This window comes from Gemmatimonadota bacterium, assembly GCA_009838845.1.
Classification (GTDB): Bacteria; Latescibacterota; UBA2968; order UBA2968; family UBA2968; genus VXRD01.
The window spans coordinates 1-42,626 of the sequence record VXRD01000168.1; the positions used below are offsets into that span (position 1 = coordinate 1).

34 protein-coding genes are annotated in these 42,626 nt (G+C 50.3%); 14 read left to right on the forward strand and 20 right to left on the reverse strand.

The annotated features are described in order from the left end of the window. The first annotated feature begins 288 nt into the window (after positions 1-288). On the forward strand, positions 289-1,446 hold the full coding sequence (locus F4Y39_23720; GenBank protein ID MYC16748.1) for a hypothetical protein: 1,158 nt from the start codon (positions 289-291) through the stop codon (positions 1,444-1,446). 58 nt (positions 1,447-1,504) lie between these two features. Continuing rightward, positions 1,505-2,353, forward strand: coding sequence for a phytanoyl-CoA dioxygenase family protein (locus F4Y39_23725; protein ID MYC16749.1), 849 nt, complete (start codon positions 1,505-1,507; stop codon positions 2,351-2,353). Here F4Y39_23725 and F4Y39_23730 read toward each other — a convergent pair. The 20 genes from F4Y39_23730 to F4Y39_23825 all read right to left on the reverse strand — a co-directional run bounded on the left by F4Y39_23730 (position 2,350) and on the right by F4Y39_23825 (position 26,882). Then, positions 2,350-3,204, reverse strand: coding sequence for a hypothetical protein (locus tag F4Y39_23730; protein ID MYC16750.1), 855 nt, complete (start codon positions 3,202-3,204; stop codon positions 2,350-2,352). The genes F4Y39_23725 and F4Y39_23730 overlap by 4 nt on opposite strands. Before the next feature lie 16 nt (positions 3,205-3,220). After that, positions 3,221-4,504: a hypothetical protein gene (locus F4Y39_23735; GenBank protein MYC16751.1), complete on the reverse strand. Its 1,284-nt coding sequence runs from the start codon at positions 4,502-4,504 to the stop codon at positions 3,221-3,223. An 11-nt stretch (positions 4,505-4,515) separates the two neighbouring features. After that, positions 4,516-6,282: an arylsulfatase gene (locus tag F4Y39_23740; GenBank protein ID MYC16752.1), complete on the reverse strand. Its 1,767-nt coding sequence runs from the start codon at positions 6,280-6,282 to the stop codon at positions 4,516-4,518. A gap of 64 nt (positions 6,283-6,346) precedes the next feature. After that, complete coding sequence (locus F4Y39_23745; GenBank protein ID MYC16753.1) at positions 6,347-8,317, reverse strand: glycoside hydrolase family 127 protein; 1,971 nt, start codon at positions 8,315-8,317, stop codon at positions 6,347-6,349. Positions 8,318-8,357: 40 nt separating this feature from the next. After that, a complete protein-coding gene (locus tag F4Y39_23750; protein MYC16754.1) occupies positions 8,358-9,800 on the reverse strand; it encodes a sulfatase-like hydrolase/transferase in 1,443 nt (480 codons plus the stop codon). Between the two features lie 28 nt (positions 9,801-9,828). Further along, complete coding sequence (locus tag F4Y39_23755) at positions 9,829-11,040, reverse strand: family 43 glycosylhydrolase (protein MYC16755.1); 1,212 nt, start codon at positions 11,038-11,040, stop codon at positions 9,829-9,831. Further along, positions 11,041-12,429, reverse strand: coding sequence for a sulfatase-like hydrolase/transferase (locus tag F4Y39_23760; protein ID MYC16756.1), 1,389 nt, complete (start codon positions 12,427-12,429; stop codon positions 11,041-11,043). Between the two features lie 68 nt (positions 12,430-12,497). Then, positions 12,498-13,382 carry a phytanoyl-CoA dioxygenase family protein gene (locus F4Y39_23765; protein MYC16757.1) on the reverse strand — a complete coding sequence of 295 codons (885 nt, stop codon included), beginning with the start codon at positions 13,380-13,382 and terminating at the stop codon, positions 12,498-12,500. A gap of 54 nt (positions 13,383-13,436) precedes the next feature. Further along, complete coding sequence (locus F4Y39_23770; GenBank protein ID MYC16758.1) at positions 13,437-14,297, reverse strand: hypothetical protein; 861 nt, start codon at positions 14,295-14,297, stop codon at positions 13,437-13,439. 21 nt (positions 14,298-14,318) lie between these two features. Then, positions 14,319-15,155 (reverse strand): phytanoyl-CoA dioxygenase family protein, encoded by an 837-nt coding sequence (locus F4Y39_23775; GenBank protein ID MYC16759.1) that lies wholly within the window; start codon positions 15,153-15,155, stop codon positions 14,319-14,321. 253 nt (positions 15,156-15,408) lie between these two features. Continuing rightward, positions 15,409-16,812, reverse strand: a complete 1,404-nt coding sequence (locus tag F4Y39_23780; protein MYC16760.1) for a sulfatase — start codon at positions 16,810-16,812, stop codon at positions 15,409-15,411. Continuing rightward, on the reverse strand, positions 16,809-17,543 hold the full coding sequence (locus F4Y39_23785; protein ID MYC16761.1) for a biofilm PGA synthesis protein PgaB: 735 nt from the start codon (positions 17,541-17,543) through the stop codon (positions 16,809-16,811). Before F4Y39_23785 ends, F4Y39_23780 begins: the two co-directional genes overlap by 4 nt. 113 nt (positions 17,544-17,656) lie before the next feature. Continuing rightward, on the reverse strand, positions 17,657-20,110 hold the full coding sequence (locus F4Y39_23790; GenBank protein MYC16762.1) for an FtsX-like permease family protein: 2,454 nt from the start codon (positions 20,108-20,110) through the stop codon (positions 17,657-17,659). Positions 20,111-20,266: 156 nt separating this feature from the next. Further along, positions 20,267-21,352, reverse strand: a complete 1,086-nt coding sequence (locus F4Y39_23795; protein MYC16763.1) for a hypothetical protein — start codon at positions 21,350-21,352, stop codon at positions 20,267-20,269. A gap of 14 nt (positions 21,353-21,366) precedes the next feature. After that, positions 21,367-22,323, reverse strand: a complete 957-nt coding sequence (locus tag F4Y39_23800; protein ID MYC16764.1) for a phytanoyl-CoA dioxygenase family protein — start codon at positions 22,321-22,323, stop codon at positions 21,367-21,369. A gap of 17 nt (positions 22,324-22,340) precedes the next feature. After that, a complete protein-coding gene (locus F4Y39_23805) occupies positions 22,341-23,093 on the reverse strand; it encodes a phytanoyl-CoA dioxygenase family protein (GenBank protein ID MYC16765.1) in 753 nt (250 codons plus the stop codon). Between the two features lie 68 nt (positions 23,094-23,161). After that, positions 23,162-24,226: a hypothetical protein gene (locus F4Y39_23810; GenBank protein ID MYC16766.1), complete on the reverse strand. Its 1,065-nt coding sequence runs from the start codon at positions 24,224-24,226 to the stop codon at positions 23,162-23,164. Between the two features lie 251 nt (positions 24,227-24,477). Next, on the reverse strand, positions 24,478-24,864 hold the full coding sequence (locus F4Y39_23815) for a type II toxin-antitoxin system death-on-curing family toxin (protein ID MYC16767.1): 387 nt from the start codon (positions 24,862-24,864) through the stop codon (positions 24,478-24,480). After that, positions 24,864-25,958 (reverse strand): hypothetical protein, encoded by a 1,095-nt coding sequence (locus F4Y39_23820; GenBank protein ID MYC16768.1) that lies wholly within the window; start codon positions 25,956-25,958, stop codon positions 24,864-24,866. The genes F4Y39_23815 and F4Y39_23820 overlap by 1 nt, the downstream gene beginning before the upstream one ends. A 126-nt stretch (positions 25,959-26,084) precedes the next feature. Further along, the gene (locus F4Y39_23825) at positions 26,085-26,882 is read right to left on the reverse strand and encodes an AAA family ATPase (GenBank protein ID MYC16769.1); all 798 of its coding nucleotides are present in this window, start codon (positions 26,880-26,882) and stop codon (positions 26,085-26,087) included. Positions 26,883-27,159: 277 nt separating this feature from the next. On the opposite strand from F4Y39_23825, the gene F4Y39_23830 reads away from it, so the two are divergent. From F4Y39_23830 to F4Y39_23885, 12 genes are all read left to right on the forward strand, one after another. Next, complete coding sequence (locus tag F4Y39_23830; GenBank protein ID MYC16770.1) at positions 27,160-28,656, forward strand: glycosyltransferase; 1,497 nt, start codon at positions 27,160-27,162, stop codon at positions 28,654-28,656. Between the two features lie 20 nt (positions 28,657-28,676). Then, positions 28,677-29,525 carry a hypothetical protein gene (locus tag F4Y39_23835; GenBank protein MYC16771.1) on the forward strand — a complete coding sequence of 283 codons (849 nt, stop codon included), beginning with the start codon at positions 28,677-28,679 and terminating at the stop codon, positions 29,523-29,525. Between the two features lies 1 nt (position 29,526). Next, complete coding sequence (locus F4Y39_23840; protein MYC16772.1) at positions 29,527-30,150, forward strand: MotA/TolQ/ExbB proton channel family protein; 624 nt, start codon at positions 29,527-29,529, stop codon at positions 30,148-30,150. A gap of 2 nt (positions 30,151-30,152) precedes the next feature. After that, positions 30,153-30,581 carry a biopolymer transporter ExbD gene (locus tag F4Y39_23845; protein ID MYC16773.1) on the forward strand — a complete coding sequence of 143 codons (429 nt, stop codon included), beginning with the start codon at positions 30,153-30,155 and terminating at the stop codon, positions 30,579-30,581. 154 nt (positions 30,582-30,735) lie between these two features. Then, positions 30,736-31,344: a sigma-70 family RNA polymerase sigma factor gene (locus tag F4Y39_23850; protein ID MYC16774.1), complete on the forward strand. Its 609-nt coding sequence runs from the start codon at positions 30,736-30,738 to the stop codon at positions 31,342-31,344. A gap of 2 nt (positions 31,345-31,346) precedes the next feature. Next, positions 31,347-31,820 carry a hypothetical protein gene (locus tag F4Y39_23855; GenBank protein ID MYC16775.1) on the forward strand — a complete coding sequence of 158 codons (474 nt, stop codon included), beginning with the start codon at positions 31,347-31,349 and terminating at the stop codon, positions 31,818-31,820. A 131-nt stretch (positions 31,821-31,951) separates the two neighbouring features. Then, positions 31,952-32,218 carry a hypothetical protein gene (locus tag F4Y39_23860; protein MYC16776.1) on the forward strand — a complete coding sequence of 89 codons (267 nt, stop codon included), beginning with the start codon at positions 31,952-31,954 and terminating at the stop codon, positions 32,216-32,218. A gap of 77 nt (positions 32,219-32,295) precedes the next feature. Continuing rightward, on the forward strand, positions 32,296-34,005 hold the full coding sequence (locus tag F4Y39_23865) for an efflux RND transporter periplasmic adaptor subunit (GenBank protein MYC16777.1): 1,710 nt from the start codon (positions 32,296-32,298) through the stop codon (positions 34,003-34,005). 5 nt (positions 34,006-34,010) lie between these two features. Beyond that, a complete protein-coding gene (locus tag F4Y39_23870; protein ID MYC16778.1) occupies positions 34,011-37,286 on the forward strand; it encodes an efflux RND transporter permease subunit in 3,276 nt (1,091 codons plus the stop codon). 1 nt (position 37,287) lies between these two features. Beyond that, positions 37,288-38,112, forward strand: coding sequence for an RDD family protein (locus tag F4Y39_23875; protein MYC16779.1), 825 nt, complete (start codon positions 37,288-37,290; stop codon positions 38,110-38,112). 78 nt (positions 38,113-38,190) lie between these two features. Beyond that, on the forward strand, positions 38,191-38,628 hold the full coding sequence (locus tag F4Y39_23880; GenBank protein MYC16780.1) for a hypothetical protein: 438 nt from the start codon (positions 38,191-38,193) through the stop codon (positions 38,626-38,628). Between the two features lie 30 nt (positions 38,629-38,658). Beyond that, positions 38,659-42,525, forward strand: a complete 3,867-nt coding sequence (locus tag F4Y39_23885) for a hypothetical protein (GenBank protein MYC16781.1) — start codon at positions 38,659-38,661, stop codon at positions 42,523-42,525. Positions 42,526-42,626: the final 101 nt, after the last annotated feature.

Here is a 42,626-nt window from a genome sequence, read left to right on the forward strand (position 1 = left end):
CACCGGGAATAATTCTATTCATTTCGGGACAACTAAAATATACCTTCAATAGATCACAGTCCACTTTTAAAAAAATCAGTATATATATCTTTGAAAGGGCGAAAAGTAACACTATTATCTGATTGATTTTCTACTTATCTTTGCACAATATAAAGAGATAACTGACCGACAAGGGCTACGCATGCTGGGCGAAGCGTAGAGAAGTTGAAGAACTGCACAGCAGGTCATCCCTCGCTCGATAGGCTCAAAATGATCGCCAATCATTCAATATATTGAGGATTGTTGCAAATGTTATTAAAAAAAGGGCTTTTGTTTACTATCACCCTTGCATTACTGGCTTTCGCGGGTCAAGCCTCTGCTGGCCCCAATGCCAATGCGACGGTGTCGCTTGATCTGATCTCCGATGGTGGAGCAGGTAATCAAATAGATAATCGCGTTACTTCAGGCACAGTCTCTGGACAGGGCACAAAAATTGCCGTTGAAGTCTTCGCAAAAGGTGTGACCACACCTCTCGCTGGTATAGTCATCATATTTGAATTTGATGCTTCTGTTTTGAAACTTGATAAAGTCGAGAACAGTGCGTTTCCGTTTGCTATTCCAGAACCGACGGGCGTAAATTTCGCAACGACTACACCTGTCACATTGCCATCGTCTGGTTTTATAGGACGCGCCGAGTTTTCTACCGTAGCAGATATTACGGGTAAAGAGTTTACGCTTGGCATTAAGGCGGTGACACTCGCTCAGAGCTCGGCATCGAGCGATGTAATCACAACGACAAATGTCATATCGTTTAACGAGCCTACAAGTGGCGAATTTGCCGGCATGCAACTCCACCTCGACACACAAATTGAAACACCCGCTGCACAAAACAACGCGCTAACCATTCCCGAACAAAAAGCTGGCGATACAATTCAACTTCAACTCTTTGTTCCAATGGCCGCAGGCAAACAAACCTATGGTTACGAAATAGAACTCGATCTGCCAGGCAAGACATTTTCCAACTACATCGGTAGTATATCGGGCAAGGATTTTACCGATGCAGCCCTATTCCCAACACCGGGTAGTCCTATCCTGTCTGCGCTATTGCTCTCTACCCCTGCTGTGCCTGCCACTGGTTATCTCGGTCAGATTGACTTGCAAGTGACCAATACCCTTGAAGCAGAGACAACGCTCATCGTCAAAACCGCTTCAATGGCAGATCTCAATAGGCACCAGGACCCCTTAGATGTGTCCAACGCCATGATCTCTATCCATATTTCTTATCCGGGCGATTTCGATGGCGACCGCGATGTTGACTTTTCCGATTATCTCACCTTCATTAGCGTATTCGGATTATCGTCATCGGATGCCAATTACGATGCCCGTATGGATATGAACGACGATGGTATCATTAACTTTGCGGATTTTCTCATCTTTGCTGGCGTTTTTGGCACTACACACTCATAGCCACCATCTACATTACAGGGAACAAATCTACGATGCAGAACAAAGGGAAAGACGCAAAATGAACATCTCGCTCACATCAACAGAGCAAAGCTCTGGTGAACTGGCAAAAGACAAATTGGCAAATGCGATAGAGGCAATACGGCACGACGGCTATGTCATCATCGAGCAGGTGGTGGATCACGCGATCCTCGACGCCCTCAAAACGCGCATGGATGAAGACTCTGCAAAACTGATTGAAGCACAAAAATGGGGTGGCGCAGGTGGCGTACAGGGTCATTTACAGCAAGGACCCCCACCATTTGACCCATACCTATCCCCGGACATCCTCGCCAATCCCTATGCCGTTCAGATCTCACGAGAAATGCTGGGAACAGAATTTTACTGCTGCTTTTACAACGGGAACACCAATACCCCAAACAGCACCTTCCAACCCCTTCATGCTGACGGCGTTCACCTCTGGGGAGAGCAAAACCGCCCCCATCCAGCAACCCAACTCATCATCAACATCTTTCCCCAGGACACATCTGACAAAAACGGATCGACACAAATCTGGCCAGGCTCACACCTCGACATGCGCCCGGTAACAGACGAAACAGAAGCCGACCGTCGCTCCTTTTCACCACCCATTCAGGCCACCTTGCAAAAAGGCGACATCCTGATCCGCGATTCGCGCCTCTGGCATCGCGGCGTACCAAATCCATCTGATCACAACCGCCACATGATCGCAGTTGTTTACAACATTGGCTGGCTGGTCAGACGACGAACACTCTTCTTTGATAAAAGCAGTGAAAAAATATTCAAAGCAAGCGGCGTTGATCCCAATGCCAAATTCATCGCCCCCCCGTTCGAATACCTGTTTGAAATGGCGTGCCAAAAAATAGAAAACGACCCCATGCGCGGCGTCTAATCCACTTCATCCTTGCTCGGCATCACTGCCCAATCGGTACGCAGTTCGGCAGCGAGGTCAGCCGGTGGTTGCATGAACCGCTTAACCCGGACACTGGCTTTGGCCTGGCGTCTTGGTCCGGCCAGCCTCCAGGCGTTGTAGTGAAATTTGCCTTCGGGTTGCATCACGCGGACATTCAACGTACGGCGTGGCTTCCGGGTCTGGTTCATGCCAGCGCAGTGCAGACAGGCCGCATTGACCACCAGCAGATCACCGGGATCGCCGATAACCTGAACTCTATTGCCGTAGTAATTTGGGTTGGAATCCGGCACCTCGGGATCTTCGCCAGCCTTAAAGCGATGAGTGCCCGGTATCACAGAAGTCGCACCGTTTTCCGCCGTGTACCCGTCAATTAAAAAAAAGAACCACAGCCCCCTGTGCTTGCCATTGGCGGTAAGGCCGGGGCGAAAATCGCGATGGATGCCTTCAGACTGCTCTCCGGGGTTGTAGCGTTGGGTATTGGCGACAAGGTCAGAGAAGTGATAGGTACCCAGGGCAGGCTCGCAGATCGCGTGAACAGTATCGTGGTCGAGCAATTCTATCGCCGCATCACCCCACAAGAAACAGGCACGGGCGTTGGGATTCAGATCAAATTTGCGAGTCCCGTACCTGTCGCCGATCTTCACTTCAGACAGCTTCATCCCGCCACGCCAGGCGGCAATATAGTCATCGGCGGCACGCTGGGCAATGTCGCGCAAAGGGTTGAGGTACTCAGGTGCGATCTGGTTCCGTATAATGGTATAGCCGTCGCGGTCGAGATTGGCGAGGTGTTCGTCCAGTTCGCTATCGCTGAGGGGATGGACCGGTCGCATGAGCTGATCTCCTATCTCAGTCTGCCTGCTTTTGTTGATTTCGCAAAATCTCGTCGAGAAGTGGCAGCCCTTTGAGCCGCGCTTTCCAGTTTCGAGGCTGTTTTTCGGCAAGACTCATAATGCCTTTGTTGTATTTGAACCCCTCGCTGGTCACATTCTCAATAATCGGATGCCAACTATCCCCCGTGCGATCTCTCACAACCCCGACAGAGGGACCTCTAACCCGTTTGATCTTCCTGTCATTCTCATCAAACCTGAGCGCTTTCAGGTATTCCTCCGGAACATTCGCAAGTCCCTTGAGTGCAATAGCCGCGTTTGTCCCAAATATCGCATGGATATTCTTTACCGTAGTCCCATCTGCAAACACACCGGGTTTATAACGCTCATCCGCCTGATTCCGTTTCTCCACATAACCAGGTCCCATCGTCACCGCGAAAGCACAACTCTTCACAGTCACACCGTCGATCTTGACAACGCCATTTTGAGCTTTGTGTGGTCCAAGCAACACCGCAGTACTGCCATTCTCACAATATAGATTCTTTGCCGTAATATCATGCACCCCGCCGTTATGCCCGCCGGCACCCGTCTCCAGTCTAAAAGTCACCCCACCGCCAATGGCTTCGAGATTTTCAAAATGGATGGTCTCCCCCGCATGCATCTGAACCAAACCGTATCCCGGGCTGGTATTCGTGCTTCTCAGATTTTTCACCAGACCATCGGTGGGCCTGAAGACGCCCCCACTCTCCACATCCCTATCCCTGGACGGCGTAAAGATAAATGCAGAATAAGTGGTAAAACTATCCCTAACGTCAATATCGGAGAGCAGGAAATTTTTGACCTTCCTGCAGTTGACGATCCGTATGCCTTCCCCCGCCACACTTCCGCGATCTGAATAATCGACAATAAACTTGCCGCCCAGCCCGCGAATACTGACATTCTCTATGGATTCGGCATTCCTCCCTGTACCCAATCCAAAAACAATGGTCTTCGTACCTTTGGGCCAATAGGGTTTGATAACCGTGTCTTTCTCGATCAACAGGTGCACATTGGACTTCAAGTTGATGCCCCCAAAACGATAAACCCCTTTCGGAACAATCAGGCGTCCACCACCTTTTGCTGAAACCTCATCTATCGCTTTTTGCAATCGCTCACTCTGATTGCTCTCAGCCCCATCATCAACCAGTCCGAAATCCGTCTTCAGATTCATAGTCAAACCATTTGGATCCATCGTTTCTACGTATGCCCCCTCCGCAACCGCGGTCATTACAAACACGGTTATCATCAACAATATGGTCTTCATGGTTTTCCCCCTCATTGACGTGCAACATAAACATAGTAGGCGCCGCAGATGGGCTGGTTGCGCTCGTCGTCGAACCAGGTGTGCAAAAGCGTGGGACCCGGCTCCAGATCCACGGTAAACACAACACCCTGGTCGTCTGGCTCAGCGGGCCTGGTGTAAAAGCGTCCACCGATCAGCACACGCGCTCTGGCAATCGGCAGCGCAATTCCCGCTTCCAATTCACCGTCGGTCAATTGAGCCGCCTGGCAAGCCTCTCTCAGCTTGAGGCCGCTCTCTCTCGGCCAGCGCCGCAATTCAAAAGTGTACTTGCCAGCGGCTTCAACCATCAGGTGCCAGTAACTGTTCTTCCGCACGGCCGTCCTCACCTGCCGCTGCTGATCCACAAAGACATCCCTCCACTCGCAGGCCGATAGCGTCATCGGATTCTCGGCCTCACTGCCGATGGTAATCCGCTGCACTTGATTGGCGACCGGTTCCACTTCACGCCACCAGGCATTTAGGTAATCCCGCATCTGCCGGACAATATCAGGGTGCTGATCGGCAACGTCGAGATTCTGTTCGGGGTCGCTATCCAAATCATACAGTGCCGTTCCTTCAAGCAAGCGCCACCGTTTCCAGAGCACAGCAGCACCCTCGCGTCTTATGAACGAAGGGCTGTCGGGTGTCGGGTAGTCCAGCTCCCCGGGCATACGGCTGTAATTCACCGTCAACATGCGATCTTCCGGCACCTGCTCCGCACCCCGAAAAACCGGAGATAGGCTAATCCCATCCAAACGCAATTCGGCCGGCGGTTCCAGCCCACAAAACTCGATCAAAGTCGGCAAAATATCCTGCGCCTGAGTCAGTCCCTCAATCTCCCGGGGTTCGCCCAGATCACCATTTGGCCAATGTAAGAAAAACGGTACCCGGTGCCCACCTTCCCAAAGCTCACACTTTTTACCCCGCATCCCGGCATTGTAATAGACAGAACCAAAAGTACTGCCATTATCAGTCATAAAAATCAGGATTGTATTCCTATCTACATCCTGTTCTTGCAGAAAGCGCCGAAGCGCACCGACCTGAGTATCCAAATTTCGAATCATAGCGAGAAAGCGAATGATATTCGCTCGCAAATTTTCGGGAAGTGCAGGCAACTGGTGTTCATCCTCTGCAAATGCCGCCTCAATGGCCTCGCGATCTTCGGCAGGCACAAAAAGTGGGGCGTGTGGGGCATTGGTCGGCAGGAAAGTGAAAAAGGGTTCTGAAGCCGCGATCCGTGCTTGCATCCACGCTTTTGCCGCTTCGAAAAAGACCTCCGTACAGTATCCTTCCTGTCGCACGCGAGATCCATTGTGACAATATACATCGTCGAAGTAATCGTTCTCCCAGTAGTCGGGCACAGAACTGATATGAGAGGATGGAAACCAGAGACTTTCCTCAAAACCGCGGTCCTGAGGACGGTACGGATAGTTGTCGCCCAGATGCCATTTGCCAAACACACCAGTTCGATAACCGTTCGACCGAAAAATATCGGCCATGGTCGGCAAATCTGGTCTCAGAAGCGAGCGTCCGCTACTCACGTTTACAGCGCCATTGCGTGCCGCATCAAGTCCGCTCAGCAATTGGCCGCGAGTAGGCGTACACATGGGCGCAACGTGAAAATCCATCAGCCGAATACTTTCTCCGTGCAAGCTGTCCAGATTCGGCGTTCGGGCAACGGGATTGCCGTGACAGCCCAGATCGCCATACCCCTGGTCGTCGGTAATGATCAAAATCACATTGGGTTGTGAGGGTTTCATCTGTCTCTTTCTTTATTGATCGGGTTTCGCCAAACAGCTTGAACCCAAAATCGGACACCCGGTTCTACTTCCACACAATGGGCATCCAAACCGTCATTTCACTTTGCCCCCGATTGCACCATGAATAATAGGGAACGAATTGGGTTTGAATGGTTTTCCACTCTGGTTTGACCAGCGTCCGATACATGCCTTCTTTTTTATCTCTGCGCAAGACAACATTGCCGCTTATCGTCGTCAGACCGCCCAGAAATTCCGGCTGGTATTCTGCTTTTAAGTCTAAAGAGATCGGCAGATACACGTCCAGAATATCCGTGTTTTCCGGAAGGTCGGGCGATTCAATGCAGTACACCACAGGGCCACGTTTAATCGCTGCCTGATTGCGGGTTTCTTCAATACGTGGATGGCCTTCAATCAGAGTAATATCCATCGGCATTTCCAGTGCAACAACATCACCCGCTTTCCAGGCAAGTTCAATTCTGGCAAAAGTTCCAGGTACCGCTTCAACACCAGCATCTCTCCCGTTGATCGTAATTCTGGTGCCTACCGCCCATTCGGGAATGCGCAGCAGCATTTCAAAGGGCTTGTCCTTGCATTCCTCTATCGTGATTTTCACTGCGCCATCCCACGGATACTGGGAATCCTGTTTCAGCCTGATCTTCGATCCGTCCAGCATCTGGGCATCCATTTTATTCCCCCCGTACAGAACGACCGCAACACCGTTCTCCGTCAGGCTGTATGCCCATCCAGACGACCTGGCAATGGTTCGGACAATATTGGGCGGACAGCAAAAACACTTGATATAGGGCAACCGAACAGCCGTCTCCGTAGGCGTCCTTGAATAATCACGCCCTTCATGGTTCATACGAAGCGGGTTGGCGTAGAAATAGTGCATGCCATCACTGCTGATGCCAGAAAGCGCACTGTTATATAAAACCAATTCCACAACATCGGCATATTTGCTTTCGCCCTTCAAACTCAGCATACGCCAGTTGAACATGGCATTGCCGATATTCGCACACGTCTCATTATAAGCCGTCGAATTGGGCATCATATATTCGTCAATAAATGCTTCATGGACAAAATCCACCCGAGAAGATGCGCCGTGATGCGCCTGTCCGACAGCGCCTGTTACATACATCTTCTTATCGGTCACATTTGCCCACAGCCGCTCAAGAGCGTCTATCAGGGCCTGCTCTCCAGTTTCTGCATACACATCCGCAACGCCAGCATAGAGGTACATAGCCAGAACTGCGTGACCAACGGCCTCCGTCTCCTCGCGAATAGGAACCCGATCCTGACACATATCGCCTTCGAACCTCGGGTTGACAGTCGGAGCCTGCACGGGACCGTCTCCCCTCATGTTGACAAATATCTCGGCCAGCTCGAGATAACGCGCATCTCTGGCCGTTCGATAAAGCTCTACCAATCCCATAATCTGAGAGGGATTAAAACCAAAACGCGCCAGTTCCTTTGGACGGGGTTGAAAAACCCCATACAGATAGTCTGCATGTTTAACAGCGATATCCAGGAAGTTGGTTTTCCCAGTTACGCGATAATGAATACATGCACTGGTCAACAAATGACCACTGTTGTAAAGTTCGTGGTACTGGCGATTGGAAAACCGATCGAACCCATTGATGGTAACGTGGGTCGATAGATAGCCATCGTCTTCCTGAGCCTTTCCGATGATCTCGATAATCTCATCCAGTTCCTCAACAATCTTCTCATCCTTATTGACCCCATAGACATACATGGCGGACTCCATCCACTTGTAGAAATCGCCATCGTGCCACCAGTGGCCCTTATGCTCGCCTTCCTTGAGACCAGCAGCAATTTTAAAATTATTGTAGCCATGCCCGATATCGCCTTTGAGCAACGTGCCCATATAGGGCACCATCACCTCTTCACATAACCGATATTTGTCCGCCCAAAATCCATCCGTCCACTGGCAGTCGCCAATGTTGATACTCTTGAGCACAACATGTGGGCTTTCCGCGTTATTGACGATGCCCTGCGGTTGGATTCGCTTTCCCATAAGAATTATCCCGGTATTGTTAAAACAATGTTCCGCATCCTCAATACGGATGCGTCCGCACTGGCAGAGGATCGCGCGCTTTGATGATGCGTTCCATCAGTTCGTCTTTCAACTGGCGCTTGACCTGCTCCCTGCCAGCATCATCCCACAGATTGACAAATTCGTTGGGGTCAGATTCGAGATCGTACAATTCGCCATACCCCTTCCCAACGTAGTAGCTGTAGCGCCATTTCAGCGACCGAAGTGTACATACACTGGGTTCTTGCGGGACGCCGGTCTGGGCAATATCCGGATTCTCTATCCCATCGACATACGAATCGATAAAAGCCGCATCGTACCCGGTAGCGGTGCTCTCGGTAGTCAGCGCAGACACCTGGGATCGTCCCTGCACACCAGACGGTAGTATTACACCGGCCAGGTCAGATAGTGTCGGAAAGATATCTATGGACTGCACAATATTGCCCAACCGCTTACCTTGCTGCAAACGAGAACCCCAGTTGTAAATCATCGGCACACTGGCACTTTGCTCATAATGCACAAAGCCTTTGTACCAGTCGAAATGATCGCCGAGCAGGTCGCCGTGATCTGAGGTGAAGACGATAATCGTATTTTCCCGGATTCCCAGGTCATCAAGCGTTTTGAGAATACGCCCCACCGAGTCATCGATCAATGTAACCTCACCGTAATACTGGGTCCGAGCGGCAGCCACGTTCTCATTTTGCTTGCTACGGGCCAGCGCGCGTTTGCGAACAGGTTCCGGTTTGTCATCCAATTCACCTTCTCGGCGAATGGGCGCGGGCATATCAGCCTCATTGTACATCTCCCGATAAGGCGAAGGTGGATTGTAACTGTGATGCGGATCGACAAAAGAGCAAAACGCAAAGAATGGATCACCGCTCTGGTGGCAGTCCTGAATAAACCGGATGGTATGGTCTGCCGACCAGGTACTATTGTGCAATTCCAACGGAATTTCATGATCCGGCTTGCCAGCGTGTTCTGGATAATTTTCCTTGATCCAATACGCTTGTTCGCCACGGCGACCATCGTCCCCAATATGAAATTCCTGAAATCCATAATAAGGCTCAGACCACGTATCCATACGAGGTATCGTATGCACAAAAGGCGGCCGGTCAAAGTGACACTGAAAATGAAATTTCCCTGCGCCTCCCGTCCGATAGCCCTGCTCCATAAAAGTCTGCGCCATGGTGATTTCATCCAGCGGCAGATCCACACCGCAATGTCGCACCCCATGTGCCTGTGGGTACCGACCCGTAAAGATCGACGCCCGGGCTGGCATACAGATCGGGTGCTGGGTCCAGCACTGCTCACACAACACACCGTCCGCCGCCAGACGGTCAATATTCGGCGTTTGAATAACCGGATCACCGTAACAACCAAGCGCAGCCTTGCGATGCTGATCAGTCATAATGAACAATACATTGGGGCTGGAAGGGTGCAGGCCCGATGATTCGCGTTCTTTCAAAACAGTTTCACCTTTCAATGAACAATAATCAGGTCTTTTTCAGATCTTCCCTGGCCATTTGCTCCCTTTCTCGACGCATCGCCTCACCCAATCCACTTTTGTAATAGTATTCCGGTGGCCACCAGTGCTCTGTCTGTCGCATGTTTGGAGCATCGTAGTCCTGACTCAAGTCGCAGTCGAACCGAGCCAGAATACTGTGCTTCCCAACGCCTGTAAAGTGACAAAGCCCCCACGTGATCCCACGTCCGTTATCGGTATTGGTAAACGCATCCGGCACATAAGGCCCCGGGGCGATGGGCATCAGGCTGACGGTAGAAGCAATCTCGAAATTGATTCCATCTGGGGCAAACTGAATCGTATTGTGCTCATTCCCATGTCGAATCGCAAGCGCGGCAATTCCTCCCTTGAAGGGAAACAGACCCGTTTCATGTCCCGAATTCAACACGGGATTGAGCGGACATTTTTCAAAGGGTCCCAGCGGATCGTCGGCAATGGCCAATCCCTGTAACCGGATGTTTTGCTTCTGTGCTGCGTTCATATCCGATTTATAGTACAGGTAGATTCGACCTTTGTACACCAGTGGATAGGGGTCGTGAATAGAGAACTGATCCCAGGACCCTTTTGGGCCATTGGGAATCACGACCTCCTGTGTCGGTGTCCAGGGCCCATTCGGCGAATCCGCATAGGAGATCGACACAGGACAATCATCGCCACGCGTACCCGACATCTCCAGAAAGCTCTGATAGTAGAGATAATATCTGCCCTTCCAAACGAGAATGTCGGGCGTGGAAACAGACCGCCATCCGGGGTGCGGTTTGGCAGGTCGTGGCACCGCAACGCCCTGTTCTTCCCACACAAAACCATCTTCACTCGTAGCATACCAGATCTCTGACAGATCCCAGTCAGTCGATGGAATCGATTCCGCACCTCGTCCCGGACCCTGCGGAGGCGCATCCGTACTTCGCCGCGTGTACCATACGTAATACTTGCCGTCGGCTTTGATTACCTTGCTCGGGTCATGCCTCGTAAGCCTGCCATCTCCTCCCCGGTAATCCAGCCCTTCAAGCTCCGTGTACCGAAACTGGGAATACAACTCATTCCACCATGTAGAAGGCTCACTGTAGTTCGCAAAGAGCCGGTCCATCGCGCGGCTCAAAGGCAGATCCGGTCTTTCTCTTGGCATGACGTACGGAAAAAACGCCGCGCCTTTGTTCTTCTCATCGTTCACAGGTATCTCCATTTAATAAATCAGCCGGCCTTTGCGTAATGCAGGCTCATTGTAGCGCGCCATCTGGGCAATCAACTCAGCTTTAAAGTTCTCCGCAATCTCTTTGTATTCGGGATCGGAATATACATTGACCAGCTCATCCGGGTCCTTATGCAGATCGTACAACCAGGGATCATCAACCTGTGAGAGAACCAGTTTATAACGTCGGTTAACGGCCATAATGGTCTGCGATGTTGAAGTAGTCATATAGACAATACGATCGTCATCTACCACCTTTTCATCACCGAGAAATGCCGCAGCATCATTTAACCCGTGGGCATTTGGAATCTCCTCCTCAATCCCCATAATGCCCAGAATCGTCGGACCGAAATCAACCGTCGTATAGGCGGTATTCACAACTTTCCCCGGAGCGATCTTTCCAGGCCAGCGAATCACAAACGGAATCTTTGCACTGCCCTCGTAGGGCATCCCCTTGTTGTGGCGTCTATGTTCGCCCATCAGGTCGCCATGATCGGCGGTAAAAATCACAATCGTATTCTGATCCAGCCCTCCGGCTTCCAGATCTGCCAGAATGCGCCCCACATTATCGTCAATGCATTTGACCATACCAAAATACCTCTGCATCTGTCTCTGATTCAGTTCACGAGCCGTATTCCTGTCTCCAAACCGGTGCCATTTCGGCATTTTCTCCACGGGAAAATCCATCGTGCGCGGATTTTGAAAAACCATGTCTTTGTACATCGTGTCGTAGGGCGCGCGAACCGTGTTTGGCCCGTGCGGATCCGGTATAGAGACCATAATGCAAAAGGGTTGATTCTGATCGCGCTCAATAATTTCCAGGGTGCGGGTAGTCAACCAATCAGTTGTAAACGATTTTTCGTCGGCACCATCTACTCTGCTGGCAGGCCCACCCCTGTTGTTCCTCGCCGCAACATAGGGCGTGCCGTCCTCTTTCAGCCCGAGTTTCTTCCAGTGACCGCGGTTCCACATATACCGATTGTCCTCAAAACCGAATTTGTGCTCTGGCTCAAAACCGGGCTTGGCTTCTCCACCCAGATGCCACTTGCCGAGATATGAGGTGGCATAGCCCTGATTTTTGAGCACCTCGGCAAAAGTGATCAACCCCTCTTTCAGGGGGATATCGTTTTTATACACATCGGTGGCAATCGGATAAAGACCGGAAACAAAAGATGCACGCGAAGGCGAGCAAACAGGCGACGACGAATAATAACTGTCGCAAATAGCGCCGTCCCGGGCGAGCGAATCAATATGAGGCGTATCTACTTTAACACCCGGCCCCCAGACAAAAGCCTGATCTTCCGTCATCAAATCGCGATAACAACCCAACGTGCGAAAATTGTGTTCATCGGTGTGAATAATCAGCAGATTCGGTTTACTCATTTCATTCTCCCTTGCTCAAATTGGGCCAGCCACCCATCTTACCGCCTTTTCCACCAGATAGATATTCATCAACCATGATTCACCTGCGTCTCGGAAGGCTCCGGTTCATCCTCTGCTTCGAGCAATTCCGCAATGCTTTGGCGCCCGCTGTAATAGGGCGGCTCGATAAGGGCACGGTGGAGTGGTGAAAGTTCATCTGCGAAGGACTCATATTCGTCCGGCTCATACTTTCTTCCATAGGCCATACATGCCGGAATATAGCGGTAAAGAAGCGTGCGTCGCTCGTGTGAAGCCTTCCAGGGCAGGGCACCGTGCATCAGTGCTTCGGTGAAGATAATCGCAGATCCCGCCCTGACCGGAATATGACGTACGTTATCCATCGCGGCTTCCAGGCGACGGATTTCTCTTGGACAGGAATAGTTGGACTTATGGCTTCCTGGAAGGCACGCAAATCCGCCATCACCCGGATTTACATCGGCGAGCTGATAGCACACTGCTGTGAGACCATTCCACATCCTGCCATCCTGAAACCGGTAGAAGGAGTGATGCCGCATGGGGGCCCCGCCTCCGTGGAAGACGTGGCCTTCATTGCCTGCCGTCATCGTAATTCCATTGGCATTCGAATACCGAAAATCATCACCCAGAAAGTCAACCATATAGCGCAGAATCCCGGGATGAATCAGCAAGTCCCGAAACGGCTCGCACCACGGCTTCGGCCAGTTCAGAAAACCCTTCATATCCCCTCGACCGTGTTCGCCAGCCAGGGCGTCCGAGGCCTTCCCGCCGTGACGGTCAGCCGCTCCGGACAGACTGTCATGATTGCGAATGCGGATATACTCGCGATTGTGATCGATCGCTTCGTTCATCGCATGCACCTGTTCGGGCGTCAGCACATCTTCCACGACCAGATAGCCATTCAGATCGAACAGGTACTTTTCCTGATCTGTCATCATCGGGTTATCTCCCTATGGGCACTCTTCCGGCGTACTTCCCGGCTTACCTGCGCATCAAAACGATACAGGCGCTAAATGACCAGCATCCATCTGCGTAACCGGTGGTTTTGAAGGCTCAATCGGACGAATAATCTTTCGCCGTGCAGGCGTTAATCTCGCCACCAACTCATCGGAGTATTCATACCCCAAACGATCTCGGGTCCAAAAAGACGAATACCGATAAATCAATGCGCGGCGCTCCCCTTCATTGGTCCTCACGCTGGCACCGTGAATAAGGGCATCTGTAAACACCACGGCATCTCCCGCCTTGAGATGCACCTCCTTGAGAAGGGGAGCCATATCACCAGGCTCGAGAACATAATCCTTCCTGCCCTGCCTTTTCTGATGCACCAGCGGATTTGGAATATTGGACTTATGGGACCCGGGAACGACCAGTGTCCCACCATCCCCTGGACCAATATCATTCAGTGCCAGGAGAATGTTCAAATTGCCACAGAAAAATTTATTGTCGTGATATTCAAAACTCGTGCGATACATCTTATTGTGACCGCCAGCATGCAACCTCACATGGCTCCCTTGATGGATGATCGGAAGAAAATTCATCCAAATATGCAAACCGTGGTTATCCACGTACCGCTTGACAAACTCGATCCAGTTGGGATTATCGATCAACGCCTCAAAACACGAACCCCCTTCGATAACATTCCTGAAACTCACACTGTGACTATTGGTATTTTCATTCTTCACAACATGAACATTGCCCAACCATTCCTCACCAGCGTCGCTCAAAACAAGCCATTCATCAACCTTCTCATTGATCTCGGCAATGAGTTCTGGCTGCACAGCATTCTTTAAAATGAGAAAACCCTCAAGATCAAATCGATAATCATCCCATTCATTCGGTGTCGATATCATATTCCCATCCCTTCTTTAAAATCATGCAGTCACAGATTGAACAGGCGGTCTTATCGGCACAACGGGCCGCACAATTTTTCTGCGCTCGGGTGTAAGCCTGGCGAGCAATTCTTCTGACGGCTCAAAACCAGTAGCATTTTTCATCCAAAATGCAGTATATCGATAGATCAGTATCCTGCGCTCGCCGTCATTGGTCCGCACACTGGCACCGTGTGTACAGGCATCGGTAAAAATAACAGCGTCGCCTGCATTGAGGTGCATTTCCTTTAAATAGGGCGTCAGTTTCGTCTGCTCAACCACATTCTTATGTCGCCCATTCTCCTGCTCAAAAACCAGAGGATTAACCACATTGCATTTATGCGATCCAGGCACAATCATAGTACCGCCATCTCCTGGACCAATATCGTTCAGCGCGAGCAAAACATTGAAATTGCCACAATAGAAATTATCGTTATGATAGCGAAAACTGGTGCGATAACTCTTGTTGTGCCCGCCAGAATGAACAGGTACATAGCTGCCTTTCCGACTGACAGACAAATGGTTAGCCCAGATGTATAACCCATCATTATCGACATAGCGCTTCACGTACTCGAGCCAGTTGGAATTATCGATCAACGCCTCAAAAGCTGGTCCACCCTCAATAATATTGGCAAACTTGATATCGGGGCCCTTTACGGGTTCGGGATCGCTACCGCGAACATGGCCGATCCATTTGTGTCCAGCCTCGTGTAAACGAACCCAGTGATCGACCGTCTCATTAATCTCCGCAATCAACTCTGGAGAAACAACATCCTTCAGAACGAGATATCCTTGGAGATCAAAAAGATAGTCCTCCCATTCAGTAGGTGTAGAAGTCATATCTTCTCCTTTCGCCGCAAACTCACATGAAACACTGAAGCCCCCAGCGTGCCCAGATCCCAACCGAAACCACTGAGGGCAATTGTACTGCTGTAACGACTCCTATGTCGCTTCAAATCGTGCCATACAATTTCCCTATTATTCACAGTACAGCTTCGCCACGGCAATCGCATCCTCTTCCCAACAGGTATAAAACAAATACAACTGACCATCAAAATATTCGGCTTTTTCACATAGGATTCCTTAATCTCTTTCATTGTTGCGCAACAGTGCGTTCGTACTCCATATCATAATACGGATTGGGTTCGTTGGGAATAATGGCTTTTGTATCGCGTTGCCAATTTTTGAGATCCTTCAAAAGTTCAGCGGCTTTTTCGGTGTGACGTGTGGCAAGGTCATTTTTTTCACCAATATCACGAGCAATATTGTAAAGTTCCACACTCCCGGTATCAAATCGCTCAATCAGTTTCCAATCGCCTTTGCGGATGGCTCCCGAAGGCACAGTACGCCAACCCGTACCTCGACCCGCGCGACCACCCCGCAAGGGCGTGATATTTTGGCAATCAGATCCTCCAAGATACAGAGGAAAGTGCCAGTACAGGGTATCGCGTTTAAGGGATGTTGCGCCAGAAAAGAGAGGAACCAGACTTTCACCATCAACAGGTTGGTGCTCAGGAAGTGTACCAGAGGTGACTTCAGTTAGGGTAGGCATAAAGTCGATACCGTAGATCGGCACATCGCATGTTGTGCCCGCAGGAATGACACCAGGCCAACGCATGCAGGTAGATACGCGGATACCGCCTTCGTAAAGCGCGCCTTTGCCACCGCGTAACGGATCCATATTGGTGTATTTGGCTATGCCACCATGATCGGCTGAGAAGATGACAAGCGTGTTGTCTGCAAGGCAGAGATCGTCAAGCGTTTGCATCACGCGACCCACGCTTTCATCAACGCTTTCAACCATAGCCCCATAAGGCGGGTTGGGATGCTCGGCTTTCTCGTAGGCGGCAATTTTATCAGCTTTGGCTAAAATGGGGGCATGCAGTGCCCAGTGGGCGAGATAAAGAAAAAAAGGGCCATCCCGATTGTCTTGAATAAATTGAACAGCTTCGTCGGTGAGCCGATCTGTGAGATACTCACCTTCGGGACCATCGCGCATAGCAGGATTTTTATAAGGACTAAAATGGCGTCCCATGCGCTGGTGACCACCAACGTTGTGATCAAAGCCTTTAGATATGGGTCCCGCTTCAGGATCATTGCCAAGCTGCCATTTGCCGATAGCACCACAAGTGTATCCCGTAGATTTGAGCACTTGCGGTATGCAAGTGACATCGGGCTTGAGGGCTATTGGATGATTAGAAGGAAAGTGTTCTAAATCGGCATCGCGAGCAGGCGTTATCAATTTCATCAGACGAACATCGCCTTTAGATGCACCACCAGGTGTATAGATCTCATGACGCGGTGTGTACATGCCCGACATAATACTGGCACGGGAAGGTGCGCAATTAGGTCCACAAGAATACGTCTGCGGAAAAATCATGCCACCGTGAGCAAGGCGATCAATATTCGGCGTCTCATGCGTCTTACAACCCAGAAAGCCAACATCGCGCCATCCCATGTCTGATATGATGATAAAGACGATATTAGGCGATGTCATACGGATCTCCTTATAAGCTGCCTACCAGCCGCCCATCTTACCGCCTTTTCCACCATATAACCCAGTGAATCTGTCTTTTCGGGGTGTGCACTAAAACAAAACACACGGCCTTTTTCAAACTGCGTGCGGACAATAGCTGAAGTGCCTGGCATAACGCCTTCAGGCGCACCTTTTTTTGCGATCTCAGTGCGGTATAGAGCAAGACTTTCGTAATCGGGGACGAATGGATCATCCAATTCGCGGCGTCCCAGCAGTGGTCCCTGACCATAGAAAATCTGAAGGGTTTTCTCCTCAATCCCAAAAAACGCCTGGGCAGCCGAAGACAATTCAATCGTCACAATGCCAGTGCCTCGCGCCCAGTGTTCTCGGTCTATCACCATTGCATCTATCAAGTCGAGAGACCACGGGTAGTCATTGGTCGCAAGATAGGCTCCGGCACAGATCCCGATAAAACCGCCTCCCTCTTTTACAAATTCCCGCACCGCTTCTCGTCCCTTTGATTCCAGGGCACGCCCCTGCTTTCCTCCGCTACCACCGGGTTGGATGAGAACATCTACCTCCGAGAGCCCACCCTGACGAATTGCCAGAGCGTCCATCCTGACGATCTCGAAAACCGGCTTTCCCTTTGCCTTGCCGAGAACATCGAGAAGATCCACGCGACTTGGACCTGCGCCTTCGCCCTCATATACAGCGATCCGAATACGGGTATTTTTTATTTTCTTTTCACTCATGTTGAGTGATCTCGGCAACTGTGTGTTAGAGGCTGTCGCATCGGGGTGGTGCCACTTTCAGTCCTTGAAATCGGGATGACAAATAAGCACGCGCCATAGCTTTGATTCTGTTTTCACTCCTGCCTCAGCGTCTCAACCGGGTTCCTGCATGCGGCTTTCCAAGCCTGAAAACTCGCCGTACTCAAAGCGATAGACATGACGGCGATAGTGCCTAATGCAAATGGCCACAACTCTACATCGATACGATAGGCGAATCTCTGAAGCCAGTGATTGATAATATAATAAGCAAAAGGCCAGGCGATGAAATTGGCGAGGAAGACGGGTTTGAGAAAGTCTTTGGACAGCAGTATGACAACGCTGGATATAGGCGCACCCAGAACCTTTCGAATGCCGATTTCTCTGGTGCGCTGTTGAGTTGAAAAGGAGATAAGGCCAAACAAACCTAGGCAACCCACAAAAATAGCGAGTCCAAAAAAAATGGAAAAGATAAGCCCTTGACGTTTTTCAGCACGGTATTGATGAGCGAAATCTTCATCGAGAAAAAAGTAGTCAAAAGGCTTGTCAGGGATCAATTTTGCCCACGTTGTTTTTAATTTCGTCAAGGTATTCAACAAGCCATCAGAACGGACTTTGACAGTGAAATACGAAAAATGGCTGGGGTCAAAATAAAACAGATAAGGTTCTATCGGATTGTGCAAAGACACATAGTGGAAATTTTTCACAACGCCAATCAAGTGCCTATTGGATCTGGTGTTGAAAGTTTTGCCAAGTGCTTCTTCAGGTGTGCCCCATTCAAAATAGGCGACGGCTTTTTCATTGAGTAGAAAGGCTGTGTTTTGATCCGTTTCGATGTCGCGTGAAAATCCTCTGCCCGATATCAAGGTTAGCCCTAGCGTTTCGAGATAATCTTCATCAATGCTCTGTATGCGAATGCCCTTCAGGACTTCCTCGCCCGATGACATTCTGACACGGATGTTCCGAAAGTTGAAGAAACGCCCTGGGACAGTCGCCGATGTGGAGACAGTTAGAACATTGGGAAGTTTTGTGAATTCGGCTTTAATGGTTGTGTAACGCTGCAGAACATCCGGATCCTTCTTGAAATTAATTACCACAACATGATCTTTGTCAAAACCGAGGGTTTGAGACTGCATATAGTTGATTTGCGTGTACACAGCGGTGGTGACAATCAGGAGTGTAATCGAAATGATAAATTGGAAGGTCACAAGTCCTTTCCGAATCCATATTCCTTTCTGTCCCGACTTGAGACTGCCTTTCAAGACCTCGACGGGTTTAAAACTGGAAAGTACAAATGCAGGATAGCTACCTGAAAATACGCCGACCCCCAGAGCGATCCCAATTAAGCTAAGAAAGAGAGGAGGATTCTGGAAAATATCCAGCGTCAAATTCTGCTCCGCCAGGTCGTTCAGAAATGGAAGGCTGAGCGCAATGAGCACGACAGACAGACAGATCGTTGCAGCAGTCATCAGGAGCGCCTCGCCCAAAAATTGTGCGATTAATTGTCCTCGATAGGCACCCACGACCTTTCGCATTCCCACTTCTCGTGCGCGATCAACAGCACGCGCCGTGGCCAGATTCACAAAATTAATACACGCAATCAACAGAATCAGAAAGGCAATCGCCAGAGACCCATAAATGTATACGATGTCGCTCTGGGGGGCGATATTGTGAATCACATTCGAATAGAGATAAATGTCCTTTAAGGGTTGAAGGTGGTGTACAAATCGAATTTTAAACTGTTCTTCATCGGCTGCGCCGTATTGTTGAGTAATCCCTTGAATTTGGGCCTCCATCTCATCGTAAGAGGCCGATTCGTGGAGTAAAATATAGGTATGCCAGCCCAAATTTGGCCACCGCATCCATCGCTCCATAAACGACGCCTGCGTATGGTTAAGGGTTTCAAACGAGATCAGAAAATCAAACGTAAAGTGGGAGTTCTGAGGTATAGGAGCCAGGATGCCGGTGACTATAAACTGAAGCGTATCCTGAACCGTCAGAATCTGATTCATAGGATCTGTGTCTCCGAAATATTTCTGGCTCACCGCTTCTGTTAACACGATAGAAAAGGGCTCTTTCAGGGCTGTTTCAGAATCTCCTTGAATAAGTGGAAAAGAAAAAACCTTGAATATAGATGCATCTGCCACAAAGCCATGAGGCTCATAGGCACTTACCTTCTCGCTTCTTATAAATAGGTCGTTTCCATTAACGGCCTGTACATCATGGAAACGCACAGCCTGTTCAACAGCAGGATAATTTTGCAACAGAGTGGGTGCGAGTAGCCCAGATGTGGTTCCATAATAACCTGTAGGACTGCTGGCGTAGTGCCATTCGAGCGTCGCTCGATAAATCCGGTCGACATTGGCATGGTAGGCATCATAGCTCAATTCATATCGAACAAACAGGAGAATTGCCAGGCTACAGGCAATGCCAATTGTCAACCCCAATACGTTGATGGTAGAGTAAGCTTTATGTCGGAGTAGATTTCTGATGGCAACGGTCAAATAACTCCTAAACATAATTGTTTTCCTTTGATGGGCGAAGATCGGCAATAAGAGCGTAAGTTTTTCCTGAGTTTGACATCTACATCAAGCCTTTTTAGTTATTCGGTCGTTTTTCCTTTTTTTCTTTTTTTTTGGAACGGGCTGAACACCGTCAACGGGAAAAAGCGTTACTTGTTGAGATTGGTTCATTTAATTCCTCCAAATTCATTGTACCTTATTTAGTTTTGCCACGGCAATCGCATCCTCTTCCCAGCAGGTATAAAACAAATACAACTGACCATCTTCTTTGAACGCATAAGAATCGTGCACCACATCGCCTTCCCAATCCTCCTCGGCGCGAATCATCTCTTCGGGGGGATAACTCGTCTGCCACGCCTGCCAATCGCCCGCGCTCAAATCCACAGTCGAACGCATAATATATTCCGGCTCCTCCCATTTTCGGCTGTAAAACACCTCCAGCGTCTCACCATCCTCCATCACCCGCACACATCCGTGGCGCAATCCCAAACCCCCATTGGGAAGATGATCGCCCGCCAACCCATCGGCGACGAGATCATCCTCAATAGGCGACGATTCAGCGGACACCCACAGAGGATCGCTCGTATTCCAACCCACTGGCGCATCCCACGGACATTCGGGAACAGCCGGCTTCAAAAAAAATCCGCGCTGTGCAAAACCGTACCAATCGCCATGATAGGTAAACACGCGCAAATAATTTCGATCCGCAAATTTCAACCGCTTCAATCCATGGCCTTCTTCCCCACCTACTTCAGGACGGTTAAAATTCAACCCGTATTTCGACGTCGCCACAAATGAACGCTGGCCATCATTGCTGCTCCCGTGAACCACCATAATAAAATGCCGATTATCCTCATCCACAACCACCTCGGGAGACGACACATGCCCCTTCAACACAATACCATCCACCACATCAATCGTCTCAGTCTCATTGCCCAGCCGCAAATCAAAAACCCCGCGCCCTGGAAAACGCGGATCATCCAACCGACCGGCATTAAAAATCGTCCACTCTGCCAAATCCACCCGATCTGACCACGCCATGTGAATACTCGTCCCGTGATGCGACGCAAAATAGAGATAGTAATTCGCATCCGGATGTGCCCGATCTTCCGCAGGCACCCAATCGGGAATCCGCACCACCGTGGGAAACATCGCGTCGCCGCGCAATCTCGGCCGGTTGGGATCTGCCCCAATCCTGAGCCGCCGCATATCACTTCCATCGACAATCGGCCTGCCGTGCAATTTCTCAACCCGATAAGTCACTTCACCCATACACTCCTCCATATTTAACGGCGTTCATTTAGTGGCGTCCAACCGCGCCCCGGGGCGTGAACCTTCTTTCTATCCCACTCTTTTCGCAACGTGGCAAAAGCCCCGGGATCTCGCACCTCTCGCTCGGGATTTTGCGTATCCTGAATCACGAAATACGCCTCACCCGGATGGCACGCCATCGTCACCGGCTCGCGCTCTGGCATATAATCTTCGGGCACCTCGCCGATATTGCTCGGCACGCCAAAATCCTGATATCGCAAATCCATACTCCACCGCACAATATCGGTCTTGTTTTCAAACGAAGCATGCGGCGTCAGATTCGTCAAAAACAAAACCGACCCTGCCGACATCTCCACTGGTATCGCGCCCTCGGGAACACTTTCAGGTGCAATTTCCAAAAAGCCCGCGTGTCCACCCGTATAATGTCGGATAATCCCCTTATCCTGCACCTTCGGAATCACCCACAAACACCCATTATCCAGTGTCGCATCCACCAGCGGTACCCAGCACGTCACCATCAAATACTCGTAACAATGCGCCATTGAATAACCCGCATCCTGATGCCAGGGCACTTCCCCGCGCGAATAGCCCGGCACCTTGGGACGTATGCGATAGATCGACGTACCGACGATATCGGGACCAATAATATCCTCAATACACGCAATCAATGGCCGATGCCGCAACGCCTTCAAAATCCCCGGCCCGTGAAATCTCCCCGACCAGATCGACATCAACACCTTGTGAGCGGCCTCCGGGTTGTATCGGTTAAGCCTGGTCAGCCGCGTCTCAAATGGCTCCTCGGCAAAATCGCGATCCAGCTCGCCAGCGGCAATCAACTCATCGCACTTCTCCTGAACCGCGCCTGTCAACCCATCCTTCAGCAGTTGCAAATCGTCCGAAGAATAAATGGATTCTTTAACCACATAACCAAGCTCTTTGAACTGTCGAACTTCCTCTGCTGTAAGCCCCATAGATATTTCCTTTCCGATCACATCACCACTGGTTGCCGCCCGCCAATTGATGGCGGCTCCATAATCCGTCGCTGCTGATCTGTCACATTGGGATAATCGTCTGGATTGTAATAATTCTGTGCCCACGCCGAATGTCCCGGGCTAAATTTATACAGCAATGAACGGCGCTCGTGCTCGCCCTCCCATGGCATTGTTCCATGCACCAGTGCCTCTGTAAAAATGATCATATCCCCGGCTTCTGCTTCGGGCTGATGTACATAGTGCGCCGGTCGATCAAAATTGCGCACATCGCTGGGAATACTGACAAAATTGCTCTTATGCGACCCGGGAACACATGCAAAGCCGCCATCCCCTTTGCGCGCGGGCGCGAGATTATACGTAAACACCGTCAACCCATTGCGCATCACACCATCGTGGTATTTGTACCAATGATCGCCCGGCACACCCGCCTGCAATGATGGCCCTCCGTGCAATCGCCCGCGCCTCGCGCCCTTCTTCATAAAAATGCTATAATCGTGATCCACGCGAAACGTCGGTCCCAACAACTCAATCATATACGGCAACGCATTGGGGTGATCAAACAACGCCTGCGTCTCTGGACCCCACATCGAAACGCGACTCGTGCGGCGGTGCCCATCTTTTTCGTCGGCAGGATCAGCCCATACCTCATCAGCCAACTTATTCAGCGCATCCACCTCATCTGCGCTCAACACATCTTTAACAACCAAAAACCCCTGCAAATCAAATCGAAATTTCTCTTCTTTTGTCATACCCATGAAATCGCTCCTTTTGTGACTTTGAGATAATTCAGGACCGGCAACCGTTGTTTCACACAGCGTCAAGTTTCCTCTTCGTTGCGCTCGTCCAAAAAATCCATGATTTTCGGTGTGGCGACCTCAATGAAACGCCTGAGCGTATCTGCCAGAGCGTTGGCGAATTCATCGTTCAGTATATTACTGCCAAAATTAACCTCGACTCGTCCCCAACTGTTACGCTGTCTTAGCCTCTGGCCTTCGTGTATATCCAAATTATTCACGAAACTTTTCAATGACTTGCTCTTACCATAAGAAAGACCACCGATTTGCCCGTATTTGTTCTCGCCGTATCTGATTGCGACGAGTGCATTGCTACAGGATGCTGTCTTAGATGGATCGTCGAACGTCATTTCGACTTCGTAGCATAGGGACCCCCAGTTTCCCCAAGGCTGCTCCCGATACCATAAGTGATAGCAGCGATCATTTTTATTCTCTCTGCCTTTAACGGCCTTTCTGCTATTCTTTGTTGGTTTGATTTCGTCAGGCAAATCATCTATTGCCAGATCCCTAACTCTTTTGACAAAGGACGTAACGTCATAGTTTTTAATGTTCTGATCGGATTCAAGCACGTCAGAAACACCATCTTCACTTTGCGTAGAGCGTTTAGGCTGTGCTTCGGCTTTCCCTCTGCCTAAAAGCCAGTCTCTGATATCTTCTACTGCACGCTTCGCTTCGGGTGCGTTGATGCGTCCTAGCAGGTCGGCAATGTCATACAGACGAGCCTGGACGTAATCTGCATCCAGGTCCTGCCGCCCTGGATGTGCAACTTCATTACGCACATCTACGATTACCCACAACAGATTTCCGACCGTTTTATCACCCTTAAACACCTGACTAAAGACTGGTTGCCACTTCCTGATGACCAGGTTTGGAAAGTCGTTAATGTCAATCGCATCCTCAACGTTGCCGCTCCGATCCAGGTTTTGCAGGAATAGCTCGCGTTTCTCATATAGCGATTCGCTTATCGCATCTTCAACTCGCATGCCCTGAACCCGCTTCAAGCATCGGACGATGAACGGGCGCATCGCGTCGCGGTAAATGTCCAGCGCGTTAGAAAGCGCGTCCCGATTTGGACGATCCTTCATCATTGCAATATACCTTTAAGTGAAACTCTGTTTTGAATGCGCCTACAAGTGATGCTGTTGCCGAATTCCGGATTATGTCCCGATGCAACTAAACAGAGAGCTTACAGAGCCTAAATGCAAGCCACAAACAGCCATTTTTTTAACCGCAGACTCCCTCTTGATCAATTCGGCAACAGCATCACAAGTGGGGTAACTCCAACTTGTATTCACAATTCTTTTTATATAAAAATCCTTTTCGCGTTGTTCCAGAGCACTCAATGTAGCTCACAAATATGCTCTCTCAACCATTCGACAAGTTGCTCGCGGGAAACCTCTCCTGATGCGACGCCCAAAATAATTTGCTCTTGCATATCTACGGTAGCATCAATTCTATATTCATTGGAACGCAAGAATACTTCCATTGCGGCATGCCCCACCCGTTTATTCCCATCCACAAAGGGATGGTTCCGAATCAAAGAAAAACACAAGGCTGCCGCCTTTTCTATAACGGTAGGATAGAGATCCTGTCCTCCAAACGTCATAAAGGGTTGTGCGATAGCCGATTCCAGTCCGCTATGATCGCGCACTCCCATAGATCCACCACTTGTTTGAATAATACGCCTGTGAAGTGCTAAAACTGCATCTAAGCTGATATAATACATCAACTTAGCCTTTGGTAAAGTTCGCTATTTTTCTTCAGCACTTGTTCACAGATCTCCGCAAATCTGTGTTCTCGAAATACCCCATTTTGAAAAAAGTTAATCGTGTCATCTTTTATCTGACAATACACTCCAAAATCATCTGCCCTGAAACCCAAATGGTGGCCAATGACAATGCGTATGAGTTCAGGAACGACGTTAGCAGCTATATTGACGGTGTATCTTTCTGCCTGCTCGTCATCAAGCCCTTTCAACTCTGGTATCCGACCTGTGTGCATCAGGACATTACGCACCCGGTCAACATATTGAACGCGAGTCTTTTGCTCAGGTGTTGGCGACGGGTCTATAATCTCAAGTGATTGCAGGAGCGAAAATAATTTCTCTAACAAAGATGGGCCACGATCAATCTGACCATGTAGCAAATTTTTATATCGTTCCTCGTGATCCGGTTGAAGTTCCGTTTTTTTTGTAAGAAGATCGCTTATCTCATTTTTAAGTTTCTTACGGATAGGCTTGCTGACCTTTTCATAGACCATCTCATGCTGGTCGAGAATAATGTTAAGTGCCGTGCAGTATAACGCAGCACGGGATTGCAGGAGATTGGCGTTCATTGCTTCATTGTATAAGTGCAGGGCAATGTGCAAATTTTTGGATACCAGGCACTCCCTATTTTGCCAAGCAAGTGCTGCTGCAGGCAAGGTCTCAATTGGAACTACTGCATAGCAGTCACCATATATATCGGGTCTATACCTTTCCTGGTACTTTTCTGTAACTACGATTCTACCTGTCATAAAAGTGAGCAAATTGCATAGATCCCACAGTCCCCCATCGTCGGCCACCTTGTCGAGAAGAATACTTTTTTCTCCAGCCCCTTTCCAGGACACAGTTGCTGTGGCTTGCCAGGTACCTTTTTGTGCTGGCGAGCGTTGTAGCCCTGTTTCATTGAGGGTCCACATTGGAGGTTGAGGCAGTAGAGAAACCTTGTCATTGTAGTCATCTGTGAGACGTACTGTAAGGCTACCGATTTTATATTCTGACCATGGTACGTCAGGGCGTGATTCGTCTATATAGAGATTGAAGAGGTCAATTGTTTTCATACTTTATTCCCTCTGGATGACTGGCGTTGTGCCTGCGGCGTGGCGGCCAAAACCCTTCTGGATTGCGGCTTACACCATGCCGCAATGACGGCTTTCATCATCGCCTGATTTGCTGACCGCTGATCGCTACAAATTATTAACCGCGTAAACAGCTTTCTCTATCTGATCCTCTCCGACGGTTTTGACCTTGGCATCAGAACCGAGCAACAGGGCAATATCGCAAATATTATTTATATCTCGCGGAACACCATTGGACGCTTGATAGAGCGCGTCGAGCGCGTCCTCGTCGAACAAGGACCGATCGGCTCCCGCTTTTTCCAGACGTGTTTGCACATAAGACAGGGTTTCTTCGCGCTTGAGCGGTGCGAGGTGATATTGCCGCGCGACCTGTTGTCCCAATGCCTCAACGCCCGCGACCCGTTCCTCGAGACCTGCCTGTCCAACGAGGAGAAGGGTGAGAAAAAAACGCCCATTGCGTTGAAAGCTGAACAGAGATTGCAACGCTTCAAATGTATTGCCGTCTTCTATTGCATGGGCATCATCGACAATGACGACCGTATATTTGCCCGCATTGGCACTTTTGACAGCCTGAACCTCAAGTGCGCGTTGCAATTTTCCGTTCGATTGGTCCTCAACACCCAATTGCCCGAGCATATCCCGCAGAAAGTCTTCCGGCGAAAGACCGGGTCTATCCATAAGTGCGATTTTATACCTGTCAGATGACAGTTCCTGGATGAGCATGCGACTCACAACGGTTTTGCCACAGCCCGTGTCGCCCGTGAGCACGGCAGCCCCCAGGCGGTTATTGATCGCGTAAAACATTTGCAACAATGCTCTCTGGTGATCTCTCGAAGAATAAAAAAAACGCGGATCCGGCACATTTTCAAACGGCAATGCTGTCAGATTCCAATATTTATCGTACACGGTCTCAATCCTTTATTTTAAGTCCGACCATAGATTTTATGAACCTATCGGAATAGTGGTTTAATGCTGCTCATTGCACCTGTTTTATCGCAATCCAATATAGTTACCTCAAACGGTCTGTGTCAAGTAATCGGCAAAGCGATTTAAGTGTTTCCGGGCGTTTTAGACAACACAGAGACATTGACACAAAATACTTTGACGGAACGTATCCAAACCCTATATTTTGCTGCACTGCACTGGTAACACATCTGTTTTGACTTTCATTATGGAGATCTGTATGGCCTGGTGGCAATCCGTTTTGCTGGCCACTTACAGCCTCGTGTTTGCATTGCTGATGCTCGTAAGCCTGCATCGACACTTGATGGTACACCTTTACTATAAGCACCGTCGCAAACAACCCATTCCCCGCGGCACCTTTGATGAACTACCCTTTGTGACAGTGCAATTGCCCGTATTTAACGAACGCTATGTGGTCGAACGACTAATTCGCGCCGTCGCCAAAATGGATTATCCAACCGACCGCCTCGAAATTCAGGTTTTAGACGACTCGACCGATGAAACAACCGCAATTGCCAGGCAATGTGTTGATGAACTTCGACATTCGGGACTGAATATCGCGCTGATACACCGCAAAACGCGCACCGGGTATAAAGCCGGTGCGCTCGCAGAGGGATTGCGGGTTGCACGCGGTGAATTGATCGCAATTTTTGACGCCGATTTTCTGCCGCAACCAGACTTTTTGAACAAAACCATCCCGTATTTCGTCGAACCGCAAGTCGGCATGGTTCAGACGCGCTGGGGGCATCTGAATCGGGATTACTCCATTTTGACACGCGTACAGGCCATCTATCTCGACGGCCATTTTGTTATGGAACACGGTGCCCGAAGCCGCTCGGGCTTGTTTTTCAATTTTAACGGCACAGCAGGTGTCTGGCGTCGGGCTTGTATCGACGAAGCCGGTGGCTGGCAGCACGATACCCTGACCGAAGACCTCGACTTGAGCTATCGCGCGCAATTGGCGGGCTGGCGATTTGTATATCTCGCAGATACCGTAACGCCAGCCGAAATCCCCGTGGAAGTAAATGCCTGGAAATCACAGCAATTTCGGTGGGCAAAAGGCTCTGTTCAAACCGCCAAAAAAACACTGAAAACCCTGTTGCAAAGCCATCTCCCGTGGCGCGTAAAGGGCGAAGCCGCTTTTCATCTGGTAACCAATTTTGCATATTGTTTGATGGCAATGATCTCCATTCTCATTTTCCCCGCAATTGTTCTGCGGGAAGACCTCGGCTGGCTCAGAGTACTGATAATCGATTTTCCCCTCTTTGTAGGCGCGACGGGTGTGATCTCGAGATACTACATCCACTCGCAGCGGGAAATATATTCGGATTGGAAATCGCGCATCCTGTATTTGCCATTTGTACTCGCCCTGGGCATGGGGATTTCATTGAACAACGCGCGCGGAGTAATTCAAGCACTGCGAGGGCACGAGACCGCATTTAATCGCACCCCTAAATACCGCGTTATCGGCAGGAATGGAAATTGGTATCGCAAAAATTACGCCCTGAAAAAAAATATAACTGCATTTTTGGAAATTGGACTCGGTTTTTATTTGCTGGGTGCCATGGCGTATTCGATTGCGAAAGGGCTGTATTTCCCCGTGCCATTCCTTATTTTGTTTGCCTCTGGTTTTTTTTATGTGGGGGGAATGTCTTTATTCCAGGGCATTTGGGCGAAATTACATTCGCAAGCTATTGAAGTCGCAGAAGCAAACTAAAACAAAGGCGGAATGGGTATATGGCAATGAGACTCAACAATCCATACCTCTGGGCTTATACCGCAGCCATTCTGCTGCACATCCTGTTCCTGCTCCTGGAGAACCCGCTGTCTGCGATCATTGTACCGCCGGCAAAAAAAATACCCGCATCACCGCCTCTAACATTTGAATTTGTCGATGTACCTCAAAATCGAGACGATGCTCCGCCCGAAGAAACTTCATTGCTCGCAGAGCGCGATAATATCTCTCGCGATCAACAAACGGCTCCCTTGCCCGAAAGCCACTTGCCATTTTCCGATGGCATATCGCGGGCAAAGAATATAGAGGCGTCAGCACCGGGCAGGCCGCGCAGTGAGACACAAAGCACAGACCGTACACAGGAAACCACCGACAGCCCCTTTAGCTTTGTGGATGTGTTGCAGAAAAACCCCGAAGAAGCGCGAAAAGAGCGAGAACGCGCGGTGCTGGGCGGGGAATTGCCCCAATCGCGCATAGATATGGACAATAGCAAAACCCGCGCACTCGAACGCGGGGGATTGCAACTGAGCACGTATGCCTGGAATTTCGCGCCCTATATGAAATATCTCAAGCGACATATTGACCGTCATATATATCCGCCCCGCGCATTCGAGTTGGGTATGATCGATGGCATGACCAGGGTGAAATTCAGAATCTGGCGCGATGGTCGGCTCGAAGGCCCCGAATTGATCGACTATAAGGGCCATGACCTGTTGCGCGATACGAGCCTGAAGGCTGTTGAACTCTCGGCACCATTCAGGGCATTACCACCAGATTTCCCGGATGAGTACCTCGACATTACTGGTACTTTTGAATATTTAATTTTTGGAAAAGGTCAAAGGCGACAATAATATGGGCTGGGCACTATTTGAACAGGGTGGTCTCATGATGTATCCTCTGACCTTGTGCTCAGTACTGGCTTTGGGCATTGCAATTGAGCGCGGGTTTGCACTGCGCCGTCGCACCGTCATCCGGCCCGAAATTGTCAGTGTAATCGACAATATTCAAGGACCGGATGACATTGGATTGGCTTTAAACGTCTGTCGGCAGCACAAAGGGCCTTTCTCCGCGGTAATGCGCGCGGGGTTAGACAATCGCCATTTGTCCTTAGAAGAGGTCCGGGAAAGTATTCTGGATCAGGGCCGTCAGGAAATGGGCGTATTGCAAAAAGGACTGGTGGTACTGGAGACCGTAGCGGGAGTTTCGCCGCTTTTGGGACTTCTGGGCACTGTTCTGGGCATGATCAAAGTTTTTCAACAGGTTTCAGAAGTGGGCGTAGGACAAGCCAATCTCCTGGCAGGAGGCATTTCCGAAGCAATTCTAACGACTGCCGCCGGACTTTTTATTGCAATTCCATCACTCGTATTTTTCAATTTGTACAGCAGTCGATCAGAAAGCCTGATTTTGGAAATTGAGAAATACGCCAATACCCTTCTGAAAAAACTCCGGGGGTTTCAAGGCTCCGAAGGTAGATAGTGATGCGAATGCAAATGCCCCTCAAGCGCCGCCCTGCAATCAACGTGACCTCTTTGATCGACGTCCTGTTTTTATTGCTTACATTTTTTCTCGTAACCACGCAATTTATCGATCAATCCGCGCTCAAAGTCGAACTACCCGCCATGGAACACGCGGAAAAAACACAACACGCGAGGCGTTATATTCTCAATGTATCGGCAGATGGTCAAATGGCATTGGATGGTCAGATCGTCGATCAACCGGCATTGCGGGAATTATTAAAACAACACGTGGCGGAGATCGATGAAAGTGGGGGCCTGATTTTGCGAGCAGACCGCCAATTGCCTTATGGCGATGTGATGTCGATTCTGGACCTCGTCAGAGGTGTGGGAATCAGACGGATTACCAATGCCACAGCGGAACGAATAGACGAGAAAAGCGCGAATAGATGAATAGACGAATAGACGAATCCCGCCCAACCACCCAGAGCATGTGCTGACATGATATAAGCCAGTATTGTTACAAACTCCGTCGCTGATTCGCTGATTCGTAGATTCGCTGATTCGTAGATTCGCTGATTCGCTGATTCGTTGCGAGGTCGGAACAATGCGCGATTCCAAATCGTCCAATTTTTCACATATTGAAGATATCCAAATCGTCGCCCGGGTCTTAGAAGGCAACACAGAGGCTTTCTCTTTGCTGGTACAGCGACACCATGAACGCGTGTACAATGCGGTTTACAGCCTTATTGGCGATCTCGACGAAGCCGACGATTTGGCGCAAGAAGCATTTCTCAAGGCATTTCGCGCCCTGAATCGATTTCGGGGACAATCGCTATTTTCAACATGGTTGCATCGCATCGCTGTCAATTGCTGCTTAGATCACCTCAAATCCAGACATCGGCGCAGCTTTGTTTCTCTGGATGAACATCGAGAAACTTGGGACGCGCCGCGCATCTGGGCGGGTCAGCCCCAAAATGCAGATATGCGCGTTGAACGGCGGGAACTTCAAGAAATCCTCGAACGCGCCCTGGACGATCTATCGGAAGAATACCGCGTGACCTTTGTTTTGAGAGAAATTGAAGGTCTGACCTATGAAGAAATTGCCGAATTGCTCAAATGCTCAATAGGAACCGTTAAGTCTCGCCTGTTTCGAGGGCGAACAAAACTCCGCGAAATTTTGCAGGTGCAATACGACAACTGGATCGAGGCGTAAATATGGACGCAGACAACACCATTGACATCAACCGCGAATTGTTGTCGGCTTATCTCGACGATGCATTGACAGAAGCAGATCGAGCCAGAGTTGAGATACTGTTGCGCACATCTGACAGTCTCAGGCGTGAACTGGCCGAGATGGTGCGCGTGCGTAAACTATTTGCCGCCTGGTCTCCACCTTCACCCGACCGTTTTTTTGTGCGGCGTGTAGATATAAAAGTCCAGGAAGAAGTGGCGCGAATGAAGAACCGATGGGGATTTCAAAAATTCGCCACTGCCGCAATGTTGCTGATCTCTATTGGCTCGCTGGCATTTTTGACCCAGCGCCTGGACAGAAATGTTGAACCTGTCACGCTGGATGCTTTTTTACAGGGTTCGCTCGACCGCGAGGTTCGAGAAGTTGTGAGTTTGACCGAAGATGATTTTTCCAAAGACCGCGTACTCGACCTCGTCTTATCCGACAACACGCGTTAGAAGGTTTTATTATGTTTATTTCGCGTTTCCGCTTTACATGCCTGATCGTCTTGTGTTTATTACTCGGCGCGGTGATAGGGACTGTTTACGAAAGTCTTGCGTCTGGTAATTCTGGAAAAAGGCGAGTGCGCATGTCTGAAATGGTGGCAAAGCTCGACCTGTCAGATAAACAGAAAGCACAACTGGACACAATCCTCGAGGAAGGGCGCAAATGCATGGTCGATATCAACACGACCTACCGCTCTGAGTTTGGAAAAGTGAGAAACACAACTCGCGCTCAAATTCGGGAAATTTTGACACCTGACCAGCGAAAAGAATTTGATGAGATGATGGCCGAACAAGAGGCTCGACGGCGTGCCCAGCACAGAAACAGGATTCACAGCAATAAAGCCGAGTGATAAAGAATTTTGTGCAAAAATAAGTGAGTAATTGTTTACTTTCTTTTAATTTTTATAAGTTTTGAGAAGACGGAGGGATGATGCAAAAAATAGCCAAACACCGATGGTTCGTGCTGCTTTTTCTCGCGCTCTTTGCCTGCGGTGAAGAAGCACAACAGACACAGGGCGGACGTGCTGGACGCGGTGGACGCGGTGGACGCGGTGGCGGCGCTGCTGCGCCCGTCAAGGTCGAGACTGTAAAACAAGGGGATATTTCTGCATATATCCTCAAAAACACAACACTCGAAGCCGAAAGATGGGTTGACGTTCGAGCGCGCAGAGCCGGGCAGGTCATCTCGCTACTAAAAGAAGAAGGCGACCCCGTACGCGAGGGCACCGTAATGGCGCGGCTCGACGCCGACGCTGCCCAGATCAGCGTCGCGCAGCGAGAAGTTGCCTATCTTGAAGCCAAACAGCGGTATGAACGCGAAGATGCCCTATTTCAACGCAATCTGGGTAGCAAACAGTCTTATGAAAATGCCAAGACCCAATTCGAATCGGCCAAAGCACAACTCGAACAGGCCAAACTCGATTTGAGCTACACGGCGATTAGATCGCCTATTGAAGGCATCATGACGCTGAGAAATATCGAAGTGGGCAACATGGTCACCAACAATCAAGTGGTGGCCTCTGTAGCCAAATTTGATCCCCTGCTTGCGCGCATCCAGGTAACGGAAAAGGACTTTGGTAAAATCACCGTAGGACAGACTGCGCGCATTACTGTTGAAGCCGCGCCTGAAAAAGAATTTACGGGCACAGTGAAAATGATCAGTCCCGTGGTAGATCCCGAAAGCGGCACGGTCAAAGTAACCGTCGAGATACCTCGAACAGATGCAAGTCTGCTGCGTCCCGGGATGTTTGCCTCGGTCTATATTATCACTGAAACGCGAATAAACACCCTGGTCATTCCCAAAAAAGCCCTCGTACTCGAAGGAGAAGGCAACCAGGTATTCACCTTTGAAACCGATCCCGAAAGTGGTCGCGGGCAGGCGCAACGCAAACGCATCGAAATCGGCTTTACAGACAGCGACCGTTTAGAGATCCTCTCGGGCCTTTCCCAGGGAGAGCAGGTCATTACTGTGGGACAGGAGGGTTTGAGACCAGGTTCACCCGTGCGCCTCGTAGGAGAAGCCGCACCTCCCGCATTTGCCGGACGCGGTGGACAGGGCAGGCAAGGACGTGGGCAAATGGGTCAGGGAGGACAGGGCAGGCAGGGACGCGGACAGATGGGTGAAGGTGGACAAGGGCGCGCTGGACGTGGGCAAATGAGTGAAGGTGGACAGGGCAGACAGGGACGTGGTCGTGGTGGAAGTGGCCAAATGGGTGAAGGTGGACAAGGCAGAGGATTTGCAGGTGGCGAGGGGCAGGGCAGACAGGGGCGCGCTGGACGTGGACAGATGGGTGAAGGTGGACAGGGTAGGGGCTTTGCAGGTGGCGAGGGACAAGGACGTGGGCGCGGGCAGATGGGTCAGGGAGGACAACGAGGTGGCGAGGGGCAGGGCAGACAGGGACGTGGACAGATGGGACAAGGCGGACAGGGCAGAGGTTTTGCAGGCGGGCAAGGCGGAGGTGATCCCACAGACCGCATAAAACGCATAATTGAGCGCTTCCCCGAAGTCAAAGCCGAATACGAAAAGCGCGTGAAAGACGATCCCGAACTCGCAACAAATATGGAAAAACTCCGCGCTTTTGTGACTGAGATGCGAGAAAAAGGATTGATACCATCACGAGGCGGACGAGGTAATTAAAACTCATGAAACTCATTGAATTTTCGACCCGGCGACGGGTAACAGTAACGATGTTTGTGGCTGCGGCAGTGCTATTTGGCATGGTCGCTTTTCAGCGCCTATCGATCAACCTGCTGCCCGATATCACCTATCCCACCCTGACGGTGCGCACAGAATACGAAGGCACAGCACCCTCGGAGATGGAACGTTTAATCACCGAGCCGATTGAGGGATCTGTAGGTGTGGTAAACGGAGTTATCCGGGTAACATCGGCCTCGCGCCCCGGCATATCGGATGTGGTTGTGGAATTTGCCTGGGGTACGGACATGGATTTTGCTTCTCTCGATGTTCGGGAAAAGCTCGATCAGGTACGCCTGCCACAGGACGTGAGAAAACCCGTACTGCTGAGGTTTGACCCTTCGCTGGACCCGATCATGCGTATCGGACTCTACGGCGAAGAAAGTTTGATTTCGCTACGCCTCCTGGCCGAAGAAGAAATTAAGCCCGAGTTGGAAAGCCTCGAAGGGGTCGCATCTGTGCGCGTCAATGGCGGCCTGGAAGAAGAAATTCAAGTTGAGATTGACCAGCCCAAACTGGCTGCATTGCGCATTCCTCTATCTCAGGTCGTCAATCGCTTAGCCCAGGAAAATGTGAACCTGACGGGCGGAGAACTCAAAGATGGCGAAGCAGAATACCTGGTTCGCACATTCAACGAATTTAAAACAATAGAAGAAATTCAGGATATTGTGGTGGGCCAGCGGCAGGGCACCATTATCACATTAGCCGATGTGGGGCTGGTGACCCGAGGGCATCGCGAACGCACGGTAATTACGCGCATTGATCAGCAAGAAAGTGTCGAACTGGCCATATACAAAGAGGGTGATGCCAATACTGTAACAGTTGCACAAGCCGTTAAAGAAGCCATCGCGCAATTTCGCCGCACATCCGGCGATTTGCTCGGTAATTCGCGCATGGAGGTCGTCTCGGATCAATCGACATTCATTCGAGACTCGGTCTCCGAGGTCCTCAACACCGCTATTTTGGGCGGTTTTTTGGCCATTATCGTTCTCTATCTGTTTTTGCAAAGCCCCAAAAGCACGGGCATCATCAGCGTATCTATTCCCATTTCGGTTGTTGCGACATTTTTCCTCATGTACGCATCGGATGTGAGTCTCAACATCATGTCATTGGGTGGACTCGCCCTGGGAATAGGCATGCTGGTTGACAACTCAATTGTCGTACTCGAAAGTGTACAGCGTTACCAGGAAAGCGGCATGAGTCCGCGTGAAGCGACCAATAAAGGGGGGTCGGAAGTGGGACAAGCTGTCGTGGCTTCTACAATGACGACAATATGCGTCTTTGTCCCCATTGTTTTTGTAGAAGGCATTGCCGGACAGCTCTTCCGAGATCAGGCACTTACCGTGACCTATTCGCTCGTCGCCTCCCTCCTCGTTGCCCTCACGGTCATTCCCATGCTGGCTTCGTTAGAATTTTCATGGATCGGTGAATTTGCCGCCGTAGAAAAACGCAAAAAGGAAAGCGGACACAAAGGCGGTGTCGAAGCTCCGGCTCGTATTGCGGGGTTGCTGGGCACAGTTGTAGGATGGATTGGACGCGGTATTCTGGCCTGTCTTGCACCCTTATTCTGGATTTTCGACAGAGTGATTGGACGCGCTTATCTCGTCTATCCGCACATTATCAGATGGGCACTCAGACATCGCCTGTATGTGATTGGGTTGGCAATTGCCCTTTTGGGTGGCACCTGGACACTTGGCTCGAGATTGGGCAGTGAACTGATCCCCGAAATGAGCCAGGGAGCATTCTCAATTGCAGTCGAAATGCCGCTGGGCACACCCCTTGCCGCCACAACCCAAACCATTCAAGCCATTGAGAGGCTTGTTCGCAGTCAACCCGAAGTGCGCCTGGTTTACAGCATTGTCGGTACACAATCGGCATCTGGGGGCAGCGGCGGAGAAGAAAGGGAAAATGTGGGTGAGGTCAATGTCGTACTCCACGAGGGCATTATTCGAGATCGCGAAATTGCCGTAATGGATCGCTTGCGCCAGATGATTGTAGAAATTCCCGCCGTGGATACAAAATTTGCCCGCCCATCGCTATTCTCGTCTCGCACGCCAATCGAAGTGGAAGTCGCCGGTTATAATTTGCTGTCGCTACAGATGATCGCCGGAGAAATGATGGCGCGCATGCAAACCATTACGGGACTGACAGATATTAAAACAACAAGCGAGGGCGGTACACCCGAAGTGCAAATTCGGTTTGACCGCAAGCGCGTGGCGCAAATGGGCACGACGATTAACGCCATTGGCGAGATTATCCGCAATCAGGTTCAAGGAGAGGTTGCCACACAATTTACCCGAGGAGATCGGAGAGTCGATATTCGCGTCCGCGCCGAAGAGGAACATCGAAGCACAGTAGATGATCTGAGGCGATTGATCATCAGCCCCAACAATGCCCCATCGCCGGTGCCTTTGAGTGTAGTCGCCGATTTACAGGTGGAAATGGGACCTGCTGAAATTCGCAGAATTGACCAGGAGCGCGTGGCATTGATCTCGGCCAACCTGGTGGGTCGAAGTCTGAGTGCTGTCGTCGCAGACCTCGAACGCGAAATTGATCAGATGGAGTTGCCCGCCGATTTTTCGATTAAAGTGGGTGGGCAAAATGAAGAGCAACAGCGGTCATTTGAAAGTATGCAATTGGCGATTGGGTTGGCGATTTTTCTCGTTTATCTGGTGATGGCATCGCAGTTTGAATCGCTCGTTCATCCTTTTGTAATCATGTTTGCCATACCTTTTGCGCTGGTAGGCGTTTTTGCTCTGCTCCTCATAACCGGGCAGACCATCAGTGTGGTCGTGCTCATTGGTTTGATTATGTTGGCTGGCATTGTCGTCAACAATGCCATCGTGCTCATCGATTATATCAACACGCTCCGAAGAGATGAGGGCATGCCCAAAATGGAAGCGATTGCACAAGGGGGCAGAGTGCGCCTGCGTCCCATTTTGATGACCACCTCGACGACTGTGCTCGGTTTGTTGCCCATGGCACTGGGCATTTTCAATTTTCAGCCCCTTGTCAAAAGCATCGAAGGCGCGTTGGATGGCGTGTTATCCGGGCAGGTATTCACCGCGGTCATGGCTGTGGTGGGTATGCTTTTCCCGGTAGGGCAGGGTGCAGAGATACGCGCGCCTATGGCCATTACCGTTATTGGCGGCCTGGTCGTATCAACACTGGTAACCCTGGTACTGATCCCAACGCTGTATTCGCTAACCGACCGCAAGGAGTAGTATGGAGCAGAGCCGAAATGAAGCATTTGTCGAATCGCTTCAGAACTATTCGCTTTCAGAACTCGAAGATATTTATGCACATCTGGATCGCGACCTATTTCCAGAGCGATTCGATCAAGTCAGGGCAGAAATCGAAGCGCGCTTAAAAGACTTTGATCCAAAATCTATGGACGCAAGTACGCTGACGGATCCCCCTGGGATCTTGAGACGTCTCGCGTCGAGCGCGATTGATTTCTCCATGCAAGTGCTCGTTCCTTTTTTAATTTTTTTTCTTCTCAAAAGCGTCCTTTTTCCAAGCGCGCAAACCGCAAGTGCTGGCGGCGGACGAGGCGGAGGACGAGGTGGCGGAGGACGCGGGCGAGGTGGCGGAGGCGGTGGTGGCAATCAATCCGATGATCTCTGGTCAGACATCACGGGTTTCGTAGGAAGTGCGAAGGATATCGCCGTTGGATTGATCGAGGGAGACCCCGCAGCGCAGAGCAGAGCGATGATTATCTGGAATGATTTTGGAATCATTCTGGTCATCCTGCTCGTTTTTCGAGTCTTCCTGACCTTATCGGGATGGGCGCGTTCTGGATTTACCCCGGGGATGCGCGAATTGGGCATTCGAGTCGAACGCGTTGGGGGAGGTACTCCAACCTGGTCGCAGGCTGTAGGCAGATTTGTTCTACAGCCTCTGCTTTTTATCGCAACACTGGGATTTAGTGGATTTTGGATGCTGTGGGATCCCGATAGCCGAGCACTTCACGATAAGCTTCTCGGCACAAAGCTCGTTCGCATGGTGCGCACCTGGGAAAAGACAAAAACCGAAAGAAAATTTGAATAGAATATATCAGTTATCCGAAACTTTTAATCATGTACTCTCGTCTAAACCCTCGAAATCTCAGGGAAGGAGTAAGTAAGTATGCACAGACGGATGTATAAAATGTGTTGTGTCGTGCTGGCAACCGCATTTTTTTGGGGGTGTTTGGCCCCTGTTGCCGAAGCGCGGTCCTTTTTTACTGCACGGCGCACATTTGGTGTTTTATTTCTCGGTGGCAGTGCTTATATGGCCAAGCGCGCCATTGATTATAAGCGCGATGCAAACGACATTTACGAAGCCTATAAGACGGCGAAAGACTCTCGAGAAGCCGAACAGCTTTTTAACCGCACAAGCGATCGAGATACCAAGAGCATGATGAGTGTCGGATTTTCCGCAATTTTGTTGATCAGTGGTTTGCGTTTGCTCATACACAGCGAAGTGGATGATAAAATGCCCAAAATTGATCGACGAATCAAAATAGATCTCAACAGTGATATTCGCAAAAAATCTGTTGGGATTGTATTGAAAAAAAAATTTTAATCATCAGTAATGGGCAATGAGGAGATTATTATGAAGCACTGGTGGACGCGCCGACTACAACTCGGCCTTTTGGGGATTGCGATAATTTTAATAGCCATGTGGGGATGCGGACGCGAACGCGTAAATCCGGTTGACTCACAATTTGAAGGAACCACGACGACTTTGAATCCGCCGGGCAATATTCGCGCCCAGGGCGGTATTGGACGGATCACTTTGAACTGGAATCCCGTGAACAGCACAAATCTTGCGGGATATGGGATATGGCGGTCAACATCGGCCACGGGAGACTTCGTGCTATTGCGCGGCGAATCATCCGCTCCCGACGTGACGACAGCACGCACGACTTATGTGGATTCGACAATAGATGCCAATGTATCGAAAATATACTTTTATAAACTCAGCACCGTAGATGTAGAAGGACAATCGAGCGAATTATCTACATTTGTAAGTGCAGAAGTCCTCGATGACACGCGCGCACCGGCCATGCCAATGAATTTCGTCGCCATCACCGATGCCGATGGAAAACAGGTTGCACTGGGCTGGTCAGCGCCGGAAATGGATGTGGGCAATCAGGAATTGACCGGCTTGTCCGGGTACAGAATTTTCAGGATCAAAGATTCGCAGGGCAAACTCCAGATACAGGGTTCGCAGGCAGCGCTGGTCCAACTCGCCACAGAACTGGGCATCGACCTCGATAATCTGGGAGAAATATCCGCCGAGTTGAAAGATATTTTCGTCGAACTTGGAACCGTACCTGCCAACCAGACTTATTTCCTCGATACCGATGAACTCGAAGCTGGCGTGCTTCACGTTTACATAGTCATCGCCGTCGATCCAGAAGGCAACACTGGACCTCCGGCACTTACTTTAGTAACCATAGACACACCAGGCGCGAATATACCAGTACCTGCTAACTTGCGCGCAACGCAAAATGAACAGGCGCGCATTGTCGTATCCTGGAATCCCGTAAACGATCCCAACTTGCTGGGCTATCTGGTCTTACGGTCACAATCCACACAAGGTCCCTTTACACCCGTAACAAACGACACGCTCTTTACCACGGGACAGACGACCTATGTCGATTCGCTTGTCGCGACCGATCAAGTGTACTACTACAAAATTCAAACCGTTGTGCAAGATCCCAATCTTGGACTATTGCGCAGTGATACTTCCACTTTCATCGACGGACAGGCACTTGCCGATCAGAGCGCCCCTGGCGCGCCCTCAGATCTCATCGTCAGCCTGGACGATGATAATTTCCAGCGGGTGATGCTGAACTGGACTGCACCTGTAACAGACAGAAATGGCAATGAACTGACCGGATTGGCCTCCTTTGAAATCTACCGGTCGCGCGAGAACAATACATCCTTTGCACTGATCGCCACAGTATCGAGCGATCAGGTGAGTTTTGTGGATACTTCTGTCGAATTACTCACGACGTATTTCTATGCGGTCAGAGCATTGGATCAGGCTGGCAATGCCGGACCCCGGTCTCAGCCGATATCTGTGACCACCAGGGGATTTGCTATCCCGCGCAACGTGCGGGCAACTCCTGGTGTGCAGAAAATCACCTTGACCTGGACGGCAAACACCGAGCCTGAATTAACGGGATATGAGATATTGCGCTTTACAGATCCCACACACGAAACACCCGACAAAACCTTCTCTTCTGTGTTGACGACGTATGTGGATACTCCTGTCACAGCAGATCAACCCTTTGTCTATCGGGTGCGGGCGGTTGGCACCGCCAATGTGAAGAGCGAATTGTCGCCCCCCGTCTCTGCCCAGGCCACGGAAGCTGCTCCAGTTCTGGCAGCACCGCGCAATGTGCAGGCAAGGGGTGGGATTGGTCACATTACCATCACCTGGGCGGCAAACACCGAGCCTGAACTGACCGGGTATCGCGTCATGCGCTATACAGACCCGGCACAGACAGCAGCCGAAGCGACCTTCGCGACAGTGCAGACGACTTATGTCGATTCGCCGCTGGTATCGGGACAGACCTATGTCTATCGCGTACAGGCGGTTGGTACCAATAACGAAGAAAGCGAACAATCGCTCTATGCCTCCGCAACCGTCTCAGCCGATCAGAGCCCTCCCGGCGCACCCTCGGATCTCATCGCCAGCCTGGATGAGGCGAATTTCCAACGCGTGCTCATCAGCTGGACGGCTCCCACAAGAGACAGCAATGGCAATGAACTGACCGGATTGACCTCCTTTGAAATCTACCGGTCACGCGAGAACAATACATCCTTTGCGCTGATCGCCGCAGTATCGAGCAATCAAATGAGTTATGAGGACACATCTGTCGAGTTATTGACGCGATACTTTTATGCAGTCAGAGCATTGGATCAGGCCGGCAATGCCGGACCCCGATCTCAGCCAGTATCTGTGACCACCAAAGGATTTGCCATCCCGCGCAACGTGCAGGCGACTGGTGGTGAGCTGAAAATCACCTTGAACTGGGCGGCAAACACCGAGCCTGAATTGACTGGATACGAAATCTTGCGCTTTACAGATCCCACAGATGCAACACCTGACAGGATCTTCTCTTCTGTGTTGACGACGTATGTGGATACCCCTGTCACAGCCGGACAGACCTTTGTCTATCGAGTGCGTGCGGTTGGTCCCTCCAATATAAAGAGCGATCTATCTGCCTTTGTCTCTGCACAGGCCGTCGAGCCGCCTCCAGTTCTGGCAGCACCGCGCAATGTACGCGCGACTGGTGGTGAGTTGAAAATCACCTTGACCTGGACGGCAAACACCGAGCCAGAATTAACGGGATACGAGATCTTGCGCTTTACAGATCCCGCAGATGCAACACCTGACAGGATCTTCTCTTCTGTGTTGACGACGTATGTAGATACCCCTGTCACAGCCGGACAACCCTTTATCTATCGGGTGCGGGCAGTTGGTGCCGCCAATGTGAAGAGCGAACTATCGGTCTTTGTCTCTGCACAGGCCACCGAGCCGCCTCCGGTTCTGGCAGCACCGCGCAATGTACGCGCGACTGCTGGAATTGGGTATATCGCCATCACCTGGTCTGCCAATACAGAAGCAGAACTGATCGGGTATCGCGTCATGCGCTATACAGACCCGGCACAGACAGTGGCCGAAGCGACCTTTATGACCGTGCATACGACTTATGTCGATTCGCCGCTGGTAGCGGATCAGACCTATATATACCGCGTGCAAGCGGTTGGTCTAAATAACACAGAAAGCGAATCATCGCTATTTGCCTCTGCAACGGTACAAATCGACGATATCCCGCCCGCTACCCCCGGCAATTTTGTCGCTATTTTGGCGAGTAGTGGCGCAGCGATTGAATTGAGTTGGGTCGCCCCCACAAGGGATGCTAATGGCGGCGATCTGACCGGACTTGCCAGCTTTGTGATTTATCGCGCGGACCCATTGAATACTGTGCCGATTGAGATAGATACCTTAGATGCGATGCATCAGATGTATCGAGATACCGACCTGCTAAACCGCACGACTTACAGGTATCAGATCTCTGCCATTGACCACCAGGGTAATGAGAGTGAGCGTTCGCCCATCAGGACAGTGACCACAACTGATATAGTCCCCGTGCCTCCAACGGACCTGGTGGTTCGTTACAATGCCGCTGTTCCCGAGATCAATTTGACCTGGGTAGCTCCCGATAAGTATGACCATTTCATCATTCAACGGGCAGAAATCGCCGGAGCTGCTTCCGGTTCTGCCATTCGAAATTTAACAGACGGAGATTATACGACTTTGGAAACCGAGGATCCGATCACAACCACTTTTTATAGCGATAGAGATATTAAACGTGGTTTCACCTATGTTTACCGGATCCGCACAAGTCTTTCTGGACGGATCAGTGGTCCTTCAGATACTGATTTTGATTTTTCCCGATAGAGAGCCAGCGAGAAAGGAAAAAATTGCGTTCTTCTTTTGTGAAGGACGCTATTTTTTTTATATATAGAAGCCAACTGTCGCCTTTTATGCGTCAGATGTAC

What these genes read in the sequence shown, in the direction of transcription:
- F4Y39_23880 (MYC16780.1), top strand. Translation starts at nt 38,191, where the DNA reads ATGCACAGACGGATGTATAAAATGTGTTGTGTCGTGCTGGCAACCGCA.
- F4Y39_23745 (MYC16753.1), bottom strand. Translation starts at nt 8,317, where the DNA reads ATGGGAAAGCGAATCCAACCGCAGGGCATCGTCAATAACGCGGAAAGC.
- F4Y39_23860 (MYC16776.1), top strand. Translation starts at nt 31,952, where the DNA reads ATGTCTGAAATGGTGGCAAAGCTCGACCTGTCAGATAAACAGAAAGCA.
- F4Y39_23730 (MYC16750.1), bottom strand. Translation starts at nt 3,204, where the DNA reads ATGCGACCGGTCCATCCCCTCAGCGATAGCGAACTGGACGAACACCTC.
- F4Y39_23810 (MYC16766.1), bottom strand. Translation starts at nt 24,226, where the DNA reads ATGATGAAGGATCGTCCAAATCGGGACGCGCTTTCTAACGCGCTGGAC.
- F4Y39_23765 (MYC16757.1), bottom strand. Translation starts at nt 13,382, where the DNA reads ATGATGACAGATCAGGAAAAGTACCTGTTCGATCTGAATGGCTATCTG.
- F4Y39_23720 (MYC16748.1), top strand. Translation starts at nt 289, where the DNA reads ATGTTATTAAAAAAAGGGCTTTTGTTTACTATCACCCTTGCATTACTG.
- F4Y39_23850 (MYC16774.1), top strand. Translation starts at nt 30,736, where the DNA reads ATGCGCGATTCCAAATCGTCCAATTTTTCACATATTGAAGATATCCAA.
- F4Y39_23775 (MYC16759.1), bottom strand. Translation starts at nt 15,155, where the DNA reads ATGACTTCTACACCTACTGAATGGGAGGACTATCTTTTTGATCTCCAA.
- F4Y39_23830 (MYC16770.1), top strand. Translation starts at nt 27,160, where the DNA reads ATGGCCTGGTGGCAATCCGTTTTGCTGGCCACTTACAGCCTCGTGTTT.
- F4Y39_23770 (MYC16758.1), bottom strand. Translation starts at nt 14,297, where the DNA reads ATGATATCGACACCGAATGAATGGGATGATTATCGATTTGATCTTGAG.
- F4Y39_23820 (MYC16768.1), bottom strand. Translation starts at nt 25,958, where the DNA reads ATGAAAACAATTGACCTCTTCAATCTCTATATAGACGAATCACGCCCT.
- F4Y39_23795 (MYC16763.1), bottom strand. Translation starts at nt 21,352, where the DNA reads ATGGGTGAAGTGACTTATCGGGTTGAGAAATTGCACGGCAGGCCGATT.
- F4Y39_23780 (MYC16760.1), bottom strand. Translation starts at nt 16,812, where the DNA reads ATGACATCGCCTAATATCGTCTTTATCATCATATCAGACATGGGATGG.
- F4Y39_23755 (MYC16755.1), bottom strand. Translation starts at nt 11,040, where the DNA reads ATGGAGATACCTGTGAACGATGAGAAGAACAAAGGCGCGGCGTTTTTT.
- F4Y39_23835 (MYC16771.1), top strand. Translation starts at nt 28,677, where the DNA reads ATGGCAATGAGACTCAACAATCCATACCTCTGGGCTTATACCGCAGCC.
- F4Y39_23800 (MYC16764.1), bottom strand. Translation starts at nt 22,323, where the DNA reads ATGGGGCTTACAGCAGAGGAAGTTCGACAGTTCAAAGAGCTTGGTTAT.
- F4Y39_23740 (MYC16752.1), bottom strand. Translation starts at nt 6,282, where the DNA reads ATGAAACCCTCACAACCCAATGTGATTTTGATCATTACCGACGACCAG.
- F4Y39_23760 (MYC16756.1), bottom strand. Translation starts at nt 12,429, where the DNA reads ATGAGTAAACCGAATCTGCTGATTATTCACACCGATGAACACAATTTT.
- F4Y39_23855 (MYC16775.1), top strand. Translation starts at nt 31,347, where the DNA reads ATGGACGCAGACAACACCATTGACATCAACCGCGAATTGTTGTCGGCT.
- F4Y39_23870 (MYC16778.1), top strand. Translation starts at nt 34,011, where the DNA reads ATGAAACTCATTGAATTTTCGACCCGGCGACGGGTAACAGTAACGATG.
- F4Y39_23735 (MYC16751.1), bottom strand. Translation starts at nt 4,504, where the DNA reads ATGAAGACCATATTGTTGATGATAACCGTGTTTGTAATGACCGCGGTT.
- F4Y39_23805 (MYC16765.1), bottom strand. Translation starts at nt 23,093, where the DNA reads ATGACAAAAGAAGAGAAATTTCGATTTGATTTGCAGGGGTTTTTGGTT.
- F4Y39_23845 (MYC16773.1), top strand. Translation starts at nt 30,153, where the DNA reads ATGCGAATGCAAATGCCCCTCAAGCGCCGCCCTGCAATCAACGTGACC.
- F4Y39_23885 (MYC16781.1), top strand. Translation starts at nt 38,659, where the DNA reads ATGAAGCACTGGTGGACGCGCCGACTACAACTCGGCCTTTTGGGGATT.
- F4Y39_23785 (MYC16761.1), bottom strand. Translation starts at nt 17,543, where the DNA reads ATGAGTGAAAAGAAAATAAAAAATACCCGTATTCGGATCGCTGTATAT.
- F4Y39_23865 (MYC16777.1), top strand. Translation starts at nt 32,296, where the DNA reads ATGATGCAAAAAATAGCCAAACACCGATGGTTCGTGCTGCTTTTTCTC.
- F4Y39_23725 (MYC16749.1), top strand. Translation starts at nt 1,505, where the DNA reads ATGAACATCTCGCTCACATCAACAGAGCAAAGCTCTGGTGAACTGGCA.
- F4Y39_23875 (MYC16779.1), top strand. Translation starts at nt 37,288, where the DNA reads ATGGAGCAGAGCCGAAATGAAGCATTTGTCGAATCGCTTCAGAACTAT.
- F4Y39_23840 (MYC16772.1), top strand. Translation starts at nt 29,527, where the DNA reads ATGGGCTGGGCACTATTTGAACAGGGTGGTCTCATGATGTATCCTCTG.
- F4Y39_23815 (MYC16767.1), bottom strand. Translation starts at nt 24,864, where the DNA reads ATGTATTATATCAGCTTAGATGCAGTTTTAGCACTTCACAGGCGTATT.